The organism is Pseudoleptotrichia goodfellowii, assembly GCF_007990505.1.
Taxonomy (GTDB): Bacteria; Fusobacteriota; Fusobacteriia; order Fusobacteriales; family Leptotrichiaceae; genus Pseudoleptotrichia; species Pseudoleptotrichia goodfellowii.
The window spans coordinates 1,730,144-1,787,814 of record NZ_AP019822.1 but is presented as its reverse complement, the minus strand read 5'-3'; the positions used below and the strand labels follow the sequence as shown (position 1 = coordinate 1,787,814).

Here is a 57,671-nt window from a genome sequence, read left to right as displayed (position 1 = left end):
ATAGAGCCTGTTACAGTGTCGGCATAGAGGATAACCTGTCCGTTTACGTTTCTGGCAGCACGACCCATCGTCTGTATCAATGAACGTCTTGAACGCAAATATCCTTCTTTGTCAGCTTCAAGTATTGCAACAAGGGAAACTTCAGGAATATCCAGTCCCTCTCTTAAAAGGTTTATTCCGACCAGCACATCAAATTCCCCTTTTCTAAGTCCTCTAATTATTTCGGTTCTTTCAAGAGTATCAATATCCGAGTGCATGTATTTCACTTTTATCCCGAATTCAAGATAATAGTCGGTAAGCTCCTCTGCCATTTTTTTTGTGAGGGTTGTAACTAATACTCTTTCTTTTTTTGCAGTTCTTATTTTTATTTCATCCATTAAATCGTCAATCTGATTTTTAGTCGGTCTTATTTCAATATCAGGTTCTACAATTCCTGTAGGTCTCACAAGCTGTTCAATTATTTCTTCTTTGGACTGTTCCAGTTCATAATCACTCGGAGTTGCTGAAATATATACTACTTGAGGAACTTTTGCAAAAAATTCTTCAAATTTTAAAGGCCTGTTGTCAAAAGCACTCGGCAATCGGAAGCCGTTATTTACAAGAGACTCTTTTCTTGCTCTGTCTCCTTTGTACATTCCGTTTATTTGGGGAACAGATATATGCGACTCGTCAAGAAAAACTACCATATCATCGGGAAAATAGTCAATAAGAGTATCGGGAGCCTCTCCCTCATTTTTTCCTGTCAAATATCTCGAATAATTTTCGACTCCTTTGCAATAGCCTATTTCTGCTATCATTTCCAAATCATATTCAGTTCTCTGCTTTATTCTCTGTGCTTCGAGAAGTTTATTCTGTATTTCAAAAAAGTTTATTCTGTCATGCAGTTCAGATTTAATACTTTCAAACATTTTCTCAGAATCTTCGGTTGATAAATAGTGAGTAGCGGGCATTATTGTCAATCTTTGTATCTCTCTTATTTTCTGTCCTGTAAGAGTGTTAATCTCCGCAATGCTCTCCAAATCATCTCCGAAAAACTCAAATCTGTATCCTGTGTCCTGATAACTTGGATGTAAGTCAAGTACATCGCCTTTCACTCTGAATTTTCCCCTCTCAAAAGCAATGTCATTTCGCTCGTATCTCAATGAAATAAGTCTTTTTATAAGTTCGTTCCTGTCAAATCCTGTAGACACATCAATAGGGATAGAACGTTTTTTATAGGCTTCGGGAGATCCCAATCCATAAATGGCTGAAACCGAAGCAACTATTATTACATCTCGTCGATTAAGAAGAGCAGCTGTTGCAGCGTGTCGAAATTTGTCGATTTCATCATTTACCGAAGAATCTTTTTCAATATAAGTATCTGTCTGCATTATATAGGCTTCCGGCTGGTAGTAATCATAATATGAAACAAAATATTCCACCGCATTTTCAGGGAAAAAATGTTTGTATTCATTATATAATTGTGCCGCAAGAGTTTTATTCGGAGCCATAATCAGTGCAGGACGGTTTATCCGTTCGATTACATTGGCAACGGTAAAAGTTTTTCCCGACCCTGTTACACCTAAAAGAATCTGGTCAGTAATACCATTTTCAATATTTTCCACTATTTTATCTATCGCTTGAGGCTGATCACCTGTGGGCTGAAATTTTGAATGTATTTTAAAATCCATTTTTCCTTCTTTCAATATCGGATATATTTGTTATAATTATAGCAAATATGGAGAAAAAACTCAATTTGACTTTTTTCTGAATTGTGATATAATAAATTTGTAAATCCCTTAAGGGAAATTATAAAATGAAATTAAATTTGGTGCTAAAAAGGCTGGAATTATGCAGCCTTTTTTGTTATAATTAGTCGTAGTTTCACCAAAACTACAATTTCATTTTATAGGAGGGATTATGAAATTATTGATTTGGATTGTTGTATTATTTTTCATAATACAGTATTTCCTACTCTAATTTTAATTTCCTCACCTTTAGGGGTATAATATAAAAAATAAATGCAAAACGAAATAAATCAAGATAGAAAATGGTAAAAACAGTATAAATTTCCGCTAAAAAGTGGTATAATAATATCATAACGGAAAAAAGGGGAAAATCAAAATGAAAGAAAATAAAACAGGATTAGTTCTTGAAGGCGGAGGATTGAGGGGAATATTTACTGCTGGAGTATTGGATTTTTTTCTTGAAAAAAATATTGAATTTGACGGATGCATAGGGGTGTCTGCAGGGGCGTGTCATGCGTGCAGCTATTTGTCCAAACAGTATAAAAGAGCATACAATGTTTCCGTAGATTATTTAGATGATAAGAGATACTGCAGTTTTTACAGCTTGATAAAAACAGGAGATTTATTTGGAGTAGACTTTGTTTACGGGGAAATACCCGATGTTTTAAATCCTATAGATAACGAAGCCTATTTAAAAGGAGAAACGAAATTTCAGGCGGTTATAACAAATTGTGAAACAGGAGAGCCCGAATATCCTTATGTAAAGGATATGAAAAAAGATGTAGACTATATAAGAGCATCAAGTTCTCTGCCTTTTCTTTCAAGAATGGTAAAAATTGATGGGGGACTTTATCTTGACGGAGGAATATCGGATTCTATCCCGATAAAAAAGTCTATAGAAAACGGGAATACCAAAAATGTAATTATAATGACAAGAGATAAAAATTACAGAAAAAAACAAAGTAAATTGGGAAAAATTTCGGCAATAAGGTATAAAAAATATCCTAAACTTGTTAAACTTATGAATACAAGATATTCAAGATATAATGAAATTCTGGAATACATATACGGGCAGGAAAAGGCGGGAAATTTATTTATTATTCAGCCTGAAAAACCCTTGAATTTAGGAAGAATAGAAAAAAACAGAGAAAAATTAACAGCAGTGTATAACGAAGGTTATAAAGAAGCTGAAAAAAGATACGAAGCAATGATGAAATATTTGTCCGAGTAGATTTTCGACAATGAAAAGGAATGAAAATGAAAGTTCAGAAAAAATGGTATAAACTGGATGCTTTTGCAAAAACATATTCATCAATAATAAGTGAAGGAAGGACAACTTGTTTTCGGTTGTCCGTTTTGCTATCTAAAGAAATAGACGTAGAACTGTTGAAAAAAGTTGCTCTAATCTTGCAGGAAAAATACCCTTTCTATAATTCGGAATTGAAAAAAGGTATTTTTTGGAATTATTTGCAGCATAAAAAAGAAAATTTTACTGTAGATTTGGAGACTACGTATCCATGTACGGATATAAAAAAGAAAAATCCCTTAAGAATAATTTATTATAAAAAGAAGATATCCATAGAAATTGCTCATTTTCTGACTGACGGAGTAGGAGCGACAGAGTTTTTAAAAGATTTAATTGAAAAGTATCTGGAAATAAAGTATTTTAATAAAAAAATAGAAGATGAGTATGAAAAAAATGAGAAATGCGATTTTGAAACGGCAGTTTTAAAAGAAAATACTGATTATACTGATTTATACAGCAAATATATGAAAAAAGTGAACAAAGAAAAAACAGTGAAATCGGCATTTCATCTGCCTATAAAAATACTTGAAAAAGGGCAGTATCATATAACGACAGGAGAGATTGCCGTAGAGGATATAAAAAATGAAAGTCGAAAATACAGGACGACAGTAGGAAGATATTTGCTTGCTGTTTATTTTAAAGTCCTTTTGGATAAATATCCGAATATAAAAAAACAGATTGTAATAGGAGTACCTGTGGATTTAAGAAAGATATTTTCTGAAAAAACTTACAGAAATTTTTTCATAAATATAACTCCGACTGTTGATCCCAGTTTGGGAAACTATACTCTTGAAGAAATTATAGAATATCTTGAAAATTATTTTAAAATGAAAGTAAATAAAAAAGAATTTTATAAAAGTATTTACAAGGCTATAAATCCTATGAGAAACGTACTTGTAAAGTCGATTCCTTATTTTATAAAAAGGATATTTTATCCTTTTGTATTCGATTACTACGGAGAAAAGGGCTACACGACAGGATTTTCCAATTTGGGAATTTTAAAATTGGATAAAAAATATTCGGAGTATATAAAAGGATTCAGATTTTTACCTCCTCCGAGTAAAAGATGCAAAATAAAAATCGGAATTATAAGCGATGAAAATAAAGTTTATCTGACTTTCGGAAATTTAAGTACAAACCATGAAATTGAAAGAGATTATTTTATTTATTTGAGAAAAAGAGGAATAAGAGTAAAAATATCGACTAATTATTAAGATACAAGGGTTATACGTTGCCCTTGAATAAACGTAAATACAGCTGTGAGGAATAAATTATGTATTGTGTGAAATGCGGAGCGGAACTGGATGAAGGAGTTGAAAAATGCCCTCTTTGTGAAACACCTGTTTTAAAAACGACAGATGAGGAAAATGTAATCTATGATCCTGAATATCCTATAATTAATATAAATTTATACGAACTGAAAATAAAAAAAATAAAAAAAGCGGTATTTTTATCGTTTTTCACAATATCAATAATATCCATACTGGAAGTTTTTTTTCAAAATATGATTGTATATGGAGAAATGAAATGGGGATACTACGCTATTCCTTCTATTCTGATTTTCGATTTGATGCTTTTTGTGCTGCTTAATTCACATACGCTAAGGCAAAATCTGTTTTTGATATTTACAGGGCTGACAGTTTACTTTTTGATACTTGATTACGGAAATAAAGAACTTACATGGAGTTTAAGAACAGGAATACCCATTGCAGAAGCATATTATTTTGTATCATTTATATTTTCCTTTGTTTGGGACAAGCATAAATCTGACAGGATAAAGATAATGAATTTTTTTCTGTTTTTTGTGGGAGTATTTCTACTTATACTTGAATTTATCATAAGCCGAAGACTTTCATGGTCTATTTGGGCATCGGTACCTCTCTTTGTTTTAAATGTTATGCTGCGATACGCATATAAGGCATACAAAGAAGAATTTAAAAAACGATTGCATTTGTAGGGTTTTAAATTTATTTGAAAAGATAAATAAAACAGCTTCTAAAAATATACTGGACAAATGATTAAGGATGTTATATAATACCATAAATGAAATTAATGATTGGAGAAGTAAAGTAAATGGATATACATCATTTAAAAATCTTTTATGAAGCGTCTAACGAAAAAAGTTTTACAAAAGCCGCTAAAAAATTATACATAAGTCAGTCGGCAGTATCGATACAGATAAAAAAACTTGAACATACTTTAGGATTACAGTTAATAGAAAGAAATTCCAAAAATTTTAAACTGACTTTTGCAGGAAAAGAGCTTTTCAGAATGTCAAAAGATATTTTTGAAAAAATTTCGAGAATGGAAAATGAAATGAGAAAAATCCTGCAATACAAAAAAGGAAAAATATCTATCGGAGCCACTCATAATATAGGAGAGCCCGTTTTGCCGGGAATAATGATAGAATTCAGAAAAAACAATCCCGAAATAGAGTTCGATTTATACATAAAAAATAAGGAATCTCTTGTAAAACATCTGAAGGAAGGAACTGTAGATATAGCTTTAATGGAAGAGTATTTTATAGAGGATAAGGAAATTAAAGTTATAGAAACTGAAGAATATCCTTTTGTAGTAGTATCCGGGACAGAAGTGAGAGATTACAGAGAGTTGATAGATATTCCTTTATTGAAAAGGGACACAATGCTGACAAATAAATATCTTGATTTGTTTGAAAAAATAATAGGATTTAATCTCGATAAAAGAATTTCCATAAACGGAAGTATTGAAACAATGAAAAATCTTATAAAAAACGGTTTGGGATTTGCTGTGTTGCCTTATTACAGTGTATATGAAGAGATAAAAAAAGGAACTCTTAAAGTAATTTACAGTTTTGAAAAATCCGAAGATAAATTTCAGATTGTATTTATCAGAGAAAATGAAGAAAAAGAAGGAATCACAAAATTTGTCGAATTTTTGGAAAGTTATAAGATAAATAGAGAATTATTCACAGACAGAAGAATGAGATAATATGGTAAAATGTATTATAAATTTATAACGAGGTGATAATTTTGTTAAAAGAACATATTAAAAATTCATATTTTACAGCTTATGAAACTGTAAAAAACTTTGTTGAAAATGATGAGAATATTGAAAAAACTGTAAAAATATCCGAAGAATTGGCACAGGCTTATAAAAACGGGAATAAATCTCTGATAGCGGGGAACGGAGGAAGTAACTGTGATGCGATGCATTTTGCCGAAGAGTTTACGGGAAGATTCAGAAAAGACAGAAAAGCACTGCCTTCTTTGAGTATAAGCGATTCTTCACATATTACGTGCGTAGGAAATGATTACGGATTTAACTTTATCTTTGCCAAAGGCGTAGAAGCTTTCGGGCAAAAAGGCGATTTCTTTTTCGGAATATCTACATCGGGAAATTCGCAGAATATTATAGAAGCGATGAAAGTTGCTAAAGAAAAAGGATTGAAAACTGTAGGATTGTTGGGAAAAGACGGTGGGAAAATGAAAGGAATGTGTGATTATGAGTTTATAATTCCCGGAGAAACGTCAGACAGAATACAGGAAGTTCATATGATGATTTTACACATAATAATCGAAGGAGTGGAAAGAATATTATTTCCTGAGAATTATTAATAACATTTATTTTTAATAAAAGGTAACTGAAAGAAAAACAGGCAGTTGAATTTATATATTCAAAATGTCTGTTTTTCTAATTATTATTAAAATAAATAGAACCTATCTTATCTTTATTTTTAGAGAATTTTGAAGTAGATTAATTTTTATATTTTGATAGTAAGATTAAAAAAATTACTTCCCGGGTTTTGGAAATGATTTCAATTTTGCTTGGAAAATAAGAGCTTAATAAAATTAGATATTGAAAAGTTTATTTCCAAAAAAATAGACTATAAGTTTAGTATTGAAAAATAGAAATAACATATTATAATTAATAATAAAGAGGTGTTTAAGATGATTTTGAATGAAAGAGAAGTAAAAATTTTAGAGAAATTTTACAAGAATAAAACAGTATTATTGTCTGAACTCTCTAAAGAATTTTCTGTATCTGAAAGAATGATTAGATACAATATTAATGAAATTAATACTTTATTAGAATTTATCAAAATAGCTCCGATTAAAAAAATAGGAAAAAGTAAATATATATTGGAAAACAATTCGACAAGATTGTTGGATGTAATAAAGGAATTAGAACCGATAAATAAAAGCAGAAGGCAAACATTAATTCAAATGTATTTAATGTTTTCTGAAGAAAAAGTAAACATTAAATATCTAATGGAAAAATTTCAATTGACCAGAGTGAGTATCAATAGTGACATAAAAGAAATAAATAAAACTTTAAATATTAGAGGACTGAAAATAGAAAATAATAAAGGCCTCTCGATCATTGGGAATACCGATAATATAAAAAAATATAAAATTTTTATTTTATCTGAACAACTTGAGTTATTATTTAAAGAGGATTATAGTGAGTATGTTAATCAAATAAAGGAAATTATATTTAAAATAATTAGTGAAAAAACGTTGAAAAAAATTAAGGTATTTGTTGATGAAGTTATCAGTGAAAATAAAATAAAACTGGATGATTTAAATTATAAATATTTTTATTCACAAGTTCTAAATATTTTTTATGAGGACAGTTATAAGAATAGAAATTGTCATGATTCTGATTATAAAGAATATGTTGAAAAAAAGCTGAAAGAGTTAAAATTACTCAAAGAACTGAATGTTAAAAAAGTAAATGAATTATCTAATTTAGTATCATGGATAAAATCATATGAGAGTTACGAAGATTTTTTTCAAGATTTATTAAGTATTGAAGTTTTAGTAAAAAATATAATAAAAACAGTAGAAAATAAAATATCAATACAAATAACAAAAGATAAATTATTGGAAGAATTTTTAATACAACATCTTAAAGCATTAATATACAGAACTCAAAAAGGGTATAAATTAAAAGATTCTATAATAGTAGAAGAAAGAGATGAAGATAAGCTATATATGACCATCAAAGATTCTTTGAAATTAATAAGTCAACAGTTGGGTAGTGAAATTGAAAATAATGAGATACACCTTTTGAAAATACATTTCTTAGCTTCAATTGAACGAATAAATAAGCTGAAAACAGTACCTCTGGAGATTGCTATTGTCACATCATTAGGTTCAGGAAGTAATAAAATTTTAATAGACAATATTAAAAGTAAATTTTTGGTAAATGTAGTTTATATAGGCCCTTTATATAATTTAGATTCAGTTCTTAAAAAGCATAAAAATATAAAGTATATACTTACAACTATAGATATTGAAGAAAATAAATATAAAAGTAAGATAATAAAAATAAATACAATTTTAAGTTTTGAAGATAAGCAAAAATTAGATTTATTAGGATTTAGAAGTAACAATAATAAAATAAATTTATCTAATCTGATAGAGGTTATTTCTGAAAATTGTAAAATCGGAAATAAAAATAATTTAATTGAAAACTTGATGAATAATTTTAATGATAGAATAATAAATGATATAAGTGAATTTACCGGAAATGAAGATATATTGTTATCGAAAAATATAATTTTTGATTATAAAGCTGAAAATATTGTGGATGCAATAAGAGAGTGTTGTAAAAACTTGGAAAAAGATTACACGGACTCAACATATACAGAAGAAGTATTAGATGTATTTATAAATAATCAGAGACAAATAATAAGATATAACGGAGTTATGTTACCTCATGCAGTTAATAAAGATAATGTTCATAAAAACGGAGTATCAATATTAAAACTTAAAAATCCGATATTAATGGAAAATACTAAAGAAAAAATTGATACAATTGTATGTTTTGCTATTAAAGATAAAAAGAATATAAGTAAAGAGGTGAGTAATGTAATAAACAAAGTACTTAAAAGACAATTCAAAAAATTGTTAAGAGAAAGAGATAAAATTTCAATTATTAATTATCTAATAAATTAAAGAAAGGATGAAAAGAAATGTTTCAAAAAGAAGATATATATTTAGATGTTGATGCAAAAAATTACATTGAATTATTTGAAAAAATGGCAAAAGTTTTTAAAGAGAAGAGATATGTAAAAGAAACTTATTTAAAATCTGTTTTAGAGCGGGAAAAAAAATATCCTACAGGATTTGAATTTGACGGATATAATATCGGACTTCCGCATACGGATGCAGAACATATATCAGTACAGAAGATTATATTAATTAGATTAAAGAATGAAATTGAATATAGAGAAGTCGTAACAAATAAAAAAATACCGATAAAAATTTTTATAATGTTACTAATAAAAAATGGGGAAGATCAAACAACGATATTGGGAAAATTGATTGAAATAATTGGAGAAAAAGAATTTTATCGGAAAGTATCTGAAGCAAAAAAAGTAGAAGATTTAAAAGAGTTATATGAATAAAAAATAAATAATTATACAAGGAGGAATTTTTATGTTTATTTTACAGTGGTTTATTAATTTAGGGGCAACAGTAATGATACCTTTATTGTTAATAATATTTGCAATTTTGTTGGGAACAAAACCGACAAGAGCTGTTAAAGCAGGTATAACAATCGGGATAGGTTTTATAGGATTGAATCTTGTCATAGGCTTATTAAGTGAGTCATTAGGAACTGCAGCCCAGGGAATGATAGCAAATTTTGGACTTAGATTAGATGTTATAGATGTAGGATGGCCTGCAACGTCAGCAATAGCTTACAGTACAGCTTTAGGAACAATGGCAATTCCGATAGGAATAGTCGTAAACATGGTATTATTGATATTCGGATTAACAAAGACATTGGATATAGATTTATGGAATTTTTGGCATGGTGCATTTATAGGCTCAATCATTTATGCAACAACAAATAGTTTTCTTTTAGGTATATTGACTATAATTTCATATTATTTGTTTATATTTTGGATAGCAGATTATATGGAACCCGTGATATCTGAATTTTACGGTTTTCCTAATATTACTTTTCCGCATGGAACAAGTGCACCCGGATATATTATAGCAAAACCGTTAAATTATATTTTTGATAGAATACCCGGATTTAAAAATTGGGATATAAGTCCTGAACAAATTCAAAAAAAATTCGGATTATTCGGAGATTCAACTGTAATGGGTCTAATAATAGGGTTAATAATGGGGATACTTGCAGGATATGATGTAAGTAAAATTTTAAATTTAGGTATGCAAACAGCAGCGGTTATGATGTTAATGCCTCGAATGGTTTCGTTACTAATGGAAGGATTGGAACCTATATCGGAAGCAGCAAGTGAATTTATAAAAAAACGTTTTCCGACAAGAGATATTTATCTTGGAATGGATTCTGCCTTATCAGTGGGTCATCCTGCAGTTTTATCATCGTCCTTAATACTCGTACCTATAACAATCTTACTGGCAGTTATATTACCGGGAAATAGAGTGTTACCTTTTGGAGATTTGGCAACAATACCATTTATAGTTTGTTTAATGGCAGCAGTTTTTAAAGGAAATATAATTAGAACTGTAATTGGCGGAACAATGTATATGGGATTGGGGTTGTATATTGCAACATGGATTTCGCCATTATTTACAAAAATGGCACAAAATGCTAATTTTGATTTTAAAGGAAATGTAAATATATCATCTTTGGCAGATGGATCATTATGGCCTACAGCTTTATTTGTATTTTTTGCAAAATATGCTGCATATATAGGAGTAATAGGATTCGGGATAATAATGACAGGGTTATTGATTTATCAATCTAAACTAAAAAAAGGAGAAAATTAATATGAAAAAAATATTGATTATGTGCGGAACAGGAGTTGCCACATCTACAGTTGTTGTAAATAAAGTAAAAAAATGGTTGGAAGCAAACAAATTAAGTGAATATGTAAAAATATATCAAGGAAAAATAGCTGAAGAAATAAATAGATTTAATAATTATGACATAATAATATCAACAACTTTAGTACCTGACGAATATAAAGATAAAATTATTAATGGAATGCCGCTTCTTACAGGTGTAGGAATTAATGAAATGTATGAAAAAATAAAAAAAGAGATAGAGGGATAATAATATGAGAAACAAGATGTATAAAATGTTTGAAATAGCTATGAAAGAAAATTTTGCTATTCCTTCAGTTAATTTTGTAGATAGAGAAATGATAAGGGCTTATGCAGAAGTTGTGAATGAAACTAAATTACCTATAATTTTTTCTATAGCAGAATCACATTTAATCTATATTGATTTAAAAGAAGCATTCTTGTTGGCAGAATATTATATAAAAAAATATAATTTAAATGCAGTAATTCATTTGGATCATGGACAAAGTACAGAAATTATAAATGAAGCTATGGAACTTGGTTTTGATTCGATTATGATAGACGGATCCGGCTTACCGTTTGAGGAAAATGTAAAAATAACAAAAAGAGTTGTAGAATTTGCACATAGTAAAAACATATTTGTTGAATCAGAAATAGGTCATGTCGGAAGTGGAGAATTAACGGGGATATCATGTTCAGCAGATGATGACACCGTTTATACAAGTAAAGAAGAAGCAATAAAATTTGCAAAATTAACCTCTACAGATTCGTTAGCTATTTCCATAGGAACAGTACACGGAAGTTACAAAGGAAAACCGAAAATAAATTTTGAAAGATTACAGGAAATAAGAAAAGAATTAAGCATTCCTCTTGTTTTACATGGAGGTTCTTCATCGGGAGATGAGAATCTTAATAAATGTGCTAAAAACGGGATTAATAAGATAAATATTTATACGGATTTTATAATTGCAGCTCAAAATGCAAATGATTCTAAAATGGGATATTTTGATAATAAAAATGCTATGAAAGAAGCTATAAAAAATAAGTTGAGACACTATTTCAAAGTATTTGATACAAAGGAGATGAAATAATGAAAAAACCGTTTTTTGTAGTAAATCCTAAATCATACTTATATGGAGAAAGATTGGAAAAATTAGCTTTAAAAGCAGATGAAATAGCTAAAAAATATGATATAAAAATATATTTTACCGCTCCGTTTGTTGAATTAAAAAACATAAGTCAAATAACTGAAAATATAATACTGACAGCACAACATATGGATGAAACTAAAATAGGAAGAGGAATGGGACATATTATAGGAGAAATGTTAATAAATTCAGGAGTTAAAGCTGTCGTATTAAATCATGCGGAACATAAGTTAAATAATGAAAAACTGGAATTAACAATAGAAAGAGCAAAAGAATTAAATCTTGACACCATAGTTTGTGCAGGAACTTATGAAGAAGTAAAATATATATCGTCATTAAAGCCGTTTTCAATATTATGTGAACCTACAGAACTAATCGGAACGGGAATTACCAGCGGAGATGATTATATTGAGAAAAGTAGTGAAATAATAAGGGAAATTGATTCAAATATATACGTAATGCAAGCTGCCGGTGTAACAACACCTGAAGATGTATATAATATAATTCTAAAAGGAGCTGATGCAACAGGTTGTACAAGCGGAATAGTTCTTGCAGACGATCCTGAAGATATGATGGAAAAAATGGTAACAGCATTGAAAAAAGCTTATCAGGAAAGGGAGTGTAAACAGTGAAGTATAAACATCATGATATAGTAGTGAAAACAGTATCAAATAGGGTTTCTTATCATTGTATAACGAAAGAAACAAAAGAAATTATAGAAAAATCTGAAATAAAAAACGGAATAGTAGTCTTAAGCAGTTCGCATACTACATGTTCATTATTTTTTGAAGAGTATATGCATGATAAAAATTATTATGGAGACGAGTATATTCAAGTAGATATAAATAATATTATGGATAAAATTGTACCTAAATGTAATACGGAAACACAATACTTTAGTCCGGGTCCTGAGCATATTGACTTCGGATTAGGATTAGTTGATCCTGCTTATCCTCAGGAAAAATGGACGATGTTAAATACGGATGCTCATATAAAGTCTTCTATTTTCGGTAATAATTCATTAACATTCATCATTAAAGACGGAGAAATCAGATTGGGTTCGCTGGGAAAAATATATTTTGCAGATTGGGATCAGCTTAGAGAAAGAACCAGAAAAGTTAATGTGCTGGTAATGGGGGATTAGAAAAATTATAAGTTTTATTATATTAAAAGTTATTGATATTTTCAGTACAAACTACTTTATGTAAAATAGTTAAAAAATATTCAGAATTATTTATAACTAAAATTTATTTCAGGGGATATTTCAAAGTTAATAATCAATATTGAAAATCCCCTTTTTGTTTGGATTCGTTTTGTAGGAAAATGTTAAAACAAATATCTTTTTGTAGATTTTAAAATCGATTTTGAAGTTTATTCCGCACTCAATACAGAAATAAAGTCATATACAGCCTTATCACTCTGATCACTTCTCAGAAATTCATCCCAATCATCAATCAATGAATTATGTGTTCGATTTACTTCATTTTTCTCATCGGAATAAACAAAATTTTTCATATAATAGAAATTATTCCAACGCTTATGTTCTAATGCAGTCATATAATTCATAAAAGGATTATTTTCTATAATATTGACCTGTTCGGTAGGGGAAAGATTGTCAATTTGATTTTTCCATGATTGCAGAAGTTCTTTTGCAGAGGAAAAACCTTCTATTTCAGCTATTTTTCCAAGAAGGACTTTTTTTATATTTTGGTGCATACACTGATTTCTGCTCGATTCTTTTTTTATATTTGAAAGAGAGTTCCACTGTTTATCAGGGGACAAATCCTCCGTAGGGAAATTCATAATATCTGCGGTAACTTTGTTATAATATGCGTTAAAATTTTTAGCTTTTATGTCCAAAGGCTCATTTGCAATAGTTTCCAAATTTAACAAATGTGATAATTCGCCGAAAACTGTAATATTAGGATATTTAAAAGCAATACTTTCTATTAAAGGTCCGTTTTCCCTAATGTTTTCAGAATACAGAGCGATATTTACATTTTTAAACAGTTCATCTCCGACTAAGTCCATAAATACAAGATTTTCAGAGCAGTTTTTCGTAGAAAAAATAACCGCCGAAAAAGGATTTTTTGAATGAATTTTCTTTATTTTGTTCTGCGTTGAAATATGACTGATATCCCCGTCAATAAAATCAATATCTGCTACTTTTTCCAATTCTCTTACGGTCGCTTTATATTCTTCCGCCAAATCGTTTATTTTCCGATCGACAACTGTAATTTTCATTTTTTCTTTTACGTTAATTGCAGTTTGATTTACTGCCGATTCAAATAAACTTTTTCCGCGATCTTTGAAGCCTATTAAAAGAAGATGAGGATTACCGATTAAGTCTGAAAAATCATCAAAAGAAAAATTATTTTTCAATGATTTCTTCGGTTCATTCCAATCATACTTTAATTCCTTTGTTTCATAAAGCTTGAAATTTTTTTCGTTAATTAAATTATATGAAATTAAATCGAATATATTAAAATATTTTATATTAAAAATCTTGATTTTGTCCATTTGATGTTGAATAATCTCTCTTATATATTTATTTACAATGCTTACGTACACTTTAACTTTATTGTTTTTATCTTTTTTATTTACATCTATAAGTTCCGAAATAAGTTTTAAATATCCGTAATTTTTAGGTTCTTCTTCAAAACAGATAACAGTATTTACCGAGGCAAAATCATATTCCGATGCAGTTCTTATATTTTCGTTACTCAGTCCTGACGAATAATCGAGAGTACAGGTTAAAATTCCCGATTTATTCAAAGATTTTATATTACTTTCCTGAATATCTTCGGGTAAGATACATAAAAGTCTTTCTTTATTTTTAGAATTAATAAAGTTTTTCATAAATGTAAGACTGTAATTATTGTATCCCATAACGATTATATGTTTTTTACGAAAATGAATAAATTTCAGTTTTATATCGTTATATAATTTTGCGAATATTGAAAATATAGCAAAAAACATAGTAACAGGTGCAAACCATATAGCAAGCTCGTATGCTAAAGGATTTTGTTTTGTAAAGCCCTCAAGAGGAGAAAAAAGAAACAGCTTTAAAACAGAAATAAAAATTACGGAAATTTCTTTTATTACACTGTCATATTTTCCGTGATAAACCTGAAAACTTCCTATTAGGCTTAAAGAAAGCCCTAACAAATAAATAATCCATAAGTTTTTGTTAAAGTGATGTTTCAAAGTTTTAAAAAATTTTTTCATCTGTTATTTTCTCCTTCCGATTGAGTTCAATTCAGATTCTGTCATTTTTCTGCCTTTCAGCATTTCATCCGCTTTTTTTGAAAGTTCCTCGAGAGAGTACATATCCGTTATAATTATTCTGTTTTCATCATTGTTATACGCAATTTTTCTGTTATCTTTATTTATAACAGGAAGAGAAACAAAATATTTATTCGTGTCGGTATATAGAGTTCTTATTGTTTCTCCGGTATTTAAGTCGGTTATTACTGTATTATTTTTCGGAATCCCTGAAATATAGTATTTTCCGTCAAAAGAAATATTTACAGTATTGAATTTTGTAGTTCCTGTAGCAGTTTTAATTTTATTGTCGGCATATTTAATGATTTTGTTATTTGAAGTTGAATAAAACAATTTGTTTTCAACCTGCCCGTAAATAATTTTAATTTTTTTGTTTTCACTGTTAACTGCCAAAATTTCTCCGTCCAACTTTTGTACAATCTTTTTCGTTTCAAGAGAGAAAATAGTTGACTTTCCTGTCGTATAATTCAGAGCAACAAAATTATCATCGTTACTCAATACAAATGAAGCTGCTATTCCGTTTTCTTTATCTTCAAGAGAAAAGAGAAACTTTCCTGTTTTGGCATCATGTACAAATAAACAGCTGTCAGGTCCTAATGTAAATAAGAACTTTCCGTCATTACTGAAACTTATTTTTGAAAGTACAGGAATATTTCCCGGTTTAACAGCATGAGGTTTTGTAGTGTATACTTTTTTATTCTGTTTTACATCAAAAACATCTGCTGAAGTACTATTTCCCGGAGAAAGTGCAACCAGTGAAACGTCATTTGTCGTTGCGAACATTTGGAGTATATGAAGATATTTAGGATGTAAATGAGCTAAAGGAACTTCTTTATTATCCGCAAAACTGTATTTTGAAAGCTGATCTCCCGATAAAATCAATATGGAATTTTTATCCCGTGAAGATGAAACAATTTTTCCGTTTAATGACTGTATTTCTCCTAAATATGCTTTTGTATTCATAACTCTTATTGTGGAATCCGCCGCAGAAGTAATGATTTTTTTACTGTCAGGAGTAAATTTTATTATATTGACAGTGTTTTTGTGGGTACTTTTTTCATTAAGTATAAATTGTGAAACAGAATTTTGAGGCATATTTTTCAAGTTTGTAAAAGCACCTACAGTTCTGTTTGCCAAAATGACTGCAAGAGTATTGTCATCAGGACTCAATTTTATATTTTTTATACTTTCATTATTTTCAATATTAAGATACATCATTCTTTGTGGTGTATTTATTTCTTCATTAGGCTTTAAGTTCGATAAATCAAATCTTGTAACAAAATTACCGAAAGAATGTGTGTATAATACTTTTGCTTCTTTATCCACTTCAATATCGAAAGTTGAAACTTTTAAATTATTTGCTGTGTTAATTTGTCCTGTTTGAAGATTTTTCATAACAATTTTTACTGAATTATTTTCCATATCCGAATAAAAAAGTATGCCGTTATCGGAAATTTCAAGCTCTCTTCTGAAACTGCTTTCAGGAGGTATTGCAGGAGCATGAATTGCCGCAACCTGCCCTGTATTTATATTATATTCAGTAATTGAGTTATCTTTTTTCAGTATAAAGAAATTATTTGTTACAGGATTTTCCTTAAATCCTGTTATTCTGTTTTCAAAGTCAAATGAGAAAGAATGCAATTTTTTATGATTTTGTATATCAAAAACATCAAAAATCAAAAAACCTCTTAAAACATACATATATTTATTGTTTTTGGAAATAATAATCGCATTTACAGGAAGTTGAGATGCTTCAAATGCTTCTTTAATCTCATAATTATCAGTGTTTACTTCAAAAAGTTTGTTACTTGCAGTCCCTGCATATATTTTCTTATTGTCGGGAGAAAGTGCAAGTGAAGTAACAGGGGCATCAAATGTCAATGTTTTTATAATACCGCCGTTTTCCAAATCCCAAATATTTGCACTATTGAAAGAGCCCGGACTTACGAGCCTTTTGCTGTCGGAACTTATACTGAAAGCAGCTGTTTCACTTTCGGTAGGCAAGATAAATTCATTTGAAAAAGGCAGAGTAATCAATGAATTATTTAAAATGTTAGTGTATTGAGCAATCAGTTTATCGTATTGATCCATTTTGGAAGTGGAATTTTTCATGGCTTCTTTGGCAATAAGCATTGCGAGAGCTCGGTTACCTTGGCTGTTCGCATCGTTCGCCATATTCAGTGTCATGAGTACCGACTGTTCGTTGGCTTTTCTTTCGGACACAACAGATTTTAAATAAAGGGTTGTTACACTTACAATAAACAGGAACATAACAAGAACAGCACTTATTGAAGCATAAATAATCCTTTTCATACGTCTTTCCTGATGTCTTAATTTCAAATCTCCGTAGTTCACATTCAGCATACTCGCCATTATTCTGTAGATTTCAGATTTTTTCAAAATGTTTAGAGATTTTTTTGTAAGTTCGTTTAATTCAGGAGCTTTCTCATTTTGTAAAGTTTCATATCCTTTAAAAGAAGAAGATTTTATTTCTTCGGGTCTAAGGTCTGCTGCAAGAAGTTCTATGTCTTTTTCCTCTTCTTCATTGTTTGAATTTATAAATGTCATTTTTAAGTTTTTCAATTCATCAATAAAGGATTCGTCAGGGTTTCCTTCGATAAGCACGGGAATAATATTGTCAGAGCCGTGCATTTCTTTGAATAACTGCACCTCTTTTCGACACCATGGACTGAGCGGAGTTCTTCTGGAACAGATTACGATCAGGTTTTCCGATTCCTTCAATCCTTCCTGTATCATTGTACTTAAGTCTTTTGTGGAAAGTTCTTCACGATCCCGAAATACTCTGAACTCTCTTGTTTCATTTGACGAATTTTCAGAGAGATGTTTCGGTACTTTAAACTTTTCAATCATAGAATGAAGATTCTTTGCTATTGTAAAATCAGGTTCGGTATGTCTGTAACTTATAAAAGCATCGTATTTATATTTTCTTTCGGAATTTTCATTTTTCTTATTTTGTAAATCTTCTTTATTTTCAGGCATAGTTTCCTCCTTCAGTTTTCATTCAGATTTTGAATTCCATATTAATTATAACACATATTATAAGAAAGTAAACAAAATTTAAAATGATTCAAATATATTCCTAAATTAAAAACGGAATTTTTGGACACCTTTCACAAAAATTTTCAAGAGTATTTTTTTATATACAAAAAAAATTAGAATTTCTGTTTTTTATAAAAATTTGAACATCTTAAAATGTAATCTATAGTAATATTTTTTACTCAAATGCAAACCGATTGCATATACAAAATAACAAAAATATGATAAAATAAATTGTAAAAATCAAATATAGCAGGAGGAAAAAATGAAAAAATATGATGCAGTAATAATAGGATTCGGAAAAGGTGGAAAAACTTTAGCAGGATTTTTGGCAGGAAAAGGACAGAATGTAGCTTTAATAGAAAAATCTGATAAAATGTACGGAGGAACATGTATAAATGTAGGATGTATTCCTTCAAAAAAACTTGTGAACAGTACAAAAGTTCTTAAAAATAAAGGGTTGAACAGTATCAAAGATAAAAAAAATTTTTATACTGAAAGTATAAACAATAAAAATGCTTTAATAGGGGCATTAAGAGGTAAAAATTATGAAATACTTGCTACAAAGGATACAATAGATATCTATAACGGGACAGGGAGTTTTGTTTCTAAAAATATTGTAAATGTCGACAATAACGGAGAAAATGTACAGATAGAAGGAGAAAAAATTTTTATAAATACAGGTTCAATGACTGTAATTCCTGATATAAAAGGATTAAAAGAAAGTAAATATGTTTATACAAGCACAACTCTTATGGATTTGGAAGAATTACCGGAAAAACTTGTAATAATCGGTGCAGGATATATAGGTCTTGAGTTTGCTTCGATGTATTCCGAATTCGGCTCCGAAGTTACTGTTATTGATGCAGCTGAAAAACTATTGCCGAGGGAAGATGAAGAAATTGCAAAAAGAGTAAAATCAATATTGGAAGCAAAAGGAATAAAATTCTTATTGAAATCGAAAATAGAAGAAGTTTTTGATAAAAACGGAAAAGGTTATGTTAAAGTCTCGGAAGAAGAAGTTGAAGTAAATGCCATCCTTGTGGCTGTGGGAAGAAAACCTAATACAGAAGGACTTAATCTTGAAGCGGCAGAAGTAAAAATAGATGAAAAAGGTGCAGTTATCGTGAACGAAACATTACAAACAACTGCCGATAATATATGGGCAATGGGAGATGTAAAAGGAGGACTACAATTTACATATATTTCTCTTGACGATTTCAGAATAATAAGAGATAATATTTACGGAAACGGTAACAGAACTGTAAATGACAGAAATGTAGTACCTTACAGTGTATTTGTAAATCCGCCTTTATCAAGAGTGGGAATGACTGAAAGTGAAGCTGTTGCCAAAGGACATGAAGTAAAAACGGGAAGACTTGAAGCGATGGCTATTCCTAAAGCAAAAATTGAAGGACAAACTGACGGGTTATTGAAAACAGTGATAGATATAAAAACAGACAAGATTTTAGGATGTACTTTGTTGTGCAATACTTCTCACGAAATGATAAATATTGTAGCTGCTGCAATGAAAGCGGAACAGAAATATACATTTTTAAAAGATATGATATTTACTCATCCTACAATGAGTGAAGCATTGAATGACTTGTTTGGAAGTGTAAAATAAGATAAAATAAAGAGAAATTATAAAAAAGGAGATTACAGCTAATGAAAACGGTAAAACCCCGATTAAACAGTTTAATATTTTTCTTGATATTAAGTTTTATATTTATAATATCGTGTGATAATAAGTTAAATAAGAAAAATACGGAAAGATATTTTACAACAAATTTAGAAAGTGAACCTGAAACATTGGATCCCCAGTTAATAAAAGATGTAAGCGGATATGTTTTGGCGGATAAACTTTATGAAGGGCTTGTAAGATTGGACGAAAACAGTGAAATAATACCTGCAGGAGCCGAAAGTTGGACTGTGTCCGAAGACGGCAAAATATGGACTTTTAGTATCAGAAAAGGAACGAAATGGTCAAACGGAGATACTGTAACGGCTTATGATTATGCGAGGGGAATGAAAAGAGGACTGGAACCTGAAACCGCAGCGGCATATTCATTTATTATGTATTATATTCAGGGAGCAAAAGAATACAATACCGGAGAACTTAAAGATTTCAATAAAGTAGGGATAAAAGTAAAAGATGACTATACTCTTGAAATAACTCTTGCAAAACCTGTAGCTTATTTTGGGAAAACTTTGATAACACCGATATATTTACCTGTAAATGAAAAAGTGATAAATAAAAATAAGGAAAAATACGGAACAGAAGCAGAAATGGCAGTATATAACGGGCCGTATATATTGACTAAATGGAAACACGAAGATAGAATGGTTTTGGAAAAAAATCCCGATTATTGGAATGAAAAAGAAATAAAAAGTAAAAAGATAAATTTAATAATGATTGCAGATATGGATGTTTCGGCAAAATTATTTGAAAATAAAGAAGTTAATTTTACAAGAATTTCTCTTGAAAAAATCCGTGAATTTAAAGGGAAACCCGAGTTAAAGCCCTATCCTGACGGAAGAGTATGGTATTTAGCTTTAAATACGAAAAATCCCGTATTTAAAAATAAAAATATAAGAAAAGCAATGATATTGGCTATAAATAGAGAGGAACTTGTTAATAATGTATTGGACGGTGTAGGAATAAAAGCTTCAGGACTGGTAGCAAAAGGAATACCGGGAGTGGAGAAAGACTTTAGAGAAGAAAACGGAGATTTATACGCTCAATATAAAGATGCAGATTTAAAAACGATATTTGAAACAGGATTAAAAGAAAGCGGATTGACAAAAGAAAATGTGAAATTAACATTGACAGTGGATGAAAGAGGAACAGGAAGAAAAGAAGCGGAATTTTATCAGGAGCAATGGAAGAAAAAATTAGGACTGGAAGTAAAAGTAGACGTAGTAACTTATAAAGAAATGATAACAAGAGCAACTGAAGGAAATTTTGATATTTTAAGAAACAGTTGGGGACCAGACTATGTAGATGCTATGACCTATTTGGAGATATTTATGACAAATTCAGGGCTTAATACAGCAAAATACTCTAATCCCGAATATGACAAACTTGTAAATTTTGCACAGGAAAGTATAAATGCCAAACTTAGAATTAAAGCTATGGAAAATGCGGAAAAGATACTTATAAATGATTTCGTATATTCAGGACTTTATTTTCAGGTAGGCACATATTTACAAAGTACAGATGTGGAAGATCTTATAATAAGAGCAGCAGGAAATTCCATTGATTTTTATAAAGTATATTTGAAATAATAAAAATCTAAAATATAAGGAGAATAATGGGAAAAGTTATACTGATTTACGGAGATGAAGGTGCAAGTCGAGTAGGTGTGTCATCTCTCCTTAAAGCTTGTAAAGAAAAAATGGGGCACCCGGTAAAAGAAATATTCGCAAGTGATATAATCAATGATAATATTTTAGATAAGGCTGCTATGGTTGTATTTCCTGGAGGAGTAGCCATGCCTTATTGTAACAAGTTAAACGGTATAGGAAATAAAAAAATCCGTGAATATTTGAAAAATGGGGGAGTTTACTTGGGGATTTGTGCGGGAGCTTACTACGCCTGTGACAGATTGGATTTTCACGGAGAAGAATATGATGTAGTCGACAAATGGGAATTAGAATTTTTTAAAGGGGTTGCCAAAGGGTCTTTGGCGGAACTGACAAATGGAAGATATTATGATGAAAGTGTATATGCCAAGGCTTTTGTACCTTTGAAATTTGACGGGAAATACAGCACGGTAAAAGAAAAAATGTATTATTATCATGGTGGACCGACATTTATTCCTGATGATAAAAATGATGACAGTTATGAGGCAATAGCAAAGTTTGAAAACGGTAAAACGGCAATAATTAAAGGGAAATTCGGGAATGGGAGTTATTTTCTTTCAAGCATTCATTTTGAGTTACAAAAGAAGTATTATAAAGAAATCGTACTGGATAAAGCACGGAAAGAAGAATATGAGCAGGAAACTGAACTTTATAATTGTTTGAATGATAATTACGGAAATGAGATTTGGGAAATTATAAAAAAGGAAATAATAAATGTCAGATCGAGTTTATTAGAGTAAAAAGTTTAAAAGCCCCGAAAGGCTGAGGATACGCTTAGTATGAAAATCTTTGTATCAGTAAAAACAACACTAATACAAAAAATAATATACGCATCGTATACCTCCTTACCAGAAATAAATTAGGTTATTGGGTAACCTAATTTAATTATATAAAAAAGGCTGAAACAAGTCCAGCCTTTTTTATCCCAATTTTAATTTATCACTAATAAGTGCAATCCTTCAGGAATTACATAATTATTATAGCATAAATTATAAAATTGTCAATATAGTAAAAATTTTCTTGACTTTAAAAAAATTAAAATATATACTATTATTAACAAAAGAAAATCGGAATACCGGGGAGCTTATTGCTGAGAGTAGTTGTAGTAACAACTTAACCCGTTAGACCTGATTCGGATAATGCCGACGAAGGGAGTACCGTTTAATATTTTACAATAAAATCTGAAAAGCAGTTATAGAAAAGCTTTGACGAAAAATTTACACAAAAAATAGTTGTAAAAATATATAAAGTACCTCCTTTGTCAAAAAAGGAGGATTTTTTATGTCAAAAGAAATAGATGCAAGTATTGCAATACAGGTTTTACCCAATGTTCAAGGAAATGAAGAAACTGTGAGGATCGTGGACCAAGTAATAGCCTATATTAAGAGTAAAAATCTGAATACTCACGTAGGTCCTTTTGAAACTACAATAGAAGGAAAATACGAAGAATTAATGGAAATCGTAAAAGAATGTCAGATTATAGCAGTAAAAGCGGGAGCTCTCGGAGTAATGTCTTATGTAAAAATTAATTATAAGCCGAAAGGAGATGTGCTGACGATTGAGCAAAAAATCTCGAAACACTCTAAATAAAATAACCGATAAAACTGCACCGTTTATAATAATAGTTTTTATACTTATTTTATGGCAGATACTGTCTATGACAGGAATCGTACCGAAATTTATGTTGCCTTCACCTTTTAATGTGATAAAGGCTTTTTTCTCGGATTTCGGACTGTTAATGCATCATACTGTAATAACTTTAACCGAAGCATTTTTGGGACTGGGTTTGGGAATAATTTTAGGATTTGTAACGGCTGTTGTAATGGATAGATTTGAATTTGCATATAAGGCTATTTATCCTGTACTTGTAATCACTCAAACTATTCCGACAGTTGCGATAGCACCGCTTTTGGTGCTGTGGCTGGGTTACGGAATAATGCCTAAAATAACATTGATAGTTATTACATCATTTTTTCCGATAACTGTAGGGTTGCTGGACGGATTTAAATCGGCTGACAAGGATGCTTTGAATTTATTGAAAACAATGGGAGCTACACCTTTTCAAAATTTTATTCACATAAAATTCCCGAGTTCTATCGGATATTTCTTTGCAGGGCTTAGAATATCAGTATCCTATTCTATTATCGGTGCGGTAGTGGCTGAATGGCTGGGAGGATTTGACGGACTTGGAGTGTATATGACGAGAGTCAGAAAATCTTATTCTTTTGATAAAATGTTTGCAGTAATATTTTTTGTATCGGCGATAAGTTTATTTTTGATGTATGCAGTGAAAAAAGTGCAGAAAGTGGCGATGCCGTGGGAGTGACTTCCTTTTTGGAAAAAGGAAGCGAAAAACTTTCGACTTAAAATTTTACTAATTCAAAATGGTTCATTCTGCTATAAAAACAACAAACTCGCTATGCTCGAACAGTTGTTTTTATAACGCTTCATTCGCATTTTTCAAAGTAAAATTTTAAATGTCGAGGGAAATATAAAATTCAGTATTTTATTTATTAAAAATCCCAAACTTATTCTAACCTTCAAATTTTATAACGATAAAAATGTGTTAGTGAGCGTAAACGAAAACAATTTTTTTGTTTTCGTAGCGAACGTGCATTTTTGAGTATATAAAATTTGGGGTTGTAGGTGGGAGTGTGAGGGTGACGAACCCTCACGAATCTAAATTAAGGAGTTGAAATAAAATGAAAAAATTTGTAAAGATCTTATTATTGTGTATTTTAGGAATTTTAGCTATATCATGCGGAAAAAGTGAAAGTCAAAATAAAACAGAAGATAAAGCAAAAACAGGAAATGAAAGTCCTTCAAAAAAAATAAGCATTGTGCTTGACTGGACACCGAATACAAATCACACAGGATTGTTCGTTGCGAAGGAATTGGGATATTTTAAAGAAGAGGGGCTTGAAAATGTAGAAATAGTTCAGCCCCCTGAAGGAAGTACAACTGCATTAATAGGAGCAGGCGGAGCTCAATTCGGGATAAGTTTTCAGGACACACTGGCAAAATCTTTTGCGACAGATGCTCCTGTTCCTGTAACTGCCGTTGCTGCGATTATTCAGCATAACACATCAGGAATAATATCCCTGAAAGACAAAGGGATAGACAGTCCTAAAAAAATGGAAAATCATAAATATGCTACTTGGGATGATGAAATAGAAAAGGCTGTATTGAAAAAAATTATAACTGATGACGGTGGAGATTTTAATAAGGTCAAAATGATACCGAATACAGTAACTGATGTTGTTACTGCATTGCAGACTGATATAGATGCAGTTTGGGTATATTATGCGTGGGACGGAATTGCAACAGAGCTTGCCGGACTTAAAACGAACTTTTTGAATTTTGCCGATTACGGGAAAGATCTTGATTACTACAGTCCTGTGATTATTGCGAATAATGATTATTTGAAAAAAAATCCCGAAGAAGCCAAAAAAGTTTTAAGAGCAATAAAAAAAGGATATGAATACGCTATTGCAAATCCTGAAGAAGCGGCAAAAGTATTGGTGAAAAATGCTCCCGAATTGAAACCTGAATTGGCGATAGCCAGCCAGAAATGGCTTGCTACAAGATATAAAGCCGATGTTGCAGAATGGGGAGTAATAGACGCAAATCGTTGGGATACGTTTTATGAATGGCTTTTCAAAAACGGACTTGTTAAAAAAGAAATTCCTAAAGGATACGGATTTTCCAACGAATATTTAAAATAGAAAAATTTATGAGGGAAAGATTATTAATTATTGCAAATGCTGAAATGTTTATGACAGCTGTGTTTATAAAGAAAGATTGTTAAACTTTCAAAATTTTCAGCTATTTGTGATTTTCAGTTATAGGCAATTATTATGAGAAAGGCAGCAAAAATATGAATACAGAGAAAAAAATCAAACTGGAAACGAAAAATGTTTCGGTAAAATTTGAAGATAAAAAAATTATAGAAAATATTTCGGTAAAACTTTATGAAAATGAGCTTGTCTGTATTTTGGGACTGAGCGGAGTAGGAAAAAGCACACTTTTTAATGTTATTGCGGGACTGATTTCTCCGGATAAAGGGTCTGTGGAGATGAACGGTCAAAACATAACAGGGAAGTCGGGAAATATAAGCTATATGCTTCAAAAAGATTTGTTACTGCCTTTTAAAACGGTTATCGATAATGTGTCTCTTCCTCTTGTTATAAAAGGAGAAAGTAAAAAAACAGCAAGAGAAAAGGCTGAAAAGTATTTTGAGCAGTTCGGACTTGAAGGAACACAGAAAAAATACCCGAGCCAATTATCGGGAGGAATGAAACAGAGAGCTGCACTTTTGAGGACGTATATGTTTTCTCGGGAAATTGCTTTGCTGGATGAGCCGTTCAGTGCATTGGATGCTATAACAAAGCATAAAATGCACCTTTGGTATCTGGACATAATGAAACAGATAAAAATGTCCACATTGTTTATAACTCACGATATTGACGAGGCGATACTTCTTTCGGACAGAATTTATATCCTTGCGGGAAGTCCGGGTCAAATAACGGCTGAAATAAAAATAGAAATAGACAGAAACGGAAATAATCAGGAAATAGAAATGTCCGAAAAATTTTTAAAATACAAAAAAGAAATATTGGAGTATCTTAAATAAAAATGATATAATATTTATCAGAAAAAACTAAAAGGAGAAATCTGATGAATATAAAATATTTTGGACTCGGATCGGATTTGAAAGAAATACTGTTTAAAGAATTTAAGAAAAACGAAGAGATTTTATATGTATTTGAAAATACCTCTTCGTTTTTTGAAATTAAAAGAGAGTATTTAAAATCTGGAGAAAAGTTATTTTATAATTTTAAATTATTAAAATTATATGATTTTTATGAAAAACTTTTTCAAACGGATAAAATCGTTTTAAAAGAAGAAAAACAGGTAGTTTTATTTTATAATTCTTTGACTGACGAGATAAAAAAGGAACTGAAAATAAACAATTACTATGATGTGATAGATATTGCGTATAATTTTTACGGACTTTTTTCTGAATTGCAGGAATATAAAATAGACCTTAATAAAATAGAAATCGAAAAATGGCAGAAAAATACCTTTGAAACATTGCTGAAAATAAACGGGCAAATCAATAAAAAATCAGATGAAAAAGGACTTATACTTCCTTATATGCTGAGAAAATCCGAAAATATATCGGAAAATTTTCTTAAAAAATATAAAAAAATATGTTTTGTAAATAAAGTAAAATTCACTCCTTTGGAAAAGGAGATTTTTGACGTTATTGAAAAAAAAGGAATAGAAATTGAAAATATTCTGCAACTTGACAAAAAAGACTTTAATGAAGAAAAACTGAAAATAAGTGAAACATTCGGATTGCCTGATAAAGATGAATTTGAGAAAAAATATAATGTAAACGTTGAAATACATGAGTTTGAAAATAAATTTGCACAGCTTTTGGGAATAGTAAAAAAACTCGATAAAGAATTGAAAAAAGAAAAACTTTTAACCGTTGAAAATAAGTCCTTATATAAAATATATGACGCTCAGGATGAAAATTCCGACAATGAAAAAGATTACCATTTGCTGAATCAGAATAAAATTACTTATAATCTTGAAATTACCATGCAAAAAACGAAAATATATAAAACTCTTGATTTGATTTATAATGTTTTGGAGAATATAAAAGTAGTTTTTAAAAGTAAAGAAGATAAAATCTGTCTTTTCAGAATGAAAGAGTTGCATGATGCTTTTAAATCGAGAGATTTTCTGAAAACATTTGGATTGAAAGAAAATTATCGGCTATTTCAGGATTTGGTTTTAGATGATTATAAGTATATTTCCTGTGAAAAACTTAAGGAACTTTCGGAAAATGTCGACAGATATAAACACATGGAAAACGAAGTAAAAAGTTTTGTAAATTTTCTTGAAAAAATTGAAGAAATATATTCATATAAAACATTGAGTGAGTATGCGGAATTTTTGGAAAAAATATTTGTTCAGAGCGGAGAAAAGGACGTAAATATAAGAGATAAGTATTTTGAAGCATTGTCGGAAATGACTGTTCTGGAAGACTTGAGTTTTGATGATCTCTGGACGGATTTTTTCGGACTGAATATGTCGGCAAGTTTGTTAAAGCTGTTTTTGAAATATCTGGATAAAAAAGCTGTAAGTCTTGATTTGGAAAAGATAGAAGAACAGGAAAACGAAAGAAAATACATGATAAATCCTTTTTCTTCAATATCGGAAACTGCAAAAGAAAATATAATGTTTTTAAATATACAGGATTCTTTTCCTAAAGTGAAGATAAATAATTATCTGTTTTCAAAAATTCAAAGGGCTAAAATGGGATTGCCTATAAGCGATGAAGAAAAGCAGATAGAAATTTTTAAATTTTATCAAAATGTTTTAGGGGCAAAAAATATTTATTTGTCTTATGTAAAAAATATTGATGAGAAAATCGATTCGGCGGGAGTTATAGAGGAGATAAAGCTGAAATACGGTATAGAGCCTGTAAAAAATGAAATATCCGAAGAAGAAGAGCTGAATTTTGTAAAAGAGTATTTTAATAAAAGTAAAATTCAAAGGAAAATCGGCAAATTTATAAAATCGAAACTTGAAAAAAATAAGGAGAAAATGAGAAGTGAAGATTTAAGTTTGGGATTTTATGATTTTGAAAAAATGAAAGATTTTGAGTACGGATTTTATCTTGAAAAAATGACAGGCGAAAAAGAAGTCGAGAAAATAGAGGATAAAATCGAGGCCCTTATGTTCGGAAACATAATACATGTTCTGTATGAAAAAATCGTTATGGAAAATAAAGAAGCACTTGAAAAGGGAGAATTTACAGTAAGTAACGGTGAAATAGAAAAAACATTGAACAGAATACTTGATTCACTCGAGTACAAAATACCGAAAGAATACATTATATTTTACAGAAAAATCTCTTTTACTGAAATAGTAAAATCTACAGAAAGATTTTTAAAAGAACTGACACAATATCTGCTTATGAAAAGAAATATAAAAATTCATTCTGAAGAAAAAATAAAGAAAAAAGCTGAAAAAGACATTGCTGAAAATGTCCGTATAAGCGGAGTGGTTGATTTATACATAGAAACAGAGGATAGCGAAATACTTGTGGATTATAAATCGGGAAAGGACAATCAGCAGAATAAAAACAGGGCATTTAACCAACTGGACTATTATTCGGTAATATTACCGGAAAATAAAAATAAAAAGACTGAAAAATGGGTCATAAATGCGTGGACCGGAGAAAAAAGTACCGATGAAGATAGGAAAGAAAACGATATACTCGAAAAAGAAGATATAAAAGAAGTTATAGAAAATTATTATAAGACCGATTACTATGATTTGGGAGAAAGAAAAGAAACATACATTTCAAGAGTTTACAGCGATATTGCCAGAAGAGAGGAGGAATTGGGCGATGAGTAAAAAAATATTGAAAGCAAGTGCAGGAACAGGAAAAACTTACAGATTATCCCTTGAATATATAGCAAATCTTATAAAAGGGATAAGTTACAAAAATATTATCGTAATGACTTTTACGAAAAAAGCCACTGCCGAAATAAAAGACAGAATTTACGATTTTTTGTATCAGATTGCTTTTGAAAAATATAAATTTGAAGAATTGGAGAAAAGTTTAAAGGAAATATACGGATTTCAGGGCGGTGAAATAGATAAAAACAGTTTGCAGAATATATATTTCAAGATGATAAAAAATAAAGACGAAATTCGTATTTATACAATAGACGGCTTTACAAATCAGATATTTAAAAATACTATCGCTCCTTTTTTCGGAATATACGGCTATGAAACACTGGATGAGGAAGACGACGGATTTTACGAGGATATTTTAGTAAAAATACTTAATAATAACGAATATTTTGAAAAATTCAGTTTTGTATTTGAAGAAAAAAAAGAAAGAAAAGATATAAAAAAATATGTCAAATTTATAAAAAATATAATCAATATAAGAAAAGACTTTATTTTAGCGGGAAATTACAAAATAGAAAATGATAAAAAAGCTAATACGAAATTTGTCGATTATTTAGAAGAAATTTTTGATATGATCGGGTCAGTAGCCGAAAATAAAGACGGAAATGTGAAAGATTTTGTAAATACTGATTTCAGAAGCGTTTATGATGAAATAAAAGGAGTGAACGAAAGAATTTCCAAAGATAAAATAGAAAATAAAAGAGAAAAAATAGAAATTATTCAGAAAAATCAGGAATTATTTTTCCCTGTAAAAAATATTTGGAATGGCAGTAAAATAAAAGGAAAAAGCGTAGAAAATATAATTTATGAAATGAAAGAAAGCAGAGATCTGCTTAGTAAAAGTTTTTCCGATTATATATTTGTAAATGAAGTGATCCCTTTACACGAGAAAATCTGTGAGGCGGCAAATATGATTTATAATATAGCTGAGGAAATGAAATTTTCAACTAAAAGATTTACTCACGATGATATTTCTGTATATACTTATAAATTTATATTCAATGAAGAGTTAGGATTTATAAAAGATAAAAAGGTAACTTCGGATTTTCTTGAGCTGATAGGCGGAAATGTGGAAACTGTTATGATTGATGAATTTCAGGATACGAGCGTTCTTCAGTGGAAAATATTGAAATTACTCCTTAACAGTGCGAAAAATATAATATGTGTAGGAGATGAAAAGCAGAGTATTTATCATTGGCGGGGCGGAGAAAAGGAACTGTTTGAAAAGCTTGAAACCCTTATAAACGGAACTGTGGAAAACCTTGATAAATCTTACAGAAGCTACAAAGAAGTAATCGAAAATGTAAACAGAATATTTGAAAAATATAGTGAAGAATGGAACTACAATCCTGTAAAATACAGAGATGATGAAGAATACTCCAAAGGATATTTCGGATATTATTTACAGGAAAGAAAACCCTCATATAAAGGTGATGAGATTCGTCCTGAAGCGGCTTATGAAAAAGCGATAGAAATGATAAAAGAAGGGGAAATACAAAATCTCGGGAAAACATGTATAATATGCAGAACAAACGGTCATTTGAATGAAATTGCCGAAAGGCTGAATAAAGAGAATATTCCTTACACATTAAACAGCAGTTTTTCCCTTTTGGAACATGATGTAATCAAGCCTTTATATAAACTGATAAAATATTTTGTTTTCAATAATTATATATATTTGCTTGAATTTATGAGATCTGACTTAATCGGATGTCTGAACAGTCATGTGAAATATTTGCTGGAAAATAAACACGAAATAGAAAGATACATAAGAAAAATAGGCGAAGAAAAATTTTCCGACTTTGTAAACAGCCAATTGGAAAATGAAACTTTGCCTGAATATAAAGAAATAGACGAGATGAAAAGAAATAATCTCCTATTTTCAAATATATTGTTTAAAATAAAAAAATTGAAAAATCTTTCGAGAAGTTTAAACAGCAAATATTTAAAAGAAAATTTTTCAAAAAAACTGACAGAAGAATTTTATGTAACGGATTTTTATTCGACAAAAAGCGATATAAAAAACATTTTCAAATTTTTCAATATTTTAAAAGAATACAGTGATTTATTTGAGTTTGTAACTTATATCGAAGATGAAAAGGATAAATTGAAGCAGTTAAGCAGCGAGGACAGTGACGCTGTAAACCTTATGACTATCCATAAATCTAAAGGACTGGAATTTGATACGGTAATTTATTATAAAAAAGAATCTCACAGTAAGGACAACGACAGAGATTTGAGGGTGTTTTTCGATTATGATGAAAAATTTGAGAAAATAAATAAATTTCTGGTAACTTTTCCTAAATACGAAAAGACTTTCATTGACAGTGAATATTCGGAAATAAATGAAAAAAGTGAACAGAAAGAAAAAATGGAAAGTATTAATAATGATTATGTGGCATTGACAAGGGCAAAGAAAAATCTGTTATTATTTTTTGAGAAGGTTGTAAGTTCCAAAGGAGAGGTTAAAGGAGAGCTTGTAAAAAGAATTATTGATGTTTATAAAAGTGAAATTTGGCATTCGTCGGGAAAAATTTCTGAAAGTAAAAAGGAAGAAATTAAAATTTCTGAAAATGCCGATTTTGAGGGACTTAAGGATATAATGTCTTATTTTGAGGATAATGTGTTAAAGTATACGGCTAGTAAATATGAAACCGATTTAGAAGGGGAATTTAAAAGGAAAAAAGGACTTGCAATGCACTATTATTTTGAGCATATGACAAATGACTTTGAAAATGACAGAAAAAATGCCGAGTCGGCTTTTCTGAGCAGATACGGAAATATGCTCGGAAAGAAAATCATAACTGAACTCCTTGAAAGAATGAAAAAGTTTATATTTGAGAATAAAGAAATATATGATGCCAAATACAAAGTCTACACGGAATTTGAAATATATGACAGGGAAAATAATAAAAGAATTATCGACAGAATAAATATAGACGAAGAAAACAGAAAAATCTTTATATATGATTATAAGACAGGATATGAGCCTACTGAAAATGAAAAGTATAAGCAACAGCTCGAAGAATATAAACAAATACTCTTTGAAAAAACTAACGGAGAATATGAGATTTTTACACGGATTTTGGAGGTTTAGAAGAAAAGTTCAAGGAGATGAAAAAATATAAAATTTTAAATAATTTAAAAATTAATTTTTTTGGTTACGAGATATCGGATAAAATAAAAAATTGAAAGAACGAATACTGATGAACTCAAAAGAAAGGTGTAAATAAAATGAAAAAGAGATTGTTGATTTATAAAAAATATTTAAATCAAAAAATAAAAGTAAAAGTAGATAGAAAATTAGGAGATAGGCATCCGGAATATGAATATATTTATCCTTTAAATTATGGTTATATCCCTAATACTGAAAGTGAAGACGGTGAAGAAATAGATGTTTATATTTTAGGGGTATTTGCTCCGTTAGAAGAATTTGAAGGAGTATGTCGGGCAATAATTTATAGAATAGATGATAAAGAAAATAAATTAATTGTTACTGCAGAGGATAAAAAATATTCTGTTGAACAAATAAAAGCTCTTGTAGAGTTTCAAGAAAGATTTTTTAAAACAGAAATAATAATGGAGAAATAACTTAGAAAAAAGGCGAAAATACACGAACATCAATAACAGATTTTTAAAATAGAAATTTCAGAATTGTTTCAGTAAAATAAATTTTTCAACAGGAGTATAACAGAATAATAAAAAGAATTTTAAATTTTATTTTAACATCACATAGTAATATAAAAATTTATTGAAGTTGCAACAGAAAGGTTAAGATATCCACAATAAATTGAAAAAAACTGATATATTTATTTTTAATAATAATTTCTATAATGTATCGAAATACGATAAAAAAGCGGGAGGAAAAATGAAATTAAATAAAAATATAGAAAAAGTATATAAATACTCATTTAGAAAAAATACTATATTTGATAATTTTTTTGTTCGTACTTTATTTGTATATCTTTTCAAATTGTATATTCTTTATTAGAAGATTATATAGGAAATGAAATTTTGAGCTTTATGATAATTTCGTTACCATTCAGCTTGTTTAGTATAATTTTATTATTAAATCGTATTTTATATCAAAAGAAATTACCTTCAAAAAAAGAGGGAATAATGTTGTTTGGTATAATTTCTATGCCGATTATATATATAGTGTTGTTGTACTTTAAAAGAAATGATTTTTCTCACTAAATTTGACAGATTTTTGTAAAGTCTGACAATAAAAAGAGCTTTCTCAATCAGAGTTTTTGAAATAAGCTCTTTTTATATTTTTATTTGAAATACAAAATGTTTTTTAAATCTTCACTAAACAAAAAGATTCATCTTTTCAAGATTAAGTAAAAATTTTTTTATTTCAAGTCCTCCTCCATATCCTACGAGCTTTTTATCGCTCCCGATAACTCTGTGGCAAGGAATAAAAATAGAGATTTTATTTCTGTTGTTTGCCATTCCTACGGCTCTTACTGCTTTTTCATTGTTAATCGCAACAGCTATATCTTTATAAGAACGGGTTTCTCCGTATGGAATTTTTATAAGTTCATTCCAGACGGATATTTGAAAATCGGTACCGTCTTTTAAAAGGGGAAGTTCAAAATCTTTTCTTTTTCCTGTTAAATATTCAAACAACTGCTCGGAAGCTTTTTTAATAAGAAAAGTCTCCCTTAAAATATAATTTTTATCTTTTTTAATATTTTCAATTTCGTATTCAAAAAATAAATTTGTAATATGATTTTCATCGGCAGCAATTCCTATTGTACCTAACTCCTTTGTCTTTGTATCATAAAAATAAACGTATCTCATAATTTCACCTCACTTTGTATAATTATAATACAATCCGAAAATATGTACAATAAAATCTTTTAAAAATCTTGATAAATTATGAAAAAGCGAGTATAATGTACGAGTAAAAGTGAAAAAATAAATTTAATATTGAAAGGATGAAAAAGATGAAAAAAAGACCTGTAGTTTTAATAATTTTAGACGGTTGGGGGATGAACCATCATACTGAACAGGTGGATGCGGTAAGATTGGCACATCCGGTAAATTTTGAAAGATACAAAAAAGAATACCCGTTCACTGAATTAAGAGCGGACGGAGAATTTGTAGGATTACCTGAGGGGCAATTCGGAAATTCTGAAGTAGGACACTTGAATATCGGGGCAGGAAGAGTAGTTTATCAGTTATTGCCTAAGATTACGAAAGAAATAAGAGAAGGATTGATTTTAGATAATAAACCTCTTTCCGATGTAATGAATAAAACTAAAGAAAGCGGAAAAGCATTGCATATAATGGGGCTTATGTCTGACGGAGGAGTTCATTCCCACATTAATCACATAATAGGATTAGTCGATATGGCTAAGAAAAAAGGATTGTCCGAAGTTTATGTACACGCATTAATGGACGGAAGAGATACACCGCCTGAAAGCGGAGCGGGATATTTGACTGAAATGCAGAAAGCATTGGATGAAATAGGATTAGGAAAAATAGTTTCTGTTATAGGAAGATATTACGGAATGGACAGAGACAATAACTGGGACAGAATAGAATTAGCTTATAATGCTTTATTTTCAGGAGAAGAGGCAACAGCAGCTTCTGCAGAAGAAGGAATAAAAGCATCTTACGCCGAAGGAGTAACAGACGAGTTCGTAAAACCTTTAAAAGTAGTTGAAAACGGAACTCCTGCAGGAATTATAAAAGAAGGCGACGGAGTAATATTTGCAAACTTCAGACCGGACAGAGCAAGACAGCTTACAAGAGCTATAATTGAAGATGATTTCAAAGGATTTACAAGAAAAGTTCATCCGAAAGTAAACTTTGTATGTATGGCACAGTATGATTCGACATTTGACGTACCTGTGGCTTATCCGCCTCAAAAAATAGTGAACGGATTCGGAGAAGTAGTTTCTAAAGCGGGATTAATTCAAGTGAGAACTGCCGAAACTGAAAAATATGCTCACGTAACTTTCTTCTTTAACGGCGGAGTGGAAGAGCCTTACGAAGGAGAAATCAGACTTCTTTCTGACTCTCCGAAAGTAGCGACTTATGACTTGCAGCCTGAAATGAGTGCTTATAAAGTAAAAGACAGATTAATAGAAGAATTGAACACAGGAAAAGTGGATACTGTTATATTGAACTTTGCAAATCCTGATATGGTAGGACATACAGGAGTTGTAGATGCGGTAATAGCAGCTTGTCAGGCTGTGGATAACTGTACAGGACAGATTGTAAATAAAGTGTTGGAGCTTGACGGAGCGGTATTGATAACAGCCGATCACGGAAATGCCGACTTGCTTGTAGACCCTGAAACAGGAGCCCCTTACACTGCACATACTGTAAACCCTGTTCCGTTTATATTGATAACAAACGATATGGAAGATGCAAAACTTAGAACAGACGGTAAATTAGCAGACTTGACTCCTACAATGCTTGATTTGTTAGGACTTGAAAAACCTGCTGAAATGGATGGGGAGACTTTAATAATAAAATAAAATTTATGAGGGCTCATTGCCGCCCTCATACTCTCGCTATCCGCGTTCTACGCGACTGCGTCGACTCCGAAAATGCGGGGAAAAGATGATTTTTAAATATCAACCGACAGATTTTCAGGTGTAAAATCTGAAGGTTGTTTTTATTTATGTTATGTTTTACTTGTAAAATATATATTTTTCGATAAACTGATTTTTATTAAACCAAACACCACACTGCGAAAAAGTGTGCCAAACTTCCCAGTATTACAAATATATGCCATATCATATGGTTGAATTTACAAATCTTCCAAGTATAAAAAATAGTTCCGAGAGAGTATAAAATACCTCCTGCTACCAAATATACAAATGAAACGGGATTGATATTCTGTTTAAGTTCATTAAAAGCAAAAACAATCATCCAACCCATAAATAAATAAAGTAATGTTGAAAACATTTTTAATTTTCCTGTAAAAAAGGATTTAAACAATATCCCTAAAATACAGACAGCCCACTGTATCCATAAAATTATAATTCCTGTTTTGGATTTTACTACAAGTACAAGAAAAGGTGTATATGTAGCTGCAATCAATATATAAATAGCCGAATGATCGAATATTTCAAAAATTCTTTTTGCAGTTCCGGGTCTTAGTCCGTGATAAATAGCCGACATAGTATAAAGAACAATAAGTCCGAAACCGAATATCATAAACGACAGAATAGTTGGTACATCTCTTGTCCAACTGGCTCTTATTGTAAGTAAAATAAATGCGATGATAGAAAGTCCCGCTCCTACAGTATGGCTTACAAAGTTTGCTATTTCCTCTCCTCTTGAAGTATCAGCCTCAAGTCCTGTATTTTTTATATTATTTTCCATTTTTAAATTCCTTTCAGTTTATTATGTATATTTATTGTATAATGAATGAAAAAAAAAATCAAATGAAAAAATTATAATAAAAAAATAATTTGACTATTATCAATTTATATAATAAAATAGTTTTATAAACAAAGTATTTTTTTAATTTGAAAGGAAAAGTAAAATGTTACATTATTTTATTGCAGGCGGAATATTTATGTGGGGAATACTGTTAGCTTCGATATGCGGTCTTGCGGTTATTCTCGAAAAAGCAGCTCTGTTTCTGACAAAAGAAAAAAAATTGACAGAAGAATTTAAGAGAAAATTATATAAAACTCTAAAAAAGGGAAATAAAAAGGAAATACTCGATTTGTGCAGTGAAAGGAAAGATTCTGTTTCGCAAATTCTTGTAAAAACTGTAAACAATATGGAAATAGACCTTGATAAAGCCGATCATTCTCATAAACAGTACGTGGAAGAAATTATAACGGAAAATATTTTGGAACAGACGATGAAACTGGAAAAAGGAATGTGGTTATTGGGAGTGGTAGTAAATACAGCCCCTCAATTAGGTCTGCTCGGAACAGTTACAGGAATGATAGTATCTTTTTCGGCATTGAGTACAAATAATACCGAAAGTGCGAGGACTGTAGCATCAGGAATATCAGAAGCACTTTATACGACTGCATTCGGGCTTATGGTAGCCATACCGTTTTTAGTATTTTATAATTATTTCAATAAAAAAATAGATGATACGGTTTTGGAAATGGAAAGAGTTTCTCTTCAGTTTCTAAACAGATTTCAGAACACGGAACAGTAAATTTGTAAATAATACAGAATGGAGAAAAAATGAGATTTACAAATAGAAGAAGTAAAAGAAATGCCGAAATATCAATGCTGAATTTGATAGATGTTATATTTATGCTGCTAATATTTTTTATGATAACGACAACATTTAACAATTACGCACAATTTCATTTGGCAGTACCCAAATCGGATACAAAGATGGAAAATAATAAAAATGAACAAACTGTGGAAGTCATAATTGACAAAGATATGAATTATTTTTTTAAGGTCGGAGGAAATATAAAAAGTATAACTCCTGAAGATTTAAAAACGGAACTTTCGGAATTAAGTCCGAAACTTCTTGAAAGTGTAACACTTACTGCGGACGAGCATCTGGAATACGGAACAATAGTCAATGTTATGGGGAGATTAAAAGATCAGAATGTGAAAAACGTCAATCTCAATATACAAAAAAATAATAAATAATACAAAAGAAAGGAGAGTATGCGGAGAAGTATATTAATCCGACATACGTACAGATTATGATGAAAAGAATCGGAATTTTAAGTTTGTTGGCAGTAGCAGCATTGTTACAGGCTGAATCAAAATATGAAGGGAAAATGGAAGAAAGCGTTGTAACGGCTACGGGCTTTAATGAAAATGTCGAAAAGCAGATAAAAAATGTTACCGTTATTACAAGTAACGATATTAAAAATAAAGGGTACAGCTCGGTAGAAGAAATACTTAGAAGAACACCGGGAGTAAACTTTGTAAATAACGGATTCGGAGAAATCGTCGACATAAGAGGACAGGGACCTGAAAAAGCATCAGGACGTGTGAAAATACTTGTAGACGGAGTTTCCATGAATATACTTGATTTGTCACATGGACTGGTACCTGTAAACTCAGTGTCTGTAGAAGAAATAGAAAGAATAGAGATTATTCCCGGAGGAGGTTCGGTTCTTTACGGAAACGGAACTGCAGGAGGAGTAATAAACATCATTACGAAAACGCCTGAAAAAGAAGGAGCACACGGGAAAATTTACTATGAAAACAGTTCATACAGTACAAATAAAGCCGGAGGAAGAGCAGGAATCAAATTTAACGATAATTTCTCCATAGACTTGGGGTATGAAAATATAAACGGAAAAGGTTACAGAGAAAAAGACAAAAATTCCAATGAATTTTTATACGGAGGATTTACACTTCAAGGTGAAAAACAAAAATTAAGATTTAAAGCTACAAGATACAACGAAGACGGAGAAACAACAAACGGATTGAGTTGGGAAGAACTCAGCAAAAACAGAAGACAGGCAGGAGAAAATGAAAGTCTTACAAAAGCTTTAAGAAAAGAATATACTCTTGAGTATAACTTTAAGCCGGTAGACAATCTTGAATTTACAGTTTTGGGATATAATCAGAAAAATGAAAGAACGTATGATCAGGATTACGGAATGGGAATCAGAAATAACGGATTATTCAGAGATAAGAAAAACGGAGCAAATCTAAAAGGAAACTTTAATTACGGAAGCGGAAATCTTGTATTCGGTTATGAATATGTAGATAACAAAATGCTCAGAAGATCTGTAAATACAATGACAATGAGAGGAAGAACAAGAACATTGTCGGATACAAAAATAGAATTATCCAAAAAAACAAATTCTGCATTTTTACTTGAAAGACATTCTTTCACTGATAGATTGGAAGGAACTTTAGGATACAGATTTGAGTCTGCAAAATATGATATATTCAGAACTGACGGAAGAAGTTCTTTGAAATCAAAATCTAAAGAAAATAACAATGCTTACGAAGCATCTTTGAACTTTAAATATTCCGATACGGGAAATGTATATGCGAAATATGAAAGAGGATTCAGATCTCCAAGTCCTACGGAATTGGTAGATAAAGATATAAAAAAAGGAGGAGCCTACACTCTGAATGATGTAAAACCTGAAACTTACGATACTTACGAAATAGGTATAAAAGATATGGTAGGTCCGTCTTTTGTGAGCTTAACAGGATTTTACACAAAAACTAAAAACGAGATAGCTATTAAATGGCAAGGTGCTACATTTATGAGAAACTGGATATACAGAAACCTTGAAGAAACTGAAAGAAAAGGTGCAGAGTTATTTGCAGAGCAGTATTTAGGCAACTTTAGAATAAATGAATCAATTTCCTATGTAAATGCAAAAATAACAAAAGGAGATAAAAAAGGTCAGAAAATAGCTTATGTTCCTTCAACAAAAGCTACATTGGGAGTAAATTATGATGTTCTTTCAGGATTGACATTGAAAGCAGATGTAAACTATCTGTCAGGTTCTGTAGACGGTAATAATAACAAAATAAAAGGATATTCGACAACAGATTTAGGTGTAAGTTATAAACATGAAAGCGGTTGGGGATTGGATGCCGGAGTTAAAAATGTATTCGGTAAAAAATACAATTTATTCCAAAATGGAAATGCTTATACTCCTGCTGGAGAAAGACAATATTACTTGGGAGTAAACTATGAATTCTAATATAAATATGAAAAAGATATATGCAGGACTTGTACTGTTCCTGTTTATATTCATATTTATTGCTTTAGGTGCCGGAGATATAAATATTCCTTTAAAAGATACAGTAGGTTCTCTGTTTAACAAAAGTTATGTAGACGATTCCACAAAAAATATTGTGCTGAATATAAGATTGCCGAGAATAATAATGTCCGTATTAATAGGAATGTTGCTGGCAAGTTCGGGAACGGTCGTACAGACCGTTTTCCGAAATCCTTTGGCAGATCCTTATATAATAGGGATTTCGGCGAGTGCCACATTCGGTGCGATAATAGCTTTTATACTGGAACTTCCCGATATAATGTACGGAATATCAGGATTTATTACTTCCGTAATAGTAATATTGATAATATTCAGATTATCCAAAAGAAAAAACGGAACGGATATAACTTCCTTGTTAATAATAGGAATTGCAATATCCTCTTTTTTAGGGGCCTTTACTTCATTCAGTATGTATCTTATCGGACAGGACTCGTTTAAAATAGTGGCGTGGATGATGGGATATATAGGGACTTCTTCGTGGACTAAAGTGAGTATTCTTCTTATTCCGCTCGTAATATCGGTTACGTATTTTTATTTGAAAAGATACGAGCTGGATTTGCTCTTAAGCGGAGATGAAGAGGCACATTCTTTAGGACTTGATGTCGGAAAGCTGAAAAAAAATATGCTTATAATTTCGGCACTTATTGTGGGCTTTTCTGTGGCATTTACGGGAATGATAGGTTTTGTAGGGCTTATAGCACCTCACACAATAAGACTTCTCACAAAAAGCAGCAGTAATGTAAAACTCATTCCTCTTGCAACTTTAGGAGGAGGACTGTTTCTTCTTATTTGCGACACAATAGGGAGAACAATACTTTATCCTGTGGAAATACCCATAGGAGTGGTAACGGCTTTTTTCGGAGCTCCTTTTTTTCTGTATTTGGCAATGAGAAAAGGAGGATAGTTTATGAAAACGGACATATATACCGAAAACATAAATTTTTCTTATGATAAAAAAGAACTTCTTTTGAACGGAATAAATCTGAATATAAAAAAAGGGGAGTTTACGGGAATACTCGGACCTAACGGTTGCGGTAAGTCCACTCTTCTGAAAATAATATTGAAATATCTTTTTCCTCAGAGCGGAATAGTGGAATTGCAGAATAAAAAGCTGAAAGATTACAGGCAGGAGGAACTTTCAAAAATATTGAGTTTTGTTCCTCAAAAATCCTCTCTTTCCATGCCTATGACCGTAGAAGAAGTGGTTTATATGGGCAGAGTGCCTTATATGAAAAATAAATGGGCAGGTTTTGACAGAGAAGATGATGAAAAAGTAAATGAAGTAATGAAAAAACTTGAACTTGAAAAGTTCAGACAGAGAAATATATTTTCATTGTCGGGAGGAGAATTTCAAAGAGTTCTGCTTGCAAGGGCACTTGCTCAGGATACTGAAATTATAATGCTTGACGAGCCTACTTCCGCTCTTGATATGAATTATGCGTTGGAAATAATGAAACTCGTTTTTAATTTTGTAAAAAATGAAAATATGACAGGAATAATGGTAATGCACGATCTGAATCTGGCTTCTATGTATTGTGATAATCTTATATTTTTAAAGAACGGAAAGATAAGATACAGAGGAACTCCCGAAGAACTTTTTAAGCCTGAAATTTTTCATGAAATATACGGTTTTCAGTGTGAAATAGCAAAATATAACGATAATTATTACGTAATACCTAAAAAATTATAAAATACCCATTGAAGGAGGTAGTTTTTATGATAAATATAAAAAACAAAATTGTAAAAAAAGGTTTTCTTTTCTTTTTTTTATTACTTTCAGTAATAGTTTCATGCTCCAAAAAAGAAAAAAGCGATAATAAAAGCGAAACGGAAAACTCCAAATATAAAAGAATAATAGTTATGGACCCTGCAGTAGTTGAAATGTTTTATTTACTTAATTCCGAAGATAAAATAGTCGGAATTGCAAAACTTCAAAGATCAAAAATATGGCCTGAAGAAAAAACTGAAAAATTGGAAAGTGTAGGAACATTTACAAATGTTTCGGTAGAAAAAGTTTTGTCTTTAAAGCCTGATTTGGTTATAGCATCAGCTTTCTATGTTCCTCAGGGCTTTGAAGAAGTATTGAAGTCCAATAATATAGAACTGAAAAAGGTCGGAGCAAATTCCATAGACGAAGTTTTTACTAATTTTCAGGAAATAGGGAAAATGCTTGGAAAAGAAAAAGAAGCCGAAAAAATAATTGCCGAAAAAAAAGAAAAACTGGAAAATATAAAAAAACTTGAAACAAAAGAGAAAAAAGGTGTATTTATACTATCTTCGGCACCGATGAGAGTGTTCGGAAAAGGTACTTTGCCCGACAGTATTATGCGACTGCTTAATATACAAAATATATCGGATAATATGCCGGGAAACAGTCCTATTTTGACTCCTGAATTTTTAATAAAAGAAAATCCCGATGTAATTCTGACTTTGGTAAAAAATCCCGAGGAAATAGTAAAAGCAAATCCTCAAATTAAAGATGTATCGGCAATAAAAAACAGAAAATTTATAGTTTTAGATTCCAATCAGGTTTTAAGAGGATCTCCGAGAATAGTGGATCATATTGCCGAAGTTTATGAAAAAACGGAAAAAAACTGATAAATTTATCGGATTTATTTTAGAGTAGAGGTATAACATGAAATTTTATATTGCTTCAATAATTTTAAATATAGGTATTTTGTTTATACCTGCTTTTGTTTTGTCGCAAAATACTGGAAAAGATACGAATGAAACTATAACTGTAAATCTGGATAATTTTGTTTCGGAAAATTTGAGCGAAGAAAGTTCCGATAAAAATAAACAGAAAGCTCATAAAGAGGAAGTAATAACAGCTCAAAAACCTGAAATAAAAGAGTTTAATGCCAATAAGCCCGAAATAAAACAGAATAATGTGCCGATAAACAAAATTCAGAATAATCATACTGATAATAAAACAACTGAAAATACAAGAAATGAAAATGCTGTAATAAATAATAATAACAGTAGTCATCAAAATAATTCAGTCAGTCAGTCTTCAGGAGAAAGTTCGGGTAGTAAAGGCAAGGAAGCACGAAGTACAGGAGTCTCAGAAAATACTGAATCTGCTAAAAAAGGAAATACGACAGGACATAGCAGAGATAACGGAAATGTGTGCCGTGAAGGGATAGACTTTACAGTTGTGTATAATCCCGATTTACAGTATCCCGTTGCAGCAGAAAGACTTGGAACGAAAAATACTGTTGTAGTAAATGTAAGACTTAATTTTAACAGTAACGGAAATGTTTCAGTTATAGGAGTTTCAGGAGGAAACGGTATATTTCAAAGTGAAGCGAAGAAGTCGGCAAGCAGAATAAAAGTAAGGATAAAAAATCCCGAAACATTGAAATGTACTATAACAAAGCCGTTCCGATTTAATCCGAGATAAATTGAAAAGACAAAAAATATAAAAGAAAAGGTGAAAGAATGAAAGACAGAATTTTAAATCATATGAATGAAGATCATAACGATGTACTTGCATTATATGTGCGTTATTTTAATAAAAGAGATGATGTAAAAGAAGCAAGATTAATAGATGTAAACGAAGAAGAAATGACATTGCATGTAAACGGGAATGAAGATGTAAAAGTGAAGTTTACAAAAAGAACTGAATTTGAGCATATGCACCTCGAAATGGTAAAAATGGCGAAAATAGCAAGAAAAGAATTAGGAATTCCCGCTCCTGAAAGATACAAAGATAAAAGTCATTTACAGGAAGAAGAAATAAAAATCGAAATAAATGACTTTATAAGAAAATTTAAGTCGGTTATATTGGGAACAGTAACTGAAGATGGAGAACCTAATGTTACTTATGCTCCGTTTTTAAGATTTAGAGGAGATGACTATATTTTTATAAGTACAACAGGAGATCATTTTGATAATCTGAAAAATAACGGAAAACTTGAAGTGCTGTTTATAGAAGATGAAGAAAAATCCAAAATGATTTCTGCAAGAACAAGAGTCAGATACAAAGCCGTTGCAGAATTTCTCGAAAGAAATGCTCAATTTGAAGAGATTATGGATGAATTTCAGCAAAAAGACAGCCTTATAAAAATGACACGTACTATGAAAGATTTTTACCTCGTAAAACTGAAACTTATAAAAGGAAGATATATTAAAGGAATAGGCAAAGCTTATGATATAGCTGAAAACGGAGAGATAAAACATATAACTCAAGACGGTCATGTTTACGGGCATAAGGAAAAATAAGGAGAAAGTTATGTTCAGTCAACGTTTTAAATCGCATCATGATGTAGGAGGGATTATTTTACAGCACTTCGGGCATATGAAAAGACCCGTTCCGCCTACAGAAGTGGAAAAAATGCTTATGACAAAGGCAAAAGAGGAAAAAGGAGCAATGTACGTCCATATTCCTTATTGTGATAAAATATGTTCTTTTTGTAATCTTAACAGAAAACAGTTGGATAATGATTTGGAAGATTATACGGACTTTCTGATTAAAGAATTTGAAAAGTACGGAAAAACCGATTATATGAAAAGCAAAAAGCTGGATGCAGCATTTTTCGGAGGAGGGACTCCTACAATATTACGTGAGCATCAAATTGAAAAAATATTGAAGTGTATAAAACAAAATTATAATTTTACCGAAGATTATGAGTTCACTTTTGAAAGTACATTGCATAATCTTAATGATAAAAAATTGGAAATTCTGCAAAAAAACGGAGTGAACAGACTAAGTATAGGAATACAGTCTTTTTCGCCTAAAGGTCGGGACACTTTGAACAGAACATACACCAAAGAGGAAACCGTAAAAAGGCTGAAAAAAGTAAAAGATAATTTTGACGGGCTTGTCTGCATTGACATAATTTATAATTATCCTGAAGAAACAGTAGAGGAAGCAACTGAAGATGCAGATATTATTGCAGATTTGAAACTGGACAGTTCGAGTTTTTATTCGCTTATAATATTTGACGGATCAAAAATGTCCAAAGATATAAAAGAAAACAGACTGGAACTTGATTATAAACTGGAAACAGACAGAAAACTCCACAATGCTTTCGTTAAAAGACTGCTTTCCAAAGGAGATTACGAAATATTGGAACACACGAAAATCGTAAGAAAAAACGGAGATAAGTATAAATATATAAAACTTTTAAATTCTCAGACGGACACTCTTCCCATAGGAGTAGGGGCAGGAGGGAAATTGGGTAATTTTGATATATTCAGAATGAGTCCTGATAAACAGTTTTTTATGGCAGCTTCCGAAGAAGAAAGGAAACTTAAAACTTTAAGCGGATTATTACAATATCCTGTTGTTTATTTTTCAGAAATAAAAAAATACATACTCGAAGGAGTATTTGACAAAATACATAATCTGTTTAAAATATTTGATGAAAAGAAATACTTAAAGCTGTATGATGACCGTTATGAGATAACTGTTGACGGTTTATTCTGGGGAAACAATATAGACAGTGAAGTTATAAAAATATGTTTGGGAGGTTAGATATATGAGTACATTGGTTGTATATTCGACATTGACAGGAAATACTAAAAAAGTAGCTGAAGCTGTATTTGAGGCAATAAGCGGCGAAAAAGAACTGAAAAATGTATCGGAAGTTGAAAAAACAGAGAACTTTGAAAAATTCGACAAAATAATATTCGGTTACTGGGTAGATAAAGGCGATGCTGACGAAAGAATGAAAAAATTTATGGCAAAAGTGAAAAATAAGACTGTCGGAGCTTTCGGGACATTGGGAGCAAAGCCTGATTCTGACCATGCCAAAAGATGTCTTGAGAAAGTTAAGACTTTTCTTGAAGAAAACGGCAATAAAGTAGAAAGAGAGTTTATATGCCGTGGAGCGATAGATCCGAAACTTCTGGATAAATTCAGAAAAATGACAGCCGAAGGAATGACAGGACATCATGCGGCAACGCCCGAAGCTGAAAAACGTTGGGCTGAAGCAGCTAAACATCCCAATGAGGAAGACTTTGAAAATGCAAAAAGAGCTTTTGAAGGATTTTAAGAAAAAATAAAGAAAGATACCGTCTGAAAATAGCGGTATCTTTTTGTATTATTATTTTTTAGGGGTCGGCTTTAATAAATTCTTTCCATTTTTTAACTATAATTATTATAATCCCGAAATATATTTTATATGGAAAATATTTCTCGATTTTTTTGTATAAATAATAAATTTATCAAAAAAATAAAATAGAAAAACTTAAAGAAGTTTGTTATAATAAAAACAAAAAGATAATTAGAGGAGAAAATTTTTATGTCGAAGGTAATTTTAAATTATAAAACGATACCGGGAATGAAAAGCAGCGATCTTCATTTGAAAATAAACGGAGAAAAGTCAATATTGTTATCAGAGGGAAAACAGGAAATTCAAGTCGATTCAGGGGAAAATACTTTAAGGGTGTATGAAAATTTTATGATGAAAAGCAATGAATTAAAAGTAGATATTATAAGTGAAGATACTGAAGTAGTATTGACTTTTAATTATACAGTATTTTTGATAGCTTTTTTAATTAACATATTTTTAGTTTTAACAGCCTATATGCAGATTTTAGGAAATTATCTTTTTATAGCAGTAATATTAGCATTAATAATAAACTTTATTTTGATGACAACGATAGGATTTTTAAAATTGACATTGAAATAAAATTCAAGTAAATGGAAAGATATTCATAAAAAACGGAGGATAAAAAATAATGAAAAAAATTATAATAGTACTGATGACTTTAATATTGTCAATACAGGCTTTTTCAGAAACAGTTGTAAAGGGAACATATGAAAAAAGTAAAAAAAGATATAAAGAACTGAATTTGAAAGTTATGGGAAATATAAAATTAAACTCAATTTCTATAGATAGTAAAAATAGTGTCACTTTAAAATTGGAAAATTACAATGTAATAATGAATAAAAATGAGTTGTTAAATCTTTATAACAGTGATAACACAAATAAATTGAATAAGTTAAAAAATACACTCACAGATAAAGAGGCTGTAAAATACAATTTGAAAAATAAAATAGCTGAACTGGTAGAAAATAATAAAGCGATTATTTACGATAAGAAAAATAAGACCGAATTAAAAAATATTATCAAAGTGGAATATCATAACTATATCTATTATGATGAAGGTCGGGGATCAGGCTATGAAGGGTACAGTTTTTATGCCGATGATAATTTTGAGAAAGTAATAATGAATTTTGATATTGTAGTTCCAGGATTGGGAATTCCAATACATTCGAGTTTAGGAGATAATCCTTATACAGAAAATCAAAAAGTCGGAAAAAACTTTGAAAAATATAATGAAAGAAAAGAGCTTTATGAGAAAGCAAGAATTAACCCTGATAAAACAATTACAATTAAGTATTAATAAGTAATTATGAAAAATAATTAGATAAGAATATATTTTTTAATTTGAACTAAGTACAAGTTGTAAAGAAAAAATACTTGACAAACTTTTTTTGATTGTGTATAATAATCACATAAGAAAAATTCGGAGGTAAATTTAAAATGGTAAAATTAAGATTAACAAGATTGGGAAGAAAAAAAGTTCCTTTTTACAGAATAGCTGCAATGGAAGCATTGACACAAAGAGACGGTAAAGCAATAGCTTATTTGGGAACATACAATCCTTTAGTTGAAGAAGATAAACAGGTAGTTTTGAAAGAAGAAGAAATATTGAGATTCCTTTCTAACGGAGCACAACCTACAGAAACTGTAAAAAGTATTTTAACTAAAGCAGGCGTATGGGAGAAGTTTCAGGCGACTAAAAAGAAAAAATAAAAATCAAAAAGAGTAATAATTATGGAGGAAAATTCGACAGTCAAGCAATATAACTGTCGTTTTTTTTAGTTTTGTTAAATTCTTATTTTCACAAGGGATAAACTATTGTTTTAATGGAAAATATGTGGTAAAATTATTTTGTATAGTAAAATATTTTGATACTTAAATTTTATAATATGAAAGTAAAAAATAAAATCATATTAAAAAAATTGAGTAAGATGTTTTCAAATTAGTCAAAATTTATAATGGAGGAAGAAAATGGAACTTTCTAAAAACAGATTGTTGAACATGTACGAATTGATGCTGGACATAAGAAATTTCGATTTAAAAGTAAACCAGCTTGTAAAAAGAGGTATGGTACCGGGAATGACACATTTATCGGTAGGTGAGGAAGCTGCAAACATAGGAGCTTTGTCAGCTTTAAATCCTGATGATATTATTACATCCAATCACAGAGGACACGGTCAGGTTATAGGAAAAGGGATAGACCTTAACGGAATGATGGCTGAAATAATGGGAAAAGCTACAGGAACATGTAAAGGAAAAGGCGGATCTATGCACATTGCCGACCTTGAAAACGGAAATCTCGGTGCTAACGGAATTGTCGGTGGAGGACAGGGAATAGCAGTCGGAGCCGCATATACACAAAAGGTTAAAAAGACAGGAAAAATAGTCGTATGCTTTTTCGGAGACGGAGCTACAAATGAAGGAAGTTTTCATGAAACATTGAACTTGGCTTCAGTCTGGAAAGTACCTGTTATTTTCTATTCTATAAATAACGGATACGGAATCAGCACTTCCATAAAAAAAGTTATGAATACTGAGCATATATATGAGAGAGCTGCTGCATACGGAATACCGGGATACTTTATAGAAGACGGAAATGACGTTCTTGAAGTTTATAAAAAATTTGAAGAAGCTGTAAAATACGTAAGAGAAGGAAACGGACCTGTATTAATAGAAAGTGTTACATACAGATGGTTCGGACATTCGAGTTCGGATCCTGGAAAATACAGAACAAAAGAAGAAGTGGATGAATGGAAGAAAAAAGATCCTATACTTAAATTCGGAAAATATTTAGTTGAAAATAAAATAGCAACTCAGGAAGAATTGGATAAATTGGATGAGATTTCAAAACAGAAAATAGAAGATGCGGTAGAATTTGCAAAAAACAGCCCTGAGCCGACTATCGAATCGGCTTTTGAAGATATTTATGCCGACTAAAATGCGGTTTGTGAGGAAAAGTATCAGAAAATAAAAAGAAACAACTTTAGAAATCACGTTAGAAATCACGTAGGAGGAAAAAAGAAAATGAGTGATCAAACAAAGTTAATGACTGTAAAAGAAGCAATAATAACAGCAATGTCTGAAGAAATGAGAAGAGATGAAAATATATTTTTAATGGGAGAAGATGTAGGAATATTCGGAGGGGATTTCGGAACATCAGTAGGAATGCTTGAAGAATTCGGTCCTGAAAGAATAAAAGATACTCCTATTTCAGAATCGGCAATATCAGGAACAGCTATAGGTGCTGCAATGACAGGATTAAGACCTATTGTCGATGTGACATTTATGGATTTTATAGTATATATGATGGATAATATAGTAAATCAGGCTGCAAAAACAAGATATATGTTCGGAGGAAAGGGACAGGTACCTGTAACATTCAGATGTGCAGCGGGATCGGGAGTAGGATCTGCGGCACAACACTCGCAATCATTGGAGTCATGGTTCTGTCATATACCGGGATTGAAAGTCGTAGCACCGGGAACACCTGCAGATGTGAAAGGGCTTTTGAAATCGGCTATTAGAGATAACAACCCTGTAATATTTTTGGAATATAAAGCACAGTACAATATGAAAGGCGAAGTACCTCTTGATCCGGACTTTGTCATTCCTTTAGGAAAAGGGGAAATTAAAAAAGAAGGAAGCGATATAACAATAGTAACATACGGAAGAATGCTTGAAAGAGTTATGAAAGCTGCTGAAGAAGTGGAAAAAGAAGGAATAAGCGTAGAAGTTGTAGATCCGAGAACATTGATTCCTTTGGATAAAGAGTTAATTTTAAATTCAGTAAAGAAAACAGGAAGAGTGATTCTTGTAAACGATGCTCATAAAACAAACGGATACATCGGAGAAATAGCTTCAATGATTTGCGAAAGCGACGCATTTGATTTTCTTGACAGTCCTATCGTAAGATTGGCTTCGGAAGATGTGCCTGTTCCTTATAACCATACACTTGAAACTGCTATAGTACCGAGTGTTGAAAAAATAAAAAATGCAATTCATAAAGTAATGAATAAACAATAGTAGAAGGTGAAAATATGGAAAATGATAAATTGAGAGCCACACCCGCTGCAAGAAATCTGGCTAAAAGACTTGGAGTAGATCTTTTCAGAGTTCAGGGAAGTGGAGCAAAAGGCAGAGTTCATAAAGAAGATGTAGAAATTTTCAATTATGAAAAAAGAATTCATATATCGCCTCTTGCCGCTAAAATAGCTAAAGATTATGACATAAATTTGGATAATGTAGTCGGAAGCGGTCATAACGGTAAAATAATGAGAGATGATATATTGAAATTGATTGCAAAACCTCAGGAAAAAGAAGAACTCATAAGACATGAAGTGCCTAAAACAGTGGAAGCAAAACAGGTTACAGAAGAAGATATAGAAATGATACCTATGTCGCCTATGAGAAAAGTAATTTCCAAGAGAATGTCGGAAAGCTATTTCACTGCACCTACGTTTACGTTGAATTATGAAATAGATATGACTGAAATAAAAGCATTAAGAACGAAAATATTGGATACAATATTGGAAAATACAGGTAAAAAAGTTACTATTACAGATATAGTAGCATTTGCAGTAGTAAAAACATTAATGAAACACAAATATATAAATTCGAGTTTATCCGAAGACGGAAGTCAGATTATTTTCCATAATTACGTAAGTTTGGCAATAGCAGTGGGAATGGATGACGGACTTCTTGTACCGGTAATAAAAAATGCGGATAAAATGTCATTGTCCGAACTGGTTGTAAACTCTAAAGAAATAGTATCAAAAGCTCTTGCAATGAAACTTTCTCCTGCCGAACAGTCAGGAAGTACATTTACTATAAGTAATTTGGGAATGTACGGAGTTCAAAGTTTCAATCCTATTATAAATCAGCCTAACTCGGCTATATTGGGAGTTGCGGGAACAGTAGATAAACCTGTTGTAGTAAACGGGGAAATCGTAGTAAGACCTATTATGACTTTAAGTCTGACAATAGATCACAGAGTAGTAGACGGACTTGCAGGGGCAAAATTCATGCAGGATCTGAAAAAATTATTGGAAAATCCTATATCAATGTTAGTGTAAAGGAAGTGAATTGAATGGCAACTGAAATTATAATGCCTAAAGCCGGAATAGATATGACTGAAGGGCAGATAATAAAATGGAATAAAAAAGAAGGGGATAAAGTTGAAGCGGGAGAAATTCTGCTTGAAATTATGACCGACAAAACAAGTATGGAATTGGAAGCCGAAGAATCGGGATATTTAATTAAAATATTAAAAGGAGAAGGAGAAACTGTACCGGTAACACAAGTTATCGGATATATTGGTGCAGAAGGAGAAGCAGCTCCTGCGGGAGATGCTCCGAGTGCAGCTCCGGCAAGTGAATCTGCACCTCAAAAAGCCGAACCTGTGCAAAAAGAAACTAAATCTGAAGAAGTTAAACCTGCTGCTAAAGCTGAAAAAGGCGAAGATGAATTTGACGTAGTAGTAATCGGAGGAGGGCCTGCAGGTTATGTTGCGGCAATCAGAGCAGCTCAATTAGGCGGAAAAATAGCGGTAGTTGAAAAAAGTGAGCTTGGAGGAACATGCTTGAACAGAGGATGTATCCCAACAAAAACTTTCCTTAAAAATGCGGAAATAATCGAAGGAATAGAAATGTCCGCAAAAAGAGGAATTATTTTGGAAAGTGAAAAATTCAAAGTGGATATGCCTAAAGTAATAAGCCTTAAAAATGAAATAGTCAAAACATTGACTAACGGAGTTCAGGGATTATTAAAAAGTAACAGCGTAAAAATCTTTAAAGGTGTAGGAAAAATAAATAAAGATAAAGATGTTGTAGTAAACGGAGAAAAAGTATTGAGAACTGACAAAATAATCCTTGCAGGAGGATCAAAAGTAGGTTCTGTAAATATACCGGGAATTGAAAGCAAAAGAGTACTTACAAGTGATGATATACTTGACTTGAAAGAACTTCCAAAATCTCTTGTCGTAATCGGTGGAGGAGTAGTCGGAGTTGAATTGGGACAGGCATATATGTCATTCGGAAGTGAAGTTACAGTTATAGAAATGATGGACAGAATAGTTCCGGGAGTAGACAGAGAGGCTTCGGAAACATTAAGAAAAGCATTAGAGAAAAAAGGAATGAAAATACTTACATCTTCAAAAATCAATGAAATCATCGATCAGGGAGATAAACTTGTAATTAAATTGGAAGGAAAAGAAGATGTAATTGCTGAAAAAGCATTATTATCCATAGGAAGAGTGCCTGATTTGGAAGCTGTCGGAGAACTTGACCTTGAAATGGAAAGAGGAAAAATAAAAGTCGACAAATTTATGGAAACAAGCATAAAAGGAATTTATGCACCGGGAGATGTAAACGGAATAAAAATGTTGGCTCATGCAGCATTCAGAATGGGAGAAATTGCGGCTGAAAATGCGATTTTAGGAAATCACAGAGAAACTAAACTTGAAACAACACCTTCGGCAATTTATACAATTCCTGAAGTAGGAATGGTAGGATTGACAGAAGAACAGGCAAAAGAAAAATACGATATAAGCGTAGGAAAATTTGCATTTGTAGGAAATGGAAGAGCATTAGCTTCGGGAGATACTACAGGATTTGTTAAAGTTATTGCTGATAAGAAATACGGAGAAATATTGGGAGTACACATTGTAGGACAATCAGCAGCAGAAATTATAAATGAAGCATCATCACTAATGGCAATGGAAATCACAGTAGATGAAGTAATAAAAACTATACACGGACACCCTACATTCTCGGAAGCTCTGTTTGAAGCATGTGCAGATGTGTTGGGAGAAGCTATACACTTGCCTAAAAAGAAATAGAAAGGATTAAAAAATGATATACGTTGTTAATAAATCGAATAATCCTGCTTATAATATAGCATTGGAAGAATACTGTTTTAAGAATTTAAAAGATTATGATCAGATTTTCATACTTTGGATAAATGAGCCTACAATAGTTGTAGGAAAATATCAGAATACGATTGAAGAAATAAATTCGGAGTATATAAAGGAGCACGGAATTCACGTTGTGAGAAGAATTTCAGGTGGGGGAGCTGTTTATCACGATTTGAATAACTTGAATTACACTATTATTTCCAATGTGAATAAGGGAGATGAATTTAACTTCAAAGAATTTTCGGTTCCTGTTATAGAAACATTGAAAGAATTAGGCGTTAAAGCCGATTTTACAGGAAGAAACGATTTGGAAATAGACGGACAGAAATTTTGTGGAAATGCACAGGCATATATAAAAGGAAGAGTAATGCACCACGGGTGTTTACTCTTTGATGTAAACCTGGGTGTGTTGGGAGATGCACTTAAAGTTTCCAAAGATAAAATTGAATCTAAAGGTGTAAAGTCGGTTAGAAGCAGAGTTACAAATATACTTCCTCATTTGAAAGAAAAAATTACTGTGGAAGAATTTGCGGATAAATTAATGGGATATATGAAAAAACATTATCCTGAAATAAAAGAATATAAATTAAGTAAAGAAGAACTTGATATAATTGAAAAAAATTCCAAAGAAAAACACGGAAACTGGGATTGGGTTTACGGACAATCTCCTGAATATAATATAACAAGAGGAAAAAGATTTCCTTTCGGAAAAATTCAGATTTTTGCCAATGTAGTAAATTCCAAAATAAAAAGTATCAAGTTTTACGGTGATTTCTTCGGTACAAAAGAAGATTTGTCAGAGATCGAAGAAAAACTCGTTGACGCAAAATACACTTCTGAAGATATAAAAGAAAGATTGAAAGATGTGGATATAAAAGAATATTTTGCAGGATTTACGTTAGATGAGATAGTTGAAGCAATAGTAGAATAATATAATTATCAGGGGGAAGTGATTCCCCCTGCTTTTTTAGTAAAAAAGCAGCAAAAAAAGTCCGACTAAAATTTTACTAACTCGAAATGTACTCACTTCACTATAAAAACAACAAACTCGCTTCGGATTGAAAATCCTTGTTCAAACAGTTGTTTTTATGAAGTTCCGTTCGTATTTCTCAAAGTAAAATTTTAATGTCGGGGAAAATAAAAAGGATAAAGATGATTTATTAATGAAATTACATAATAGGAGAATAAGAATGTACTTTATAGTTAATTTAAGATTAATCTATGAATATCAATAAAAAATCCCGCATTTTCGGAGTCGACGAAGTCGCGGAGAACCGGGTAGCGGGAGTATGAGGGCGGCAATGAGCCCTCATAAATTTTTATTTAAAGAAACCTATAAACACTGTAATAATACTCACATTAACAAAGTCAATGAACAACGCACCTACAATAGGAACTACGAAAAATGCTATTTTTGAATACTTGTACTTTTCGCATACGGATTTCATATTGGAAATACCGTTCGGAGTAGCTCCCAATCCGAATCCGCAATGTCCTGAAACTATTACTGCCGCATCATAATCAGATCCCATTGCCTTAAATGTAACAAGATTAAGATATATATAGATTAATACAGTTTGAGCAAGTAAAAGAATAATCATAGGGCCTGCCAAATCTATCAATTCCCATAATTTCATAGACATTAAAGCCATAGCTAAAAATAAATTTAATGCTACATCTTCCAAAATACTTATTTCTTTTGTAGGAGAGTCGATTAAATTAGTATTGTCCGAGATATTTCTTATAATTGCGGCGACAATCATAGGACCTATATACACAGGGAAGTGCATTTCAGGCATCATCCAGTCTATAAATAAAGATAAATAAGAGCCGATTCCCATTGCTATCAGTATTTGAAAGAAAGCTCTCGAAAATTTCTCGCCATCAAGAATAGGCTGAAGTTTCTTTTTAAGATTTTCGTCAATATCTTTTTCATAATTTTCTTCTTTCTGAGTTTTATCTGCAGCTTCATTTTTAGGCAGAAGATTGTGTTTCTTTATAAGGCTGTCTGCTATAGGACCTCCCAATATTGAGCCTGCAAGAAGTCCGTATGTAGCCGAAGCAATAGCAACAGCCCCTGCTCCTTTTATTCCGAGACTTTCAACAGTAGGAGCAATAGCTGCAGAAGTTCCGTGTCCTCCTGTCATCGGTGTTGATCCTGTCATTAGTGCAAGTAACGGATGAATTCCTACAAATTTTGAAATAATAACAGCAACTGCATTTTGAAATACGCATAAAACAACAGCTGCAATTAAAAATATAAACACCTTTTTTCCGCCTTTTTTGAGGACCTTGACACTTGCATTAAAACCTACACTTGTAAAAAACATTATCATAAAGAAACTTTGTAAGGTAGTGTCAAATAGAACAGTTGCAATATTATATTGTCTAATGATAAAAGAAATTATTGAAAAAATTAACCCTCCTATTACAGGAGAAGGTATGCAGTATTTTTCAAAAAAACTGATTTTACTTCTCAGCTTTCTTCCGATTATTAAAAGAATAACGGCTAATCCCATAGCCTGTATCATATCAAGTTTAATAGTAATTATAATAATCACATCCTTTTAAAAATATATTTTCAAATTATACTATATATATCAAAAAACTTCAAATAGATTTTTACAGTTTTTGTTATCTGTGCTATAATATACTAAAAGCAAATAGATATGAAAGGAAATTCGGAAATTATGAAATCGGGATTTATAGCTATTGTAGGGCGGCCTAATGTCGGAAAATCTACATTGATGAATAAACTTGTGAAAGAAAAAGTGGCGATTGTATCGGATAAAGCGGGAACTACGAGAGATCAGATAAAAGGTATTGTGAATATCGGAGAAAATCAGTATATTTTTGTGGATACTCCGGGGATACATAAGCCGAAACATTTATTAGGTGAGCATATGACGGAAATAGCATTGGAAACTTTAAGCAATGTCGACCTTATAATGTTTATGCTTGACGGAACGAAAGAAATATCCACAGGAGATATATTTGTAAATGAACATATAAGAGAAACAAAAACGCCTGTAATAGTTGTTATAAATAAAATAGACAAAATGAGCAATGAAGAAATTGAGGAGAAAAAAACTGAAATAAAAGAAAAATTGGGAGAATTTGCAGATATTATAACATTGACGGCAGAATACGCTATAGGAGTACACAAAATATTTGAAGTTGCCGAAAAATATTTATCGAGTGATGTGTGGTTTTATCCCGAAGATTATTATACGGACCTTCCTGTAAATAAAATCGTAGTGGAAACTGTCAGAGAAAAGATACTTCACAATACAAAAGATGAGATACCGCACAGTGTAGCCGTAGAAATAACAGATGTAGAAACAAAAAAAGATATAAGAAAATACGAAGTGAATATATATGTGGAAAGAGACAGCCAGAAAGGAATAATAATCGGAAAAGACGGGGCTCTCCTGAAAAAAATAGGAATAGAAGCCAGAAAAGAAATAGAAGCCCTGATAGATTTGAAAGTAAATCTTAAATTATGGGTAAAAGTAAAGAAAAAATGGCGAAAAGATAAGCAGTTCTTAAATGAAATGGGATATAAAATAAAAAAGAAAAAATAACGAAAATTTTATATTAAACTTTTAAATTTATAAACATAAATAATTTAAGTTTAGGGTTAAAAGAAAATAGCGAAAAAACGATGATTTTTTTATATAAATCATTGTTTTTTTAATTTTATATGATATAATATATTGAAAGAAGATAACTACTCGAAATAAACTTACTTATCAAATCTCCGATTATTACAATATGTCCTGTAAACCGATAATATAAAAACAAAAATCGAATACATATAAATTGAAAGAAAGGAGAAGAAAGTATGATATGGAATTAAAAATGACAAGGGAAAATTTCTGGGAATATGTTAATGGTGCCAGAAAAAAATACAAAGATGATTTTGAAGTGATGAGTTATTTGACAGATGCTTTAACGGATAAAGCTAATGAGGAAATATTCAGTTTCGGCATAATAGTGGACGAAATAATGCTTGAGTCTTATAATGAAAAACTTTGGTGTGCATCGTATCTTGTAAATGGGGACACAGGGGAAGACAGTTTTGATTTTTTCAGATTATGGCTTATTTCACAAGGGGAAAAAATTTACAATGATGTAATCAAAAATCCTGATAATTTAATAAATTATATAGAAAATTCCAATGAAGATGAATTTATTCAAGATTTTTATGAAAACGAAGATTTTTTCTTTGTGGCAGTTGACGCATTCGGCAAAAAAAACAGAATTGAAGCATTTGAAGAAATATTTGAAAAGTATTTAGATGAATTTGACAGTTATAAAGAGAAAATAGGATATATTGACACTGATTATCCTAAGCTCAGATTTACATGGTGCGAAAAAGTACCGAAATCTATGAAAAAAATATGTCCAAAATTGTTTGAAAGACTTTATATTGAAGAAAATTAGAAAAATATATCACGGTTAGATGATTGGAAAGAACAGTTATAACCGTGATTTTTAAATTATAACACTATTTTCTCAAATTCCGAAATTTCATAAAAAGAGCCACATACAATAATAGCTTTAAAATTATAAATAGTATTATTTAAAAGTTTCAAAGACTCTTTATATGCTTTATTAATATCATCTTCAAAAATAATGTTTTCGACGGAAATATTTAATTCTTTCATTTTGTCCTTTATTTCTTGAGATGTAAGACCGTAGGCAACATTTTTTAAGGAAGTAATAAATATTTTATCGGAAATGTTTTGAAGTTCCGAAAATACAGCTTTAAAGTCTTTTGTTTGAAGTAGCGAAGTAATAATGATTACTTCGTT

50 protein-coding genes and 1 riboswitch (2 of these 51 running past the window's edge) are annotated in these 57,671 nt (G+C 30.9%); of the genes, 43 read left to right on the top strand and 7 right to left on the bottom strand.

Annotated features, from left to right (window positions below; translation table 11 throughout):
- Window positions 1-1,670, bottom strand: partial view of an excinuclease ABC subunit UvrB gene (gene uvrB, locus FVE72_RS08745; RefSeq protein WP_026738044.1) — the 5' portion only. 304 nt of this gene lie to the left of the window's left edge; the window shows 1,670 of its 1,974 coding nt (coding positions 1-1,670); its start codon is at window positions 1,668-1,670; its stop codon lies off the left edge, out of view.
- Between the two features lie 433 nt (window positions 1,671-2,103).
- On the opposite strand from uvrB, the gene FVE72_RS08740 reads away from it, so the two are divergent.
- The 12 genes from FVE72_RS08740 (at window position 2,104) to FVE72_RS08685 (ending at window position 13,112) form a co-directional block, all read left to right on the top strand.
- The gene (locus tag FVE72_RS08740) at window positions 2,104-2,958 is read left to right on the top strand and encodes a patatin-like phospholipase family protein (RefSeq protein WP_026738043.1); all 855 of its coding nucleotides are present in this window, start codon (window positions 2,104-2,106) and stop codon (window positions 2,956-2,958) included.
- A gap of 20 nt (window positions 2,959-2,978) precedes the next feature.
- Window positions 2,979-4,247, top strand: coding sequence for an alcohol acetyltransferase (locus FVE72_RS08735; RefSeq protein WP_232049440.1), 1,269 nt, complete (start codon window positions 2,979-2,981; stop codon window positions 4,245-4,247).
- A 59-nt stretch (window positions 4,248-4,306) separates the two neighbouring features.
- On the top strand, window positions 4,307-4,990 hold the full coding sequence (locus FVE72_RS08730; protein WP_026738041.1) for a DUF6320 domain-containing protein: 684 nt from the start codon (window positions 4,307-4,309) through the stop codon (window positions 4,988-4,990).
- Between the two features lie 116 nt (window positions 4,991-5,106).
- Window positions 5,107-6,003 carry a LysR family transcriptional regulator gene (locus FVE72_RS08725; protein WP_026738040.1) on the top strand — a complete coding sequence of 299 codons (897 nt, stop codon included), beginning with the start codon at window positions 5,107-5,109 and terminating at the stop codon, window positions 6,001-6,003.
- A gap of 41 nt (window positions 6,004-6,044) precedes the next feature.
- Entirely contained in the window at window positions 6,045-6,629 is a 585-nt protein-coding gene (gene gmhA, locus FVE72_RS08720) for a D-sedoheptulose 7-phosphate isomerase (protein WP_026738039.1), read from the top strand.
- 333 nt (window positions 6,630-6,962) lie between these two features.
- On the top strand, window positions 6,963-8,975 hold the full coding sequence (locus tag FVE72_RS08715; RefSeq protein ID WP_026738038.1) for a BglG family transcription antiterminator: 2,013 nt from the start codon (window positions 6,963-6,965) through the stop codon (window positions 8,973-8,975).
- 17 nt (window positions 8,976-8,992) lie between these two features.
- Window positions 8,993-9,427: a PTS sugar transporter subunit IIA gene (locus FVE72_RS08710; RefSeq protein ID WP_006807381.1), complete on the top strand. Its 435-nt coding sequence runs from the start codon at window positions 8,993-8,995 to the stop codon at window positions 9,425-9,427.
- Window positions 9,428-9,458: 31 nt separating this feature from the next.
- Complete coding sequence (locus FVE72_RS08705; protein ID WP_026738037.1) at window positions 9,459-10,784, top strand: PTS galactitol transporter subunit IIC; 1,326 nt, start codon at window positions 9,459-9,461, stop codon at window positions 10,782-10,784.
- Between the two features lies 1 nt (window position 10,785).
- Complete coding sequence (locus FVE72_RS08700; protein ID WP_006807359.1) at window positions 10,786-11,070, top strand: PTS sugar transporter subunit IIB; 285 nt, start codon at window positions 10,786-10,788, stop codon at window positions 11,068-11,070.
- Window positions 11,071-11,074: 4 nt separating this feature from the next.
- The gene (locus FVE72_RS08695) at window positions 11,075-11,911 is read left to right on the top strand and encodes a class II fructose-bisphosphate aldolase (RefSeq protein WP_026738036.1); all 837 of its coding nucleotides are present in this window, start codon (window positions 11,075-11,077) and stop codon (window positions 11,909-11,911) included.
- A complete protein-coding gene (locus tag FVE72_RS08690; RefSeq protein WP_006807405.1) occupies window positions 11,911-12,600 on the top strand; it encodes a triose-phosphate isomerase in 690 nt (229 codons plus the stop codon). Before FVE72_RS08695 ends, FVE72_RS08690 begins: the two co-directional genes overlap by 1 nt.
- Window positions 12,597-13,112 (top strand): YjbQ family protein, encoded by a 516-nt coding sequence (locus FVE72_RS08685; protein ID WP_006807377.1) that lies wholly within the window; start codon window positions 12,597-12,599, stop codon window positions 13,110-13,112. Before FVE72_RS08690 ends, FVE72_RS08685 begins: the two co-directional genes overlap by 4 nt.
- A gap of 227 nt (window positions 13,113-13,339) precedes the next feature.
- On the opposite strand, the gene FVE72_RS08680 is transcribed toward FVE72_RS08685, so the two are convergent.
- Together FVE72_RS08680 and FVE72_RS08675 are read right to left on the bottom strand one after the other, a co-directional pair.
- On the bottom strand, window positions 13,340-15,196 hold the full coding sequence (locus FVE72_RS08680; RefSeq protein ID WP_026738035.1) for a hypothetical protein: 1,857 nt from the start codon (window positions 15,194-15,196) through the stop codon (window positions 13,340-13,342).
- A gap of 3 nt (window positions 15,197-15,199) precedes the next feature.
- Window positions 15,200-18,253: a TIR domain-containing protein gene (locus tag FVE72_RS08675; RefSeq protein ID WP_026738034.1), complete on the bottom strand. Its 3,054-nt coding sequence runs from the start codon at window positions 18,251-18,253 to the stop codon at window positions 15,200-15,202.
- A gap of 322 nt (window positions 18,254-18,575) precedes the next feature.
- Here FVE72_RS08675 and FVE72_RS08670 point away from each other — a divergent pair, with 322 nt between their 5' ends.
- The 10 genes from FVE72_RS08670 to FVE72_RS08625 all read left to right on the top strand — a co-directional run bounded on the left by FVE72_RS08670 (window position 18,576) and on the right by FVE72_RS08625 (window position 32,767).
- Complete coding sequence (locus tag FVE72_RS08670; RefSeq protein WP_026738033.1) at window positions 18,576-19,937, top strand: FAD-dependent oxidoreductase; 1,362 nt, start codon at window positions 18,576-18,578, stop codon at window positions 19,935-19,937.
- Window positions 19,938-19,978: 41 nt separating this feature from the next.
- Window positions 19,979-21,598 (top strand): peptide ABC transporter substrate-binding protein, encoded by a 1,620-nt coding sequence (locus FVE72_RS08665; protein WP_026738032.1) that lies wholly within the window; start codon window positions 19,979-19,981, stop codon window positions 21,596-21,598.
- A gap of 26 nt (window positions 21,599-21,624) precedes the next feature.
- The gene (locus FVE72_RS08660; protein ID WP_026738031.1) at window positions 21,625-22,416 is read left to right on the top strand and encodes a BPL-N domain-containing protein; all 792 of its coding nucleotides are present in this window, start codon (window positions 21,625-21,627) and stop codon (window positions 22,414-22,416) included.
- 326 nt (window positions 22,417-22,742) lie between these two features.
- A riboswitch (TPP riboswitch) is annotated at window positions 22,743-22,847 on the top strand.
- A gap of 110 nt (window positions 22,848-22,957) precedes the next feature.
- Window positions 22,958-23,266 (top strand): thiamine-binding protein, encoded by a 309-nt coding sequence (locus FVE72_RS08655; protein WP_081724204.1) that lies wholly within the window; start codon window positions 22,958-22,960, stop codon window positions 23,264-23,266.
- Window positions 23,235-24,002, top strand: a complete 768-nt coding sequence (locus tag FVE72_RS08650; RefSeq protein ID WP_026738029.1) for an ABC transporter permease — start codon at window positions 23,235-23,237, stop codon at window positions 24,000-24,002. Before FVE72_RS08655 ends, FVE72_RS08650 begins: the two co-directional genes overlap by 32 nt.
- 376 nt (window positions 24,003-24,378) lie before the next feature.
- The gene (locus tag FVE72_RS08645; protein ID WP_026738028.1) at window positions 24,379-25,401 is read left to right on the top strand and encodes an ABC transporter substrate-binding protein; all 1,023 of its coding nucleotides are present in this window, start codon (window positions 24,379-24,381) and stop codon (window positions 25,399-25,401) included.
- Window positions 25,402-25,553: 152 nt separating this feature from the next.
- Window positions 25,554-26,309 (top strand): ABC transporter ATP-binding protein, encoded by a 756-nt coding sequence (locus FVE72_RS08640; protein ID WP_036056180.1) that lies wholly within the window; start codon window positions 25,554-25,556, stop codon window positions 26,307-26,309.
- A 44-nt stretch (window positions 26,310-26,353) separates the two neighbouring features.
- Complete coding sequence (locus FVE72_RS08635; RefSeq protein WP_026738026.1) at window positions 26,354-29,113, top strand: PD-(D/E)XK nuclease family protein; 2,760 nt, start codon at window positions 26,354-26,356, stop codon at window positions 29,111-29,113.
- Window positions 29,106-32,273, top strand: a complete 3,168-nt coding sequence (locus FVE72_RS08630; RefSeq protein WP_026738025.1) for a UvrD-helicase domain-containing protein — start codon at window positions 29,106-29,108, stop codon at window positions 32,271-32,273. Before FVE72_RS08635 ends, FVE72_RS08630 begins: the two co-directional genes overlap by 8 nt.
- 137 nt (window positions 32,274-32,410) lie before the next feature.
- Window positions 32,411-32,767 (top strand): inorganic diphosphatase, encoded by a 357-nt coding sequence (locus FVE72_RS08625; protein WP_026738024.1) that lies wholly within the window; start codon window positions 32,411-32,413, stop codon window positions 32,765-32,767.
- Between the two features lie 720 nt (window positions 32,768-33,487).
- On the opposite strand, the gene FVE72_RS08620 is transcribed toward FVE72_RS08625, so the two are convergent.
- Window positions 33,488-33,982: a methylated-DNA--[protein]-cysteine S-methyltransferase gene (locus FVE72_RS08620; protein ID WP_146966541.1), complete on the bottom strand. Its 495-nt coding sequence runs from the start codon at window positions 33,980-33,982 to the stop codon at window positions 33,488-33,490.
- A 146-nt stretch (window positions 33,983-34,128) separates the two neighbouring features.
- Here FVE72_RS08620 and gpmI point away from each other — a divergent pair, with 146 nt between their 5' ends.
- Window positions 34,129-35,670 (top strand): 2,3-bisphosphoglycerate-independent phosphoglycerate mutase, encoded by a 1,542-nt coding sequence (gpmI, locus tag FVE72_RS08615; protein WP_026738021.1) that lies wholly within the window; start codon window positions 34,129-34,131, stop codon window positions 35,668-35,670.
- Window positions 35,671-35,866: 196 nt separating this feature from the next.
- Here the strand turns inward: gpmI and trhA are convergent, their stop codons facing one another.
- Window positions 35,867-36,523, bottom strand: coding sequence for a PAQR family membrane homeostasis protein TrhA (trhA, locus tag FVE72_RS08610; protein ID WP_036056178.1), 657 nt, complete (start codon window positions 36,521-36,523; stop codon window positions 35,867-35,869).
- Between the two features lie 163 nt (window positions 36,524-36,686).
- On the opposite strand from trhA, the gene FVE72_RS08605 reads away from it, so the two are divergent.
- The 18 genes from FVE72_RS08605 (at window position 36,687) to FVE72_RS08520 (ending at window position 53,785) form a co-directional block, all read left to right on the top strand.
- Entirely contained in the window at window positions 36,687-37,322 is a 636-nt protein-coding gene (locus tag FVE72_RS08605; RefSeq protein WP_026738019.1) for a MotA/TolQ/ExbB proton channel family protein, read from the top strand.
- A 29-nt stretch (window positions 37,323-37,351) separates the two neighbouring features.
- Window positions 37,352-37,774 carry an ExbD/TolR family protein gene (locus tag FVE72_RS08600; protein ID WP_026738018.1) on the top strand — a complete coding sequence of 141 codons (423 nt, stop codon included), beginning with the start codon at window positions 37,352-37,354 and terminating at the stop codon, window positions 37,772-37,774.
- A 59-nt stretch (window positions 37,775-37,833) separates the two neighbouring features.
- Window positions 37,834-39,810, top strand: coding sequence for a TonB-dependent receptor (locus FVE72_RS08595; RefSeq protein ID WP_232049439.1), 1,977 nt, complete (start codon window positions 37,834-37,836; stop codon window positions 39,808-39,810).
- Window positions 39,800-40,792: a FecCD family ABC transporter permease gene (locus FVE72_RS08590; RefSeq protein WP_232049438.1), complete on the top strand. Its 993-nt coding sequence runs from the start codon at window positions 39,800-39,802 to the stop codon at window positions 40,790-40,792. Before FVE72_RS08595 ends, FVE72_RS08590 begins: the two co-directional genes overlap by 11 nt.
- A 3-nt stretch (window positions 40,793-40,795) precedes the next feature.
- Complete coding sequence (locus FVE72_RS08585; protein ID WP_026738015.1) at window positions 40,796-41,578, top strand: ABC transporter ATP-binding protein; 783 nt, start codon at window positions 40,796-40,798, stop codon at window positions 41,576-41,578.
- 26 nt (window positions 41,579-41,604) lie between these two features.
- Window positions 41,605-42,486, top strand: a complete 882-nt coding sequence (locus FVE72_RS08580; RefSeq protein WP_026738014.1) for an ABC transporter substrate-binding protein — start codon at window positions 41,605-41,607, stop codon at window positions 42,484-42,486.
- 37 nt (window positions 42,487-42,523) lie between these two features.
- Window positions 42,524-43,291, top strand: a complete 768-nt coding sequence (locus tag FVE72_RS08575) for an energy transducer TonB (RefSeq protein WP_026738013.1) — start codon at window positions 42,524-42,526, stop codon at window positions 43,289-43,291.
- A gap of 38 nt (window positions 43,292-43,329) precedes the next feature.
- Entirely contained in the window at window positions 43,330-44,112 is a 783-nt protein-coding gene (locus FVE72_RS08570) for a HugZ family heme oxygenase (RefSeq protein ID WP_026738012.1), read from the top strand.
- Window positions 44,113-44,122: 10 nt separating this feature from the next.
- Window positions 44,123-45,367, top strand: a complete 1,245-nt coding sequence (locus FVE72_RS08565; RefSeq protein ID WP_026738011.1) for a radical SAM protein — start codon at window positions 44,123-44,125, stop codon at window positions 45,365-45,367.
- A 4-nt stretch (window positions 45,368-45,371) separates the two neighbouring features.
- Window positions 45,372-45,887 (top strand): flavodoxin family protein, encoded by a 516-nt coding sequence (locus tag FVE72_RS08560; protein ID WP_026738010.1) that lies wholly within the window; start codon window positions 45,372-45,374, stop codon window positions 45,885-45,887.
- A 249-nt stretch (window positions 45,888-46,136) separates the two neighbouring features.
- The gene (locus tag FVE72_RS08555) at window positions 46,137-46,526 is read left to right on the top strand and encodes a hypothetical protein (RefSeq protein ID WP_026738009.1); all 390 of its coding nucleotides are present in this window, start codon (window positions 46,137-46,139) and stop codon (window positions 46,524-46,526) included.
- Between the two features lie 49 nt (window positions 46,527-46,575).
- A complete protein-coding gene (locus tag FVE72_RS08550; RefSeq protein ID WP_026738008.1) occupies window positions 46,576-47,244 on the top strand; it encodes a hypothetical protein in 669 nt (222 codons plus the stop codon).
- 140 nt (window positions 47,245-47,384) lie between these two features.
- Window positions 47,385-47,657: a 30S ribosomal protein S16 gene (gene rpsP / locus FVE72_RS08545; RefSeq protein WP_006807066.1), complete on the top strand. Its 273-nt coding sequence runs from the start codon at window positions 47,385-47,387 to the stop codon at window positions 47,655-47,657.
- Between the two features lie 258 nt (window positions 47,658-47,915).
- Window positions 47,916-48,881 carry a thiamine pyrophosphate-dependent dehydrogenase E1 component subunit alpha gene (locus tag FVE72_RS11330; protein WP_006807046.1) on the top strand — a complete coding sequence of 322 codons (966 nt, stop codon included), beginning with the start codon at window positions 47,916-47,918 and terminating at the stop codon, window positions 48,879-48,881.
- Window positions 48,882-48,968: 87 nt separating this feature from the next.
- Complete coding sequence (locus FVE72_RS11325; protein ID WP_006807051.1) at window positions 48,969-49,967, top strand: alpha-ketoacid dehydrogenase subunit beta; 999 nt, start codon at window positions 48,969-48,971, stop codon at window positions 49,965-49,967.
- Between the two features lie 14 nt (window positions 49,968-49,981).
- Window positions 49,982-51,016: a dihydrolipoamide acetyltransferase gene (locus tag FVE72_RS08530; protein ID WP_026738007.1), complete on the top strand. Its 1,035-nt coding sequence runs from the start codon at window positions 49,982-49,984 to the stop codon at window positions 51,014-51,016.
- Window positions 51,017-51,030: 14 nt separating this feature from the next.
- Complete coding sequence (gene lpdA, locus FVE72_RS08525; RefSeq protein WP_026738006.1) at window positions 51,031-52,779, top strand: dihydrolipoyl dehydrogenase; 1,749 nt, start codon at window positions 51,031-51,033, stop codon at window positions 52,777-52,779.
- A gap of 13 nt (window positions 52,780-52,792) precedes the next feature.
- Window positions 52,793-53,785, top strand: coding sequence for a lipoate--protein ligase (locus FVE72_RS08520; protein WP_026738005.1), 993 nt, complete (start codon window positions 52,793-52,795; stop codon window positions 53,783-53,785).
- A gap of 388 nt (window positions 53,786-54,173) precedes the next feature.
- Here the strand turns inward: FVE72_RS08520 and gltS are convergent, their stop codons facing one another.
- A complete protein-coding gene (gltS, locus tag FVE72_RS08515) occupies window positions 54,174-55,385 on the bottom strand; it encodes a sodium/glutamate symporter (protein WP_408634660.1) in 1,212 nt (403 codons plus the stop codon).
- Between the two features lie 159 nt (window positions 55,386-55,544).
- Here gltS and era point away from each other — a divergent pair, with 159 nt between their 5' ends.
- Together era and FVE72_RS08505 are read left to right on the top strand one after the other, a co-directional pair.
- Window positions 55,545-56,438, top strand: coding sequence for a GTPase Era (gene era, locus FVE72_RS08510; RefSeq protein ID WP_026738003.1), 894 nt, complete (start codon window positions 55,545-55,547; stop codon window positions 56,436-56,438).
- 265 nt (window positions 56,439-56,703) lie between these two features.
- Window positions 56,704-57,300, top strand: coding sequence for a DUF4240 domain-containing protein (locus FVE72_RS08505; RefSeq protein WP_006807040.1), 597 nt, complete (start codon window positions 56,704-56,706; stop codon window positions 57,298-57,300).
- Window positions 57,301-57,356: 56 nt separating this feature from the next.
- Here FVE72_RS08505 and FVE72_RS08500 read toward each other — a convergent pair whose 3' ends face one another.
- A protein-coding gene (locus FVE72_RS08500) for a bifunctional folylpolyglutamate synthase/dihydrofolate synthase (RefSeq protein ID WP_006807043.1) crosses the window boundary here: on the bottom strand, window positions 57,357-57,671 show its end. Its footprint extends 966 nt past the window's final position; the window shows 315 of its 1,281 coding nt (coding positions 967-1,281); its start codon lies off the right edge, out of view; its stop codon occupies window positions 57,357-57,359.

What these genes read in the sequence shown, in the direction of transcription:
- FVE72_RS08740 (WP_026738043.1), top strand. Translation starts at nt 2,104, where the DNA reads ATGAAAGAAAATAAAACAGGATTAGTTCTTGAAGGCGGAGGATTGAGG.
- FVE72_RS08735 (WP_232049440.1), top strand. Translation starts at nt 2,979, where the DNA reads ATGAAAATGAAAGTTCAGAAAAAATGGTATAAACTGGATGCTTTTGCA.
- FVE72_RS08730 (WP_026738041.1), top strand. Translation starts at nt 4,307, where the DNA reads ATGTATTGTGTGAAATGCGGAGCGGAACTGGATGAAGGAGTTGAAAAA.
- FVE72_RS08725 (WP_026738040.1), top strand. Translation starts at nt 5,107, where the DNA reads ATGGATATACATCATTTAAAAATCTTTTATGAAGCGTCTAACGAAAAA.
- FVE72_RS08715 (WP_026738038.1), top strand. Translation starts at nt 6,963, where the DNA reads ATGATTTTGAATGAAAGAGAAGTAAAAATTTTAGAGAAATTTTACAAG.
- FVE72_RS08710 (WP_006807381.1), top strand. Translation starts at nt 8,993, where the DNA reads ATGTTTCAAAAAGAAGATATATATTTAGATGTTGATGCAAAAAATTAC.
- FVE72_RS08705 (WP_026738037.1), top strand. Translation starts at nt 9,459, where the DNA reads ATGTTTATTTTACAGTGGTTTATTAATTTAGGGGCAACAGTAATGATA.
- FVE72_RS08700 (WP_006807359.1), top strand. Translation starts at nt 10,786, where the DNA reads ATGAAAAAAATATTGATTATGTGCGGAACAGGAGTTGCCACATCTACA.
- FVE72_RS08695 (WP_026738036.1), top strand. Translation starts at nt 11,075, where the DNA reads ATGAGAAACAAGATGTATAAAATGTTTGAAATAGCTATGAAAGAAAAT.
- FVE72_RS08690 (WP_006807405.1), top strand. Translation starts at nt 11,911, where the DNA reads ATGAAAAAACCGTTTTTTGTAGTAAATCCTAAATCATACTTATATGGA.
- FVE72_RS08680 (WP_026738035.1), bottom strand. Translation starts at nt 15,196, where the DNA reads ATGAAAAAATTTTTTAAAACTTTGAAACATCACTTTAACAAAAACTTA.
- FVE72_RS08675 (WP_026738034.1), bottom strand. Translation starts at nt 18,253, where the DNA reads ATGCCTGAAAATAAAGAAGATTTACAAAATAAGAAAAATGAAAATTCC.
- FVE72_RS08670 (WP_026738033.1), top strand. Translation starts at nt 18,576, where the DNA reads ATGAAAAAATATGATGCAGTAATAATAGGATTCGGAAAAGGTGGAAAA.
- FVE72_RS08665 (WP_026738032.1), top strand. Translation starts at nt 19,979, where the DNA reads ATGAAAACGGTAAAACCCCGATTAAACAGTTTAATATTTTTCTTGATA.
- FVE72_RS08660 (WP_026738031.1), top strand. Translation starts at nt 21,625, where the DNA reads ATGGGAAAAGTTATACTGATTTACGGAGATGAAGGTGCAAGTCGAGTA.
- FVE72_RS08655 (WP_081724204.1), top strand. Translation starts at nt 22,958, where the DNA reads ATGTCAAAAGAAATAGATGCAAGTATTGCAATACAGGTTTTACCCAAT.
- FVE72_RS08645 (WP_026738028.1), top strand. Translation starts at nt 24,379, where the DNA reads ATGAAAAAATTTGTAAAGATCTTATTATTGTGTATTTTAGGAATTTTA.
- FVE72_RS08640 (WP_036056180.1), top strand. Translation starts at nt 25,554, where the DNA reads ATGAATACAGAGAAAAAAATCAAACTGGAAACGAAAAATGTTTCGGTA.
- FVE72_RS08635 (WP_026738026.1), top strand. Translation starts at nt 26,354, where the DNA reads ATGAATATAAAATATTTTGGACTCGGATCGGATTTGAAAGAAATACTG.
- FVE72_RS08630 (WP_026738025.1), top strand. Translation starts at nt 29,106, where the DNA reads ATGAGTAAAAAAATATTGAAAGCAAGTGCAGGAACAGGAAAAACTTAC.
- FVE72_RS08625 (WP_026738024.1), top strand. Translation starts at nt 32,411, where the DNA reads ATGAAAAAGAGATTGTTGATTTATAAAAAATATTTAAATCAAAAAATA.
- FVE72_RS08620 (WP_146966541.1), bottom strand. Translation starts at nt 33,982, where the DNA reads ATGAGATACGTTTATTTTTATGATACAAAGACAAAGGAGTTAGGTACA.
- gpmI (WP_026738021.1), top strand. Translation starts at nt 34,129, where the DNA reads ATGAAAAAAAGACCTGTAGTTTTAATAATTTTAGACGGTTGGGGGATG.
- trhA (WP_036056178.1), bottom strand. Translation starts at nt 36,523, where the DNA reads ATGGAAAATAATATAAAAAATACAGGACTTGAGGCTGATACTTCAAGA.
- FVE72_RS08605 (WP_026738019.1), top strand. Translation starts at nt 36,687, where the DNA reads ATGTTACATTATTTTATTGCAGGCGGAATATTTATGTGGGGAATACTG.
- FVE72_RS08600 (WP_026738018.1), top strand. Translation starts at nt 37,352, where the DNA reads ATGAGATTTACAAATAGAAGAAGTAAAAGAAATGCCGAAATATCAATG.
- FVE72_RS08595 (WP_232049439.1), top strand. Translation starts at nt 37,834, where the DNA reads ATGAAAAGAATCGGAATTTTAAGTTTGTTGGCAGTAGCAGCATTGTTA.
- FVE72_RS08590 (WP_232049438.1), top strand. Translation starts at nt 39,800, where the DNA reads ATGAATTCTAATATAAATATGAAAAAGATATATGCAGGACTTGTACTG.
- FVE72_RS08585 (WP_026738015.1), top strand. Translation starts at nt 40,796, where the DNA reads ATGAAAACGGACATATATACCGAAAACATAAATTTTTCTTATGATAAA.
- FVE72_RS08580 (WP_026738014.1), top strand. Translation starts at nt 41,605, where the DNA reads ATGATAAATATAAAAAACAAAATTGTAAAAAAAGGTTTTCTTTTCTTT.
- FVE72_RS08575 (WP_026738013.1), top strand. Translation starts at nt 42,524, where the DNA reads ATGAAATTTTATATTGCTTCAATAATTTTAAATATAGGTATTTTGTTT.
- FVE72_RS08570 (WP_026738012.1), top strand. Translation starts at nt 43,330, where the DNA reads ATGAAAGACAGAATTTTAAATCATATGAATGAAGATCATAACGATGTA.
- FVE72_RS08565 (WP_026738011.1), top strand. Translation starts at nt 44,123, where the DNA reads ATGTTCAGTCAACGTTTTAAATCGCATCATGATGTAGGAGGGATTATT.
- FVE72_RS08560 (WP_026738010.1), top strand. Translation starts at nt 45,372, where the DNA reads ATGAGTACATTGGTTGTATATTCGACATTGACAGGAAATACTAAAAAA.
- FVE72_RS08555 (WP_026738009.1), top strand. Translation starts at nt 46,137, where the DNA reads ATGTCGAAGGTAATTTTAAATTATAAAACGATACCGGGAATGAAAAGC.
- FVE72_RS08550 (WP_026738008.1), top strand. Translation starts at nt 46,576, where the DNA reads ATGAAAAAAATTATAATAGTACTGATGACTTTAATATTGTCAATACAG.
- rpsP (WP_006807066.1), top strand. Translation starts at nt 47,385, where the DNA reads ATGGTAAAATTAAGATTAACAAGATTGGGAAGAAAAAAAGTTCCTTTT.
- FVE72_RS11330 (WP_006807046.1), top strand. Translation starts at nt 47,916, where the DNA reads ATGGAACTTTCTAAAAACAGATTGTTGAACATGTACGAATTGATGCTG.
- FVE72_RS11325 (WP_006807051.1), top strand. Translation starts at nt 48,969, where the DNA reads ATGAGTGATCAAACAAAGTTAATGACTGTAAAAGAAGCAATAATAACA.
- FVE72_RS08530 (WP_026738007.1), top strand. Translation starts at nt 49,982, where the DNA reads ATGGAAAATGATAAATTGAGAGCCACACCCGCTGCAAGAAATCTGGCT.
- lpdA (WP_026738006.1), top strand. Translation starts at nt 51,031, where the DNA reads ATGGCAACTGAAATTATAATGCCTAAAGCCGGAATAGATATGACTGAA.
- FVE72_RS08520 (WP_026738005.1), top strand. Translation starts at nt 52,793, where the DNA reads ATGATATACGTTGTTAATAAATCGAATAATCCTGCTTATAATATAGCA.
- gltS (WP_408634660.1), bottom strand. Translation starts at nt 55,385, where the DNA reads ATGATACAGGCTATGGGATTAGCCGTTATTCTTTTAATAATCGGAAGA.
- era (WP_026738003.1), top strand. Translation starts at nt 55,545, where the DNA reads ATGAAATCGGGATTTATAGCTATTGTAGGGCGGCCTAATGTCGGAAAA.
- FVE72_RS08505 (WP_006807040.1), top strand. Translation starts at nt 56,704, where the DNA reads ATGGAATTAAAAATGACAAGGGAAAATTTCTGGGAATATGTTAATGGT.